This window comes from Paenarthrobacter nicotinovorans (assembly GCF_007670255.1).
Taxonomy (GTDB): domain Bacteria; phylum Actinomycetota; class Actinomycetes; order Actinomycetales; family Micrococcaceae; genus Arthrobacter; species Arthrobacter nicotinovorans_B.
The window spans coordinates 114,196-171,866 of record NZ_SZVS01000003.1 but is presented as its reverse complement, the minus strand read 5'-3'; the positions used below and the strand labels follow the sequence as shown (position 1 = coordinate 171,866).

Here is a 57,671-nt window from a genome sequence, read left to right as displayed (position 1 = left end):
GCGCTGGGTTCCCGCCAACGACCACCGCACTTACCCCGAGTGGGCGCCCAACACCCCGGGAACCGCAGGGGCAGCTCCCTGCACTGTCGACTAAAGGGTCACGGTCGGCCGGAAGGCACGGCTGACCAAGCGGGAATCCCGGACCGAGGGTAAATTCGTAGGGTACCTTTTTGGCTATCCCGTGAAGGAGTCCCGCGTGTCCCTGCGCACACCCGAAGGCGCTCCCGGCATACCCGGCCCCGCCGGCCCCCGTGGGCCGAAGCTCCATGCCTCCCGTCGGCACGAGCTAGGCAGGAGCTTCCAGGACGGCGGCGAGCATTACGACCGTGTGCGGCCCGGATATCCGCAGGACTCCGTGGATTGGCTCGTACCCGAAGGGTCAACAACCGCGGCAGATCTCGGCGCAGGTACGGGCAAGTTCACTGCCCTTTTGGCCGGACGCGGACTTGAGGTTGCCGCCGTCGATCCTTCCACCGATATGTTGGAGCAACTGCGCAAGGCGTATCCCGATGTTCATGCAGCGGAGGGAACGGCCGAGGCAACAGGGCTGGCGGACTCAGCATTCGACGTCGTCAGCGTTGCCCAGGCCTGGCACTGGTGCGAACCGCTCAAAGCGAGCACGGAAATCGCACGAATCCTCCGCCCCCACGGCGTCCTGGGCCTGATCTGGAACCAGTTGGACACTTCGGTTCCCTGGGTCCACCGACTTTCGCGCATCATGCATGCCGGGGATGTCCACAAGCCGGGATTCCGGCCAGTTATCGGCCCGGAATTCCAGGGGTTGGAACGCCACCTCACTGAGTGGGAGGATCCGTTGTCACCGGAAGACATCATGGAGCTGACCAAGTCGCGGAGCTATTATCTGCGCGCCAACGAAGCCACACGGGCCAAAGTCATGGGCAACCTGCAGTGGTACCTTTACGAGCACCTCGGCCACGCTCCCGGCGAGACGGTGCAGCTGCCTTACCTGACGCAGACCTGGCGGGCATATAAAGTCCATGATGCCTTGCCACGGTAGGCTTGGAGTGTGAAGACCAGTACGCCCTCCTCCTCGATCGAGGACTACGTCAAGGTCATTTACTCCTATACGGAGTGGCAGGACAAGCCGATCACGTCCTCGCAGCTCGCCCTGCGCCTTGGCGTCGCCAACTCCTCGGTGTCCGAAATGGTGCGCAAGCTCAAGGACCAGGGCCTGGTTGACCACCAACCCTACAGCGCCATCCGTCTGACTCCGGAGGGCATGCGCCTTGCCCTTTCCATGGTCCGCAGGCACCGCCTCATCGAAACCTACTTGGTGGAAGAGCTCGGCTACAGCTGGGACGAAGTCCATGACGAGGCCGAGATGCTGGAGCATGCGGTGTCCGATACCTTCATCGAACGCATGGCCGCGAAACTCGGCCATCCCGAACGCGACCCGCATGGTGATCCCATCCCCGCGGCTGACGGCACCGTGGAGCTGCCGCATGCCTACCGAATGAACGAGCTCGACCAAGGTCACTCGGGCCGCATCACCCGCATCAGTGACGACAACCCGGATCTCCTGAGGTATCTGGCTGCTGAGGATATTCCACTGGACGCTCCCGTGGAGGTCATGGGACGCAAGCCCTTTGGCGGGGCTTTGGTGGTCAGGATCGGAAGCGGCCAGAACGGACGCGAATTTGATCTTGCCGATGAAGTCGCCTCTGCTTTATGGGTTCAGAGCGCAGGCCCCCATCCAGGCTGCGTGCTTCCAGCCCGCTGACGTCAGCGGCACCAATGGTCAGCTGCGCTGCCCGGCTGCACCGCCGTCGTCGGACGCTGCACCAGGTTCACGGTCAGCGGCGGCTGCCGCCGGGGCCGAGGGGTTGCGGATCCCGACGGCGGACGCGACGGCCCCGGCCAGGAACAGAACCGCTGTTGCCACCAAAGCGTTGTAAAGCCCTTGCCTGGTGAACACCGGCCCCACGATCACGCCGGCGAAAGCGATGGAGATCAAGCCCGCGATGCGGGCGACGGCGTTGTTGACCGCCGATCCGATCCCGGCTTCGCTCTGCGGTACGGCTCCAAGGATGGCTGCCGTCAGCGGTGCAACCAGCGTCGCCAGCCCAATGCCGAAGACGATCTGACCTGGCAGCACCTGCGTCCAGTAGTTGAGGGGCTCCTGCACCGACAGCGACATCAGGAAGCCCACACCGCACAGCAGCGGTCCGGCCGTCATGAACCAGCGGGGACCGTATTTGCCGGCAAGACCACCGAAGTACGACGCTCCGACCATTAGAATGACTGTTCCCGGCAGCAAGGCAACACCAGCTACCGTGGCACCCAGCCCGCCAACCTGTTGCAGATAGATTCCCATGACGAAGAAACCCAGCGAGATCCCGGCGTAGATGGCCAGCGTTGCCAGGTTCCCCCAGCCGAAATTCCGAATGGCGAACAGCTCCAGCGGGAGCATGGGATCCGCGGTGCGGCCTTCATGGAGCAAGAACAGGACCATCGCCAGCACACCCAGTGCCAGGGGCACCCACACTTGGGGGCTGCCCCACCCCAGGCGACCCTGTTCAATGAACGCGAAGACCGGTCCGCCCAGGCCGACCATGGCCAGGAATGCGCCAAGGTAGTCGATCCGTTTGGTCCTGTCCCGGGCAGCGTCTGATGAACGAAGACCCGCGAGCACCGGCCAGATGGCCACTGCCGGAACCACATTGATGAAGAAGATGACACGCCAGGACAGAAGGTCCACGGCGGCGCCACCGATCAGGGGAGCAACGATTGCCGCTGCGCTGGTCCACCCCGACCATTGGCCGATGGCCTTCGACTGTGCGGGGCCGGAGAACGAGGTAATGATCATCGCCAACGAACTTGGCACCAGAAGTGCGCCCGCAATCCCTTGCAGGGCCCTCGAAACCACCAGGACTTCGCCGGTCCACGCCAAACCACAGAGCATGGATGTCACAGCAAAGCCTGCCAGGCCCCACTCAAGGATCCGTGCCCTGCCGAAATGGTCGGACAAGGAACCCGCCACGAGGATCAACGCCCCCAGCGTCAGCAGATAGGCGTCAACCACCCACTGCTGGATGACCAGGCCGCCGCCCAGTTCCCTGCCGATGGCCGGCAGTGCGAGATTCACCACAAAACCGTCCAGGATGGCAATGAAGGACGCAACGATCGCCACCACGAGAACCCGTTTTTGCAGAGGGGTACTCGGGGGCAAGGCAGGAGCGTCAGTCATGAGCACAGCCTACGCCCGCCACGTCCCGTATCGTTGAATGGTGATCAGCAGACGTGATGCCGCCTTGGCCCTTGATATTCCGATGGAAATGGCCCAGCGCCACGGCATTCCCTCCCGCCTCTCCGAGGCCGATCTTCGTCAGCTGCAGGACAATCCTCCGGCCTGGCTGGTGCAGTCACGCGCCAACCGAACCGGAAAGCGGCCCATCTGGGTCCACCTCAGCTGCGCGGTGTGCGGTTACACCGAGGCTGTCCGCCCCAAGAAGTGGTGGCCTGACTTTTCTTTCGTCTACTGCCGAACCCACAGGAACAACGAGCTGCCCAAGCTTTTCCTTGGTGAAGTCCGGAGTGAGTACGACGGCGTGGGCAGCCGCTTTGTCGGGGTCGTGGACGTGCCGGAGGACAAGGCCTGAGCTGCCGTCACTGCTGACTCATTTCCGAAGGGAAAGCCGTCAGCTGAACGGTCTTGCCATCCCGGAGCACTGTCAACGGGAAAGGTTGCCCGATGGCTCCCTCAAAGAGCAGCTTCTGGAGGCTTTCCGCGCTGGACACTGCCCGGCCCTGCGCCCGGAGCACGAGGTCGCCCGGCAGCAACCCGGACTTCTCGGCAGGTGAATTGGCAATGACCTCCACCACCCGCAAGCCTTCCTTTTGGCCTGTCCTCACCACGGCGCTGGCGTCGAGCGGGATAGGAGTGCTCACCAGTCCCAGATAGGCCCGGCGGACGCGGCCGTCCCGCAAGAGCGAGCCGATGATGCGTTGGGTTGTCGCATTGATGGGCACGGCCAGGCCGAGTCCCAAGCCCGCGACAGCGGTGTTTATCCCCACGATCCGGCCCTTGGTGTCCGCCAACGCACCTCCCGAGTTCCCGGGGTTGAGGGCCGCGTCGGTTTGGATGACGTCCTCGATGACCCTCCTGTGCTCGCCGGCCCGGACGGGAATGGACCTTCCCAAGCCGCTCACTACGCCGGCGGTCACTGACCCGGCGAGTCCCAACGGATTCCCGACTGCAATCACCAGTTGGCCCACGCGCAGGGTGTCGGCATCGCCCAGCAGGGCCGGTGGAGGGGTGGACTTGAGGCCACGTACAACGGCAAGGTCGGACAAGGGATCCGCCCCCACAAGTTCAACATCCGTCTGCTTGCCGTCAGCGAAAACAGCCCTGCCGGATTGGAGTCCGGCAACAACGTGGGCGTTGGTGAGCATGTACCCGTCCGCGGTGAAGACCACTGCGGAGCCGCTGCCGACGCGGACCTGGCCCCGGCGCCCCGTACTCATCATTTCGATGGCGGCAACATGGGGCGTTACGGACTCCGCCACCCTGATCACCACCCGCGAGTAGTCGTCGAGGGCCTGCCCCTCGTCCGGTTCCTCCATTGCGAAATCCGGCTCGATGCTCATCCTGTGCCTCCCGCTGACTGACCAGCGCTGCCTGCCGTCACACCCGGCGAAGCGCCTATCCACTTCAACGGTCGACACCGCGCCGGTAGTCCTGTGCGTGCTACGCCGTGGGTGAACGCCTGGATCGCGGCACTTGGCCCGGAGCACAACAAAGCCCCTGGACCGCGAGGATCCAGGGGCTTTGCCAAGGGTGGAGATGGGGGGAATTGAACCCCCGTCCGATGTCGTGTTGTCAGGGCTTCTCCGGGCGCAGTTCGCGTCGGATTTTCTCGGCCCCAGCCATCCTGCGAACAGGTGGCTGATCCGGGCCCAGTCATCTAAAAGTCCCGTTTACCTCAATGACGAAGGCAAACAGCAGTGGCTATCTAAATGACGCCAGGAACCGGGGCGATAGCAACCCCGGGCTGACGGACTGTCTTACTGCTTAGGCAGCGAGAGCGAAGTCAGTGCGCTTAGATTCGGCACTTATTGGTTTGCAGACAGCGTTTACGAGATAATTCTGCATCCTCGGCCCGCTTCACCTGTCGCGACTAACATCGTCGAAACCGATCATCCCCGTATTTTGTTACCAAACCCGGCAAGAACCATGTAGGTCCCTGTCGGACTACCAATCATAACGCATTCAGCCGGCTTGTCATTCCCACTGGCGCCGTGCGTGTTCTAGCGCCGGTTGCGCTCACGCAGCTCGCGAAGGGATTCGCGCTTGTCCTGCTGCTCGCGCAGCGTCTGCCGCTTGTCGTAGTCCTTCTTACCTCGGGCGATGGCGATTTCCACCTTGGCCCGTCCGTCCAGGAAGTACAGCTGGAGGGGCACGACAGTAAAGCCCGACTCACGGATCTTGTGCGAGATCTTGTTCAGTTCCTCGCGGTGCAGCAGGAGCTTGCGACGACGGCGGGCGGCGTGGTTGGTCCAGCTCCCCTGGTTGTATTCGGGAATGTGGATGCCTTCCATCCACAGCTCGTCGTTGTAGAAGGTGCAGAAGCCATCGACCATGGAGGCATGGCCTTCACGGAGGGATTTCACCTCCGTACCCATCAACGCGATGCCGGCCTCGTAGGTATCGAGGACATGGTAGTTATGCCGGGCCTTCCGATTGGTGGCCACTACCTTACGGCCACTTTCCTTGGGCACGGTAGAACTCCTTAGTAGATGCGGATTTGAACCAGTGTACGCCAGCGGAGGCGCATTTTCGGACCCTAGAGGAGGGTCATGGGATCCACCGCTGTGCCATTGAGCCACGTCTCGAAGTGCGCGTGGCAACCTGTGGAGTTACCGGTGCTCCCGGAATAGGCAATGAGCTGGCCCTGCGCAACCCTCTGTCCGTTCGCCACCACGATGCTGCTGTTGTGGTAGTAGATGGTGGTCAGCGAGTTTCCCTGCACGACGCCGTGGGACAGCTTAACGCGCCACCCACCTCCATCGGCCGAGTTCCATCCTGAATTGAAGACCTCGCCCGCCGCCGCGGCGTAGACAGGCGTTCCACAGGCGGCGCCGAAGTCGATGCCTGTGTGCATGTAACCGCCGGTGCCGTAGAAATCGATGGTTCCTGGCGGCGTCGCACGCCATCCGAAGCCGGAGGTGATGGGAACGTAACTGGCGAAAGGATGACGCAGGCCAAAGGCCGACGGCGACCCGGCAGCAGGCGGGACGTACGGCGTTTCGGGAGGGGCGGGCCGGCCGGCGGCAGCGGCTGCTGCGGCGGCCGCTGCTTCTGCTTCCGCCGCGAGGCGTCGCTGTTCTGCTTCCCATGCTTCGCGCAGCTTCCGGTCACGCTCCACAATCTCCGCAGCAACAGAGTCCTGCTCTGCCTTTACACGCGCGAGGTTTGCTTCAATCCCGGGCTTTGCTGCCTGCAGCTGTCCATTCAGGCGCGTCGTGTCCTCGATCAGCTTGTCGACTTCGGCCTTTTTACTGGCGGCCTCGTCCCTCGCCGATTTTTCCCGTTCAAGCGCGGCGTCAGCCTTGGCCTTCAGGTCCTGGATTTCTTCCTCGACTGCCACGAGTCTCGCTTGCGAGTTCACGTTGGTGGCATTTTGCTGGGTCAGCTTGGTCATGGCCGCGTTTTGGCTGCGCATGGCCTGATCTGCCAAATCCATGGATTCGGTCAGATTTCCGGACTCGCTGGAGCCGAACAACAGGGCGACGTTGGTGGGGACGCCACCGGACTTATAGGCCTGGGAAGCGATCTGTCCGATCAGTTTCTTGGTATCGCTGATCTTTTGCTTGTCGTTTTCCAGCTGCTCCGTGATTTTGGCCTTGTTCTGCTGGGCCAGCTCGACGCGGGCGGCCAGGGCTTCGACTTCCTTGACCGCACTTGCAACGCGGCCCTGTGCCTCGAGCAGAGCCTGCTGGGCGCCCGGTAGGCGGCCCTGGTAGATCACGAGGTCGCCTGCGGCTTTGGCGATGTTCGCGTCGACAAACTCCAAGGACGCCTGCACCCGTGCTGCCTCCGCTTCCAGTGCGGCTTGCTGGTCATCCAGGTTGTCGGCATGGGCTGTCGGCGTTCCGGACAGCAGACTGACGGCAAGCCCGACGGCGAGGACGGCACCCAGCATCCGTGCCTGGCCCGAGGCAAAGCGCCTCCGCAGGGAAATGGGGTCCAACGTGGTCATCAGGAGTCCTTTTCGATTGCAGCAGTGGAAAGTCCGGCGAACAGCGGCATGGCTATACCTTCAGGTATTTCCGGAGTGTCAACAGCGACGAGATCCCCGCCAGCCCGGCACCCAGTGCGATCAGCACGGGTGCAATCACCAGGACCTGGGTGGAGGAGATGAACGGGGTGTTCAGGAATTGCTTGGAGAGGTCGCCGTTGAGCCAGAAGTGGGCCATCAGCCACAAAGTCACAGAGGCCAAAACCGCACCCACGACGGCGGCAATGACACCTTCGAGGATGAACGGCAGCTGGATCACGGTTTTCGAAGCTCCCACGAGCCGCATGATTCCGGTTTCCCGCCGCCTGCTGAAGGCCGACAGCCGGATGGTGGTGGTGATAAGGAGCACCGCACAGAAAATCATCACCGCGGCGACACCTACCGCAGCCACCGAGGCTCCGTTCATCCAGGAGAAGATACGCTCCAGGACCTGTCTCTGGTCGCTGACCGTCTCCACTCCGGGCTGGGAGGAGAATGTTTCACTGATGATCTGGTACTTCTCGGGGTTCTTCATGTTGATGCGGAACGAGGCCGGCAACTGGTCCTCGGACACCGAATCAACGATTGGAGAATTGGAGAACTGCTCCTTGAAGTGCTTGTAGGCCTCGGCCTGTGACTCGAACTGGAAATCATTGATGTACTGCTTCACGGCAGGTGACTCCAGCATGGCCCGGACGTTGTCCTGCTGCTCCTTCGTCGCCGGCCCCGAGGCGCAACCGACCGCCGTCGAGCCGTCATTGCAGAGGAACACGGCTACCTGGACTTTGTCGTACCAGTAGCCCTTCATCTGGTTGATCTGCATTTGCAGCATGCCCGCTGCACCAACGAAGGTCAGGGACACAAAGGTCACCAGGACCACGGAAATCACCATGGACAGGTTCCGGCGCAGCCCGCTGCCGATTTCCCCCAGAATGAAAAGGAGCCTCACAGCTGTGCCCCCTGAGCGCGGTCGAGTTCCTCGCCACTGGCATCCTTGAGCCTGCGCGACTCGCCTACTACCGGAATCATGGACGTGTACAGGGCCTTGGCCTCATCGCGAATGACTTTTCCATTCTTCAGTTCCACCACGCGGCGGCGCATTTCGTTCACGATGTCGTCGTCGTGGGTAGCCATGACCACGGTGGTGCCGTTTTGGTTGATCTTGTCCAGGACGCCCATGATTCCCATCGAGGTAATGGGGTCGAGGTTTCCGGTGGGTTCATCAGCAAGCAGGATCCCGGGACGGTTTACGACGGCGCGCGCGATCGCCACACGCTGCTGCTCACCGCCTGAGAGTTCGTGCGGCATGCGCCGTTCCTTGCCTTCAAGGCCAACAGTCTTCAATACCTCGGGGACGGTTTCGCGGATGATGGAACGGCTCTTGCCGATGACCTGCATGGCGAAGGCAACGTTGGCGAAAACATTCTTTTGCGGCAGCAGGCGGAAATCCTGGAACACGACACCGATGCCGCGACGCAGCTTGGGAACACGCCAACTCGAAATGTTGGCAACATTCTGGCCCGCGACGTAGACGGACCCAGCTGAGGCTTTGTCTTCCTTGAGGATCAACCGGAGGAAAGTGGATTTGCCTGAGCCCGAGGCGCCCACAAGGAACGTGAATTCGCCGCGGTTGATCTCAAGGCTGACAGAATCGAGCGCCGGTCGGGCATTCTGCTCGTAGACCTTGGTGACATTCTCAAATCTGATCATGGCCCTTAGTACCCCGCCGGACATGACATTAGTCGCCCAGTCCAACAGCCGGTGCGCGGGCTTTCGATGGGGGAAGTGAGAGCACCGGCCATTCGACTATACGCACGGGCGTGCCCGCATCCTGCGGCTTTAGGGGGCGTGTCGCCGAATAAACGAGGAGCCTGGAAGGCCGCTGGCAGCTGCCTGCTTAGGAGCTGGCTGCGGCGTTGCGGTTACCTGTCCGCCAGCGGATACCGGCATCGATGAAGTCATCGATGTCGCCGTCGAGCACAGCTGACGTGTTGCCCACTTCGTGTTCGGTCCGCAGGTCCTTGACCATCTGGTAGGGGTTCAGGACGTAGGAACGCATCTGGTCGCCCCACGATGCCTTGACGTCTCCGGCCAGGGCTTTTTTCTCGGCGTCCTGCTGTTCCTTCTTAAGCAACAGCAACCGGGACTGCAGCACCCGCATGGCCGCCGCGCGGTTTTGGAGCTGCGACTTTTCGTTCTGCATGGAGACCACAATCCCCGTGGGAATGTGCGTCAATCGTACTGCGGAGTCAGTGGTGTTGACCGACTGCCCGCCCGGACCGGACGAGCGGAAAACGTCGACACGGATCTCGTTGTCGGGGATATCGATGGAATCGGTCTGCTCGATCAGCGGGATGACCTCGACTGCCGCAAAGGAGGTCTGCCGCCGGCCCTGGTTGTCGAAGGGACTGATGCGTACCAAGCGATGGGTGCCGGCCTCCACGCTGAGGGTGCCGAAGGCGTACGGTGCCTTGACCTCGAAGGTGGCCGATTTCAGGCCTGCTTCTTCAGCGTAGGAGGTGTCCATCACCGTGGTGGGGTAGCCGTGGCGTTCGGCCCATCGCAGATACATCCGCATCAGCATTTCAGCGAAGTCGGCTGCGTCCACGCCGCCTGCTCCGGCCCGGATGGTCACGACGGCCTCACGCTCGTCGTACTCCCCCGAGAGCAAGGTAACAACTTCAAGTTCAGCCAGGGCCTTGCGGATGGATTCCAGCTCCTTGGCAGCTTCAGCCAGGGATGCTTCATCGCCCTCGTCCTGGCCCAGTTCGACCAAGACTTCGAGATCGTCGATCCTGGCCTCAAGCTTTTCCAGGCGTTCGACTTCCGACTGCCGGTGGGACAGGCGGGAGGTGACTACCTGCGCTGAAGCGGGGTCGTCCCAGAGATCCGGGGCTCCGGCTTGCTCGCTCAGTTCGGCGATTTCAGCTTTGAGGGCATCAACGTCGGTGACGTTCTCGATGGAGCTGTACGTTGCTCGAAGGGCGCGGATTTCTGCGGGAAAATCTATTTCAGCCATGGTTATCCCAGCGTACGCTATCGGCCGGGCTGCTCTGGCGGTTGCCCACGCGACCAACCCATCATTACTGCGTTCAGCCGCTGATTACTGCCTCAGCCTTGAGCGCGCAGTTGCCTTCGCCTCAATGACAATCCCATCGGGAACCAGGAAGCTGACCACCGGCGGATGTGCCACAGCCCTGAGGACCACAACGGCGGTGCCCCCGGGTTCGCTCCCGGTTCCCTGCGCTACCACCAAATGGTCATGCGCGGCAAAAGCTTTGCTCTTGTCCAGATAAGACTCCGCCGTGGCCAATACCCGGTCATCGGCCAGTGATACGGCAGGCACGTTCCCGCCTTGAAGGTCCTCCACCAGGTACGAGTCTGCTGCCGCGAGCGCGGCACCGTCGGCCAGCGACAGGAGCTTCTTGTGCTCCAGATACATTGCGGACGCCGCCATCACCACGGTGGCCAGAAGGAGGGCCAACAGCACGTATCCAAGAATGAGCACGGTGATTTGTCCGTCGTCGCCGGGCCTGCTTGGGCCCCGGAATCGGCGTGGGGCCCGGAGCCGGCTTGGGTCCCGGAGCCGGCGCCCCGTCCGGACTGCGTTGCCGGGACTGGCCGTGGGGGCAAAACCCGAGGTTTGGCCTGCGCCTGCGCTGCTCACTGGAATCGTCCCACGATTTGGGTGGCGGAGGAGCTCAATCTGCTGGCGTCCAAATGCAGTTTGTCCCCGAACGGAACCATCGGAAGAGGTACGTCCAAGCGAACCGTCACGGTTACGCCCGCCCCGGCCGCGAGGCAGTCTTCCTGATCGCAGGCAATCTCCACCGTTGCCTGTTCGGCCGTGTGCCCGTAGTCAGCCAAGGCCACCACAACTGACTGCTCAGCCGCAAGCTTGGCCCGTGCCGGATCCGCCTGGCTGACGAAAACCTTTGCCGCTTGGTCTGCCGCCCCGACCACGCCAAACGATGCCCCCTGGATTTGCCCGATGGTCACGACGAAGTAGACCAGTGGCACCATCAGCAGGATGGCCAGGAAGGTGAACTCGACGACCGCACTCCCCCGTTGTCTTTCGAAGCTCCGGGAACCAGGTTTGCTATCAGACGACATTTCGGCCAGGCACAGCGCATGGCGTGCCCTTTGCCGGAGTCCCCGCCCGGCGACCCCTGCGCGTTCAGCCAGGAAGCGCAGCATGTCCGCGCACCTCCATCAATCCGCCAGGTCCCAGCAGCCCCAGAACCGGCATCGGTGCCCTCACCGAAATCTCCAGCGTGCGGATGCCCTCGATGTCCACTTCTTGGGTGGTGACATCCTGCGCGTATCCTGCGTTCAACGCAGACGTGATCAGCTCGACTGTTCGGGCTTCGGCATCCGAGGGTGACCGGTCGGCCAGTGCGCCGTAGCGCGCTCCCGACGCTGCGGCGTCTATGAGCGTATTGCGGACATGGAGTATCAGCATGAGCTGGATGACTGACATGCAAAACACGGTCAGCAGTGCTCCGACCAGCACGAAATCGACCACAGCCGACCCCCGTTCTGCGGCGCACCGGTCCTGCCGCCCCAACGCACGAATTACTTGCCCACCTTTGCCATGGCCTGAGTGAACATGTCATTCAAAGCAGGCGTAGCCAGGGCGAGAAGGCCGGCAACCAGCGCAGCGGACATGAGGGTGATCATGACCCATCCAGGCACGTCTCCACGCTCTCGTTCCGCAAGGCCAGGGACTGCCCGAAGGACAACGCTCATGAGTCGGTTCCGGGCCGGGAGAGTCCGGACTGATGCTGTGGACGCAATGGACGACGTGCTTGCGATGATTTTCATGGTTTCCCCAATCGTGGTGGTGGTCTAATGACATTTGTTGCCAGAGCGGACTGAAGGGCAGGAGCCCGGCCCGTGTGCGGCCGTCGGCCTCAGAGGCTCAGTTGCAGGGCCGCGATGGCAGGAAACGCGGCGAATAAAACCGTGAGAGGCAGGACGCCGAAAACGAGTGGCACCATCATGGCTATTTCTTTCCGGCCCGCCGATTCCATCAATTCACGTTTCGCGGCATCCCGGACATCGGCAGCCTGCGCCCGTAGGACGTCGGCCAGTGGAGTTCCACGCTCCACAGCGACCACCAAGCCATCGAAAAACCTGACCAGCGGAGGCAACTCTGCCCGACCGGAAAACGCTTGGAGCGCCTCAGCAAGTGGCTTTCCCGATCGGGCATCCGCGAGGATCAAACTGAACTCCCTGGAGAGCTCCCCCTTGGAGGTGCGGCTTACCCGGTCCATGGCCCCCAACGCGCTTTCACCGGCCGCCACGGCCAGCGCCATGAGCTCCGCGAGGCTGGGGAACTCCGACAACAGTCTTCTTTCGCGTCGTCGTATCCGCTGGCCGAGTACAAAATCGCGGAGCACGTAGCCCCCGAGGGCACCCCCGATCACGGCCACGAATGAAAGGACGGGACTGAACTGTCCGGCTGCGGCACGGACCGCGATGACCAACAATGCCAGGATCACGCCGCCACCGCCCCAGAGAATCTGTTCAACCCGGAAATCAAGGATTGATTTCGTGGAACCCGAACGGGCAAGCCGCTTTGAGGCGGCCGCTGTCCCGATATTCAAGCGCGATATTGCGGTCATGGCATCCCGGAAAAAGGGACGTAGTATCCGTTCCAACGGCCCAAAAGGGGTGAGGTCTTGTTCCGGGTATGCCAGTAGGCGGGATTCGAGATTCCTGGCCTTCAACTGTGGGCTGATGCGCTCGGAAAAAGACACCCTGCGCATGAACGGCAGACGCACCAGGATCAAACAGAACCCGGCTCCAAGCAGCACTCCCTCAAATACGGCCAAAGCCAATGACGTGCTCATCGAAGGACTCGCTCATCATCAGGCAATGCACCGACGCGGAGCATTAATGAGTAACAGAGCACCGAGACCAGCAAGCCACCCAGGAGCACCATTGCACCCTCCGCTGAGTTATAGGCCAGCATCGCCTCCGGTCGGCTGGCCATCATCACCAGTACTATCCACGGTGCTGCCACCGCCAACCGGGCGGCATTGACGGTCCATGATTGCCTGGCCTCCAGTTCGCTGCGGGTCCGGGCGTTGTCCCTCAGGAAGTCCGACAAGGTCCCCAACATACGGCCCAGGTCAGATCCCCCCACCTCGCGGGTCATTCGCAGGGCTTCAAGGATGCGGTCCGCAACAGGATCTGCGAGCCGGGCTTTCAGCCTGTCCAGGGCTTCCTCAAAGTGCCCTCCAGCGCGGTAGTCGGAGCCAAAGTCAAGGAAGAGCGATCTGAGCTCTTCCGGGCCCTTGGAACCGAGCTGGATGAGGGCCTCGGGCAGAGAAAGGCCAGCACGAATGGCTGAACGCAGGTGGTCCACGACATCAGGCCACAGCAAACGCAGCGACGCACGCCGCCTTCGCGCCCTCCACCGAACAATCGCCACTGGCACCCAGGATCCGAACAATCCGAAGCACAGCGAAACTGCGGGAGATCCTGTAGCGACGTAAAAAATAATCGCTGCTGCCAGGCCAAAGCCTCCGCACGTCAGGAGCAGTGCGGGTCCTGTCACTCGTTCCATCCCTGCCGACAGAAGCAGCTGCTCCAAGCGACGCCGCTTGTTTTTTCCAAGCCGTGGAGCTGGCGGCTCCCACGTGGACCACCAGATAAGGAATAGCCCGAAGCCGCCTAGAATCCCCAAGAGCGGCGCCATCAGTTCACCTCGAGCAGGGCGGAGACGTCGAAGCCTGCGCGGGCGAATTTTTCGGCAGCCGGCATCGCATTTGGTCTCGGTTGAAGCTGGCCCGCCGTCATCCCAAACACAGTGGAGGACTCGATGATCCCGTTTTCCACCCGCCTGCCCAAAGCAAGGACTTCGGTGACTTGCCTTCGCCCCGAGGGATGCCGGCCACAGTGGACCACAAGGTCGATACACGAGGCCACAGTGGGAACGACGAAGGCGCTGGCGATGTTGGCCCCGGCCAGCAGGGGCAGGGTGCAAATCTTGGTGACGGCGTCATGTGCCGAATTCGCGTGTACGGTGCACATGCCCGGCAGGCCTGAGTTCAAGGCGATCAGCATGTCCAGGCTTTCAGCTTCGCGGACTTCGCCAACAATCAATCTGTCCGGCCGCATCCGCAGGGCTTCCTTGACCAGTCTGCGGAGTGGGATCTCGCCTTCACCTTCCAAGTTCGGTTGACGGCATTGAAGTCCGATCACGTCACGCAAAGGAAGCTGCAGTTCAAAGATCTCTTCAACAGTAATGACGCGTTCCCGCGAACCGATGTGGGCGCCAAGGCAATTGAGCATGGTGGTCTTGCCAGCCTGCGTGGCCCCGGAAACAAGAATGTTGAGTCCACTGGCTACGGCTGCACCGAGAAACCTCGCCGCCTGGGGTGACAGGCTGCCAAGTTCAACGAGGTGCTCGAGCCTGCTTGCCCGGGCGGTGAACTTTCTGATGTTCACGGCCCAGTGCCTCCTGGTGATGTCAGGGATGGCGACGTGGAGCCTTGACCCGTCCGGGAGCGCTGCATCAACGAAGGGCGATGACAAATCGAGCCGGCGTCCGGAAGTCTTCAGCATTCGCTCGACCAGATCGCGGACTTGCTGCTCGCTCAGACTAACGGTGGTTAGCTCGGACTCGCCGTTACGGGCCACATAGACCTCATGGGGAGCGTTGATCCAGAGTTCTTCGATGGCATCGTCATCAAGGAACGGCTGCAGCGGCCCGAAGCCCGCGACGGCGTCAAAAATGAGGCGACGGGCAGTCTCAAGATGACCCAAAGGAGGAAGCGGAGCAAGCAGCGCGCGCTCGTCGTAATCCCTGACCGCCTCATCCACCAGGGAGCGGACGTCCGCGGCCCGTTCCAGGGGATCCAAGCCACGGCGCCGGATCAGTTCCCGGACCTCTCCCTCGACGATCCTTACTGCATCCACAGCTCTCCCCAATGGTCATGATGGCGTAAACGAGAGGCGCATCTCGAGTGATTTACGCTAAGTGAGCCAGGGGGCCGCCTCAAGTCTGTCGGCGCGGTATGTGGATAACTTGGAATCGCCAGTCACAACAGCACCGTCAATCCCACTAGTCACTCCTGTTTCAGGATGTTAGGGTAAAGCCCGTTAGGAGCTGGCCTATGGTCTCACGCGCAGGCGCCCGAAGCTTGTCCCTAAGCCACACCATGCACCGCTGAGCCGCGGTACAGGGCCGGATGTGATGATGAAACATAAATTGATGGTCCCGGCGGGACGCATTCCCTTGGCGCGCGTAGGGCTGGCGCTGGCCGTCGCCCTTACGGCAGGCAGTTTCCTTGGAGCGCCTGCTTGGGCCCAAACCCCGGTCCCCCAACCGGCGCCAGCTTCCGGAGCTCCGTCACCAGGATCACCCCAGGGCCCCAAACCAGCAGGTAACGGCCCCGCGTCGTCTCCGGCCGAAAACAGCCCTCCCCCCGGAAAGTTGCCTGACCAGCAAGCGCCGATCACCGGCGTCGAACTTTCTCCTGGCGGCGCGACCACGCCCGCGCCCGACACCGACAGCAAAGCAGAAGCGCAGACCGCACAGCCCAAGGCGATGCCGGGCAATGCGCCGGATGCTGAAACCATGAAGGCCGCGATGCGCGCTGCCATCCCGGCCGGCGGTGCAGAAATGGGCCAGCGCTCGCCCAGGGTCGTCACCGCCAAACAAAGCAAGGATGCGGCTGCACCTGCACGCGCCAAATCCGTCGGTGGTGCGGTCCAGGCGTTGGTACCGATGGCAGCCGATCCGGACCATTGGCGTCCCACCATCGGGATCCAAGGCCAGGACGTCAGTGCGCATCAGGGCAATGTCGACTGGTCAAGCCAATGGAGCCAGGGCTCGAGGTGGGCCTACGTCAAGGCCTCCGAAGGCAACTACTACCTCAACGAAAACTATGCCCAGCAGTACAACGGGTCCCGGAATGTTGGCATGGTCCGCGGCGCGTACCACTTCGCCATCCCGAACTGGTCGTCGGGGGCTGACCAAGCCCGGTACTTCGTGGCCAACGGAGGCGGCTGGACGGCAGACGGCTACACCCTCCCGCCCGTCCTGGACATTGAATACAACCCCTATGCCGGACGGACCATCAACGGCTTCTACTTCGGCAACACCTGCTATGACATGTCCAAGGCCCAGCTGGGTCAATGGGCAGCCGACTTCGGCAACACCGTCAAGGCACTGACCGGCAGATTCCCCGTCATCTACAGCACCACCGACTGGTGGAACACCTGCGTGGGCAACAGCACCTTTGGAAGCTACCCGCTCTGGATCGCCTCCTACTGGAACAATCCCACCAACTCGCCCGGATCCTTGCCGGCCAGTTGGAACGACTACTTCATGTGGCAATACAGCAGCACCGGTCCTTTCGAAGGTGACTCCAACATCTTCAATGGCACCTACGACGAGCTCCGTACCTTTGCACGCGGCGTGGCTGCACCCTCGAATCCCTCGATCCGATCCGGTGCGGATGTGCTGGCAGCAATGCCCTCCGGACGACTAGACAACTTCCCCGCCGACGGGCAAGGACGAATATCCGGCCCGGTCACCATCGGCTCCGGCTGGGGCAACGCCCTCTCCGTCCATGTTGTCGACTGGAACCAGGACGGTGTCCAGGACATCCTGGCCCAATGGGCGGACGGAACCCTTCAGGTCTATCGGGGTAACTCCGCGGGCGGCTTCAGTACACCCATCCAAGTGGGCAGCGGCTGGCAGGAAATGTCCCTGGCTGCCGGATGGTGGAACTCAAGGGATGCCTTCCCCGGTGTCATTGGACAGGACGGTGACGGCAACCTGTACCGGTATCAAAATGCCTCTGGAGGCGCCCTGGGTGGCGGCGTCCAGATCGGCACTGGTTTCAGCGGGCACCAGTTCAACCTTTTGGATTTCGACGGCGACGGCAGCCAGGACCTGGTCTCAAGGACCGGCGACGGAACCATGCGGCTGTATCGAAGCAACGGGCTTGGCTCGTTCGTTTCAGAGCCTGCACGGGTCATTGGCAACGGGTGGTCGGCCATGACGTCGGTCAGCTCCTCCGCGGGCTTCAATGGTGCGGGTTCACAGGGGCTGCAGGCTCGGGCTGCCAACGGCGACCTCTACTATTACCCGGCCGTGGGAGGTTCCTGGGGCAACCGCTTCCTGACAGGCTTGGGGTGGAATGACGCCATGCTTATAGGCGGCGCCCCGGTCAATGTTGAGAGCACCCTGGGCGTTGACGAGCCCGATGTCCTGGCCATTCGGCAGGACGGCAACCTGTATCGGTACGCGGGTTCAGGGTCGGGCTCCCTGAACTCCCCTGAGCTCATCGGAACGCAATGGACCGGGTTGAAGGCCGGTTTCCTCACCGACTGGAATGGCGATGGCGCTTTGGACATCCTCGCGCAATGGAGCGATGGAAGGCTGAGCCTGTACCCGGGCCTGCAAGGCCGGGGCTTCGGCGGGCCCATCAGCCTCGGCACAGGCTGGCAGGACTGGACCCTCACGGTAGGACGGTGGAAGAAGTCCGATACCCGACCGGGAATCGTGGGTTATGACCCGGCCGGCCGTTTGTTCCAGATCAGCAATCCCTCCGGCGGTGCCTTGGGAACCCGTACCCAAATCGGAACGGGCTGGTCAGGCCTGGACATCGTTCAAATGGACTTCGATAAGGACTCCAACGCCGATCTCCTGGCGAAAAATGCCACGGGCAACCTCATGCTCTACCGATCCAACGGAAACGGGGCTTTCATCACGGAAGCTCCGTCAACCGTCGGGACGGGATGGAATGTCATCAACAGTTACGGAGCCATCCGCGGATTTGCGGGAGCGAACACAACCGGAATCATCGGTCGAACAACCGGCGGTGAACTTCGCTACTACCCCGTCGGGCAAAACCGTACATGGGGCTCGCCCAGCGTGATCGGGTCCGGCTGGGGTGGCCTGAAAATCCTCTCACCAGCTGCAAGGTAGCCGAAAGCACGGAACGCCCTGTCGGGAAGGGCCCGCAAACTCCGGAATGGAGCGTGCGAGCCCTTTCCGTTTTTTCGCCGGAAAGCGTCGGAAATGAAACAAATGATGTCCGCTGCAATGGATAGGCGTCATATCCGAACATTGCGTGGTCTAATGAAGGTGGTCTCACGTTTTGGCTGTTCAGCGCAATGGGAAACGGGCTTTGTTTGGGGGCAAACGAAGGTCACCACGAGCGCACAATCAAGGAGTGATCTTTCATGGCGTTTACCGTTTCTACGGCCAAGGTCAGCATTTCCCCGTCCATCGATGTCAATCCGTACATGGCGGGGTACGGGACCCTCGACGGTGGTCGCGAGGCCACCAGCAGCGCACCTTACGAATCCCTGTGGGTCCGCGCGATCGTACTGTGGGAGGACGGCTCGCCGAACCTCATCATGAGCGTGGACATACTTGCTTTACCGCGCTCAATCCATCAAAGCGCCAGGGCAAGGATCCTTCAGCTGGCCAACTGGACCAACGGTGACATCCTGATCCAGTCGACCCACACGCATAACGGGCCTGTAGTGGTTGACACCCTTCACCCGTTCATGTGCTACGGGCTATCTGACTTGTCGATGGTGGAAACCTACAGCCAGCACCTCGAGGACGACCTCGTGGACGCGGCCCAGCAAGCGCTCAACAACGCACAGACAGCGGTCACGCTCGACTACAAGGTCACGACGGCGAGCATCGCCTACAACAGGGCGGGTTTGCCGTACTTGGAAGACACTGTCCCCGTTATCGTCGCGCGCCGCTCGAATGGCAAAGCGCGGGCCGTGATTTTCAATTACGCGTGCCATCCTGTGGCTGCCGGCATGCGCACACTCTTCGACGGAGATTTCCCCGCCGGGGCTTGCAACTACATCGAAAACAACAATACGAATTGCTTTGCCCTGTTCCTCCAGGGCGCGGCAGGCGACCAGAATCCCATGGGCGAACCCAGCTGGGACCTTCGCGACGAATATGCCACCAAACTTGGTTCAGCCGTGTCGATCGCAATGCAGACGCCTGGTCGAACCATCGGCAGTCCGCTCCAGACAAGCTACAAAGAGATCCAAATACCGCTGGACATCACGCCCACCGCTGGAAACCTTGCGGCGGTCAGGGCGGCCTACGCTTCACGTCTGCCGAACCTCGACGGCAACCCTGCGTGGTACGGACGCCACGCCCAGGTCATGATCGGGCGGATCGACAGCGGCAGCTACGCAACGACCGTAACGTGTCCCTTCCAGGTCTGGAAGTTCGGCGGCAGCCCGCAACTGAAAATCGGCATTGTCGGCGGTGAGCTGGTCAGTGGATACGCAGCCTATTTCCGCTCGAAATACGGTGGAGCGAATGCCGTCATCGTGGGCGGCTACGGTAATGAGTCTTGCTACTACCTGCCGAGTGCGCAGTTCTTGCCACCATACTCGGTGGGCGGAAGTTACGAGGGTGGATGGGATCCGGACTATCCCGGGATCGCTGGCGGCTCAATGACCGTCTACGGCCACATCGCCCACTTCGTGGGTGGCACAGGCGGCGTGGAGGCCACCATTATCAACACCCTGAATTCCATGCTCGCCTAGGCACGCAGGGATTTTGAAGGCCTTGGCTCTCGGCCAAGGCCTTCAACGTTCCGTTACTCCTGCGTCACCTGCCGCACAAACCGTAGCGGTATCGATACCCGATTCGCCGGGCATTCCATTGACCCGGCTGACCGCTCCGGAGAACCATGGAGCTGGAGGCCCTGATGCGTTTTCACTACCTTTCAGCAGCAGCTGCAGCTGTGCTGCTGCTTGCCTCGGGCTGTTCCTCGGCGCCGGGAGCAACACCCACGACTTCCGCCACCTCCTCATCCCCCACCACTTCGACGTCCCCGCCGCAGTCCGCACCGCCGTCGGAAACTCCAGCGGAGCCAAGCAGCGAACCTGGCGAGGGCAGCGGACAGGGTGCCGGGGACCCGGATGACTCGGGCCGCTTCTCCTACTCCTGTACCAGCCTCAATGCAGTGCCCGACACAACTTACTCGAGCCTGGCCGAGGTCTGGGCCTCATCAGGCTACGTGCGCATGGACTCTTGTACAGCCAGCTACCAAGGTCCACAGCCCTACGAGCCCACGGAGGATGAAGCCAGGATCATCGCCATCGCCGCACCCGGAACGGACCCCTCCCAGGGTCTGGAGACCTACTTGGCGGCGTTGGGACTCTGCACACGGGTCAGCGATGATTCGGCGTCGCAAATCTTCGGCGGCAGCAGCCGCCAGCTCCTGCAGGCTGCCAGCCAGCTTTGCCCTAAAGCACCCCAGGGAAAAATCATTGCCCTGTGGGCCGCCGGGGCCCGCGCTGGTGACGGCCAGCATGCAGTGGGCGACGGCGGCCTGGCCGCCGGCAGGTTTCATCTCAGGAAAACGCCCCCGGAAGGCTGCACCTGGAGTGTCACAGGCCCGGATGGTGGCCAAAAGGCGGCTGGTGGCGCCGTCGAAGGACAAGCCGGAATTCTTCTTGCAGAAAAAGACGTCTTAAGTAGTGACAAATGCGGAATATGGGAGAAGATGGAGTAATGCAGCCGGCAACGGCTGGGGCGAACATCCAACTGCATGCGGAGCTGGGGAGCATCCGAATGAAGTGGGGATCCCTCGGTGGATATGCCAAGACGCGCTGTCGTCCAGTTTGGCCTTGCCGGTCTCGTTCTTACGGGCTGCTCTGTCCAAGTAACGCAAAATGTTGAGCCGTTCCGGCTGGGCGTAACGAATGCCGGCGATGCCGACACTCCTCGTCCCGAAAGACCGGAACCGGTAAAAAGGTACAAATTTGACTGTCGCGGGGCGGATGGAAATTCGCTCGCAGTGCTGTCAAGCCTTCCGGAAGTCTGGGCCAACACCCAGTACAAGAAATTCGCTGATGTCCGCGTCGCCTACGTCGGTCCGCAGCCCCAGGTCCTTGAAGCCGAGGAAAACGCTGCCGTCAACGTCGCTATTGAAGCCGGGGCCTCCGGCAACCGGGCGGATATCTGCCTGGCGATAGTCAAGGCATGCACCCGCAGCAATCCCCCCACCATCAGTACCGCCCTCTACGGTCTCGGCGGCCCGCCCATCGTCAAGGGGGCCCTGACTTTGGCTCCCATGGCACCACAGGCGGCAGTCCTGACCAAGTGGCTGAAGGAAGTGGCGTGATGGAACAGCCTGCAGCCCGTATCTTCACCCCCAGCCTGCTCCGCGGCAAGAAGCTGACAACAATCGTGGCCGCAGCGGCTCTGGCCGTTGCCGGAATGACCGCCGTCGTTTCCAGCACCCCGGCCTTCGCCGACCAACAGCGTCAGGTGGTCGGCACCGGCCTTACCAAGGCTGCCGGTACGGTGGTGGACCCCGTCGGCAAAGTATGGGTCTCCGACAGTGTCGCCGGCTTCTGCCGTATGTCCGAGCCAGTCAACGGGCAACCCGGCGCCGTGGAAAAGGACACCTGCCTGGGCGGTAGCCTGCCCGGATCCGGGCAAGGTGCAAAGGTGCCCGGAGTCGCCACCATCTACGATCCCACTCCCGCCAAGATCGGCAGCGGTGACGAGATAGCGTTCATTCCTGACGCCTCGGTGGGAAGCTCGCATTTGGTCCGCGCCGAATGGAGCCCTTCCCTTAACCGCTTCGAGTACAGCAGCACACTCTCCATCCTGGATGGAGATGTCAGGCCGAACGCCGTCAGCGACGGACCCGACGGCAACATCTACCTTTCATTTGCGAATGCGCGGTCCATCATCAAGATCGTTGATCCGACCATCAAGCACCCGAGCATCGAAACCATCGCCTCGGTCACCACGAAGGCCCTTGGCCTCGTAGCCGCTGGCTGGGACAGCAACGGTCACGTCAGCGTCTACGTGCTGGAAACCACCGGGCTTCGGGCCTTTTCAGCCCCGGACGACGGCGACATGACCAACTACGTGCCGCTGGCGTCCTACAACGTTGGCGTCGCATCGTCGATCTACTACGACTACGATGCGCACATCATCTACACAGGCACGAGCACCGGCACCACTGCGGCCGATGCCGGCAAGGACAAGGTGTCACGACTGAACCTCGATACGGGGGTTGTTGACAACTCCTGGGCACTGGGCTTCAGCAAGATCAGTGGCCTGGGCATGCGCGGCGGCCAGCTGCTGGTCTTGGATGATCCCGGACAACTGAATGCGACTCCGGCTACCGGCCAAGGAAAGATGAGCCTCCTGGGTGGAGTCATAGCCCAGATCACCTCCGGGCCGACCTTGGCAAGTGGCGCGCAGTCACCTAACCCCGCCTTCACCAACGACACCACACCAACGTTCGGTGTCAGCGCGGATCCGAGCGGCAGCGCTTTGGAATGCTCCGTCGGTGGAGCCTGGACGGATTGCACCAGTGGCACGTACACCTCAGCTGTACTGGCCAACGGACCGCAGACCTTCTCGGTACGGCCAGCTCCGGGAGGCGTTCCCGTTTCGCGGACGTTCACCGTGGACACCGTGGCCCCTGCTGCGCCTGTCTTCACCGCACCGAACAGCGGACAGGTGGTGAACGGCAAACCAGTACTCGGCGCGACCTTCGAAGCCGGAACCACGCTGAGTTGCTCGGTTGATTCCACGGCGGACGCTGATTTCAAGGCCTGCGTACCCGGTGACACCTTCACGCTGACCACAGAAGGTGCGCACACCCTGCGCATCAGGAGCACGGATGCCGCCGGTAACGTCGGCCCCGCTGCTTCCTTGAACGTGACAGCGGACCTGACGGCTCCGCAGGTGGCAATCACGGCTCCGGCCAGTGGCGCCACAGTGGGTGCCGGATACCAGTTCCAGTTCGCCTCGACTGCACCGGACGTGGCCGGATTCCGCTGCCGGCTGGGGACAGATGCCTTCACGGCATGTACCTCCCCCAAGGTTTACGCCGACATCGCCAACGGTCCGAACAGGTTCGAAGTTGAAGCCCGGGACGCTGCGGGGAACACGACGGTGGCCGGCGTGAACTTCACGGTCTTCATCGCTGACACAACACCACCAACCGTGACGGCGGATCCCGTTGCAGGCACCTACGGCCCCTCGAGCAAGATCACGCTCACGGCCAATGAAGCGGGCGCGAAGATCTACTACACGGAAGATGGCAGCACACCCAATACGGCCAGCACGCTGTACACCGCTCCCATCGCAATGGGCAGCAAGACGCTCAAGTACATTGCGGTGGATACTTCGAACAATGCCTCTGCGCCACAGACGCAGGTGTACGTACTGGACAACGTTGCGCCGACTGTAACTGCCAGCCCCCAGGGCGGCAACATCACCCTGGGACAAAGCGTCACGCTGACGACAGAAGCCGGGGCAAAGATCTACTACACCACCGATAATTCCACCCCGACTGTTTCCAGCCAGGTTGGAACCACAACGGTGACGATCACGCCCACGGCAACCACCACGGTGAAGTACTTTGCCGTTGACACCGCAGGAAACCAATCGGCGGTCGCCTCGCAGACCTACACCGTGCCGCCGGCCCCCGCCAACACCTGGAAGGACTACAACTCGGACGCCAAGAATGACGTCCTGGCCCGGGATTCCGCCGGAACACTGTGGCTCTACCCAGGCAACGGGACAGGCGGTTGGCTGGGCAAAGTCAACACGGGTACCTCCTGGAACAACTACAACCTCATCATTCCTACAAGGGACTTCAGCGGAGATGGACGCAGCGATGTCTTCGCCCGGGATGCTGCCGGACAACTGTGGCTCTTCAAGGGCAACGGAACAGGCGGTTGGCAGCCGGCGGTATCGGTGGGAAGTGGTTGGAGTGGAATGACGGCCGTCGTCGCTCCCGGTGACTTCAGCGGAGATGGCAAATCCGACCTTCTTGCGAGGGACGCCTCGGGCGTGCTGTGGCTCTACAAGGGAGACGGCCTGGGCAAGTTCACCGCAGGGTCAACGCAGGTCGGGGCCGGCTGGAACGTCATGAATGCCATCTTCAGCACCGGCGATTTCAACGGCGATGGCAAGACCGACGTGATTGCCCGGGATACCGGCGGCGCCCTGTGGCTGTATCCGGGCAATGGCACCGGTGGCTGGGGCAGCCGCTCCCAGATCGGCAGCGGCTGGGGTGGCATGACTGCCCTCCTTGGCCCAGGCGATTTCAATGGCAACGGCAAGCCCGACGTCCTCGCCAGGGATGCCAACGGCAATCTGTGGCTCTACCCAGGCAATGGCACCGGTGGGTGGCTTGCTTGGGGACAAGTAGGAACAGGATGGCAAGGATTCACGTCGCTCCCCTAGTGGACTGAACCGCCAGCTTGCCGTTTCGAGGGGTGCATCGGAGAATATCCGGTGCACCCCTTTCGTTGGCTGCGTTCCGTGAGCACACCGTGCTTCCACGGATCGTTTGCCGCAATGAACTAGACTGAGGGTTTGCAAGGACCTCGTGACGCCAGCGTTGCGGGCTGCGGCTGGCGTCAAGAATTCGTCGGCACGAACTACCGAGGAGAGTCTTGACTTTCGACCAGGCAGGCCAACCGGATCTCTCCGTTGTGATCCCGGTCTATAACGGAGAACGGATTTTGGCGACAACCATGGCGCGCCTTTCCGGCTATCTAACCAGTGGCAGCTCCGAGATCATCATCGTGGAGAACGGATCTTCCGACAACACACTTCAGGTTGCCCGTGAGCACGCGGTGGATACTCCGAACGTAACGTTCCATGTTCTCCAAAGCGAAAAAGGGATGGGAAACGCGTACCGGCGAGGCATTGAAGCCAGTTCCGGTCGACGGGTACTCCTCACGGCAGACGACCTCCCTTTCGGGACCGATGATCTTGATGAAGACGCAAAGCTCACCCCCAAGCCGCATGTGGTGATTGGTTCCAAAGCGCACAAGAATTCGAACATCCAGCGCAGCCCCCTGCGGGGACTGACCACTTTCGGCTTCAAGACGCTTCGGCAAGTGATTCTTGGATCCAAGGTTGGCGATTCCCAAGGCACGCTGATTGTCGACGGCGGCTGGTTGCGGAGCATGGTGCATCGCTTCGACGATCCCGGCTTCCTCTTCAGCACCCAGGTTGTCTACGCGGCCGAGAAGCAGGGTTTCGACATCGTCGAAGTACCCGTCACCTTGGCCCCCGACGACGAACCCGGCGAAACCACCATCCGTACTGCCGACGTCGTCAAGATGTTCAAAGGCCTGGTGGCCATGCGCCGCAGGAAGAGTGAACTCGCAGCGGCTCCCAGCGCTGGGACCCACGCCCCATGACGGGATCCATCGCAGAAACACCGTCGAACGAGAACGACGTGAACCTGGAACAGCCGCCCGCGAAGACCACCAAAGCCAAGCTGGTGGATTTTGCCCGGCGTGCGCTTGTGGTTATCGTCTTTGCCGCTGCCGTCTACTTCATCGCAGTCCAATGGCCCCAGGTTCAGGCTACTGTCTTCGCACTGCAATGGTGGCAGGTGCTGCTTTCCCTGCTTGCCCTCATTCCGGGTGTTCTTCTCGGCATGTACATGTGGCGGGTCGTCATGGCCAGCTTGCTCAGGGCCGTGGATATCGAACCACAGGGCTTGGTCCTCAACCAGATCTACCTCGTCGGTCAGATCGGCAAATACCTTCCCGGTTCCGTCTGGGCGTTCGTCCTCCAGATGGAGCTCGGCCGCAAGAACGGCATTGCGAGGGCCCAGGTCTTCGTGGCCTCCTTGGTGAGCACGGGCATCACCATCGGCGCGGCCTTGGTGGTTGGAGCCTCAGCGCTGCCGATCCTCGTGCAGCGCGAACCCAATCTGCAGTGGCTGTACGTCATCCTGCCCGTCGTGATCCTGGCGATGAACCCGAACGTCGTGACCTTCCTGGTCAACTTCGTGCTCAAGGTATTCCGCAGGCCCCCGCTGCCTGAGCGCATTCAGGCAAACACCATGGTCAAGGCCTTCATTCTTGGCGTTCTTATGTACCTCTGCTTCGGACTGCACTTGTGGATCCTCGTAGGTCACGAGGCAACCTTGGACCTGGCCACTTTCCTCGTCCTTACCGGAGCCTTGGCGCTCGGAATGACCTTGGGTGTGCTCGCATTCCTGCTTCCTGCCGGCGTTGGTGCCCGTGAGGCCATCCTCATCCTCGCGTTGGCCGGCATGATGACAGCCGGTGCTGCAACCGCCATTGCCGCGCTGTCCCGGATCATGTTCACCGTCGCAGACCTGCTCTGCGTTGGCATCGCTTTTGTGCATTTCCGGTGGCGCCAACAGTCAGCCTCCAAACCCTCCGGAGAATCCTCCTCAGAGCCCAGCTGATGCTGTGGGTCTTTGGCGCGCCCGGGTTTCCACGATTCCCGGGCGTTCTTCGGGCCTATTTCCAAACGTATGCCGCCTGCTAAGGAGCAAGGTACCACCATGACAGCAGTAACCTCCGGGGCCACTGCCCAGCGCCAACCGATCACCAAACGGCGCTACCTCATGCAGCACGATTGGCATTGGGGCATTGTTACCGCCGTCATCGCGGCAATCTCCTCCATCATCCCGCGGCTGTTCAATCCCACGTTCTACTACTGGGATGACATGATGCAGTCATTCCTTCCCCTGTGGCGGCACATGGGTGAAGAGATCCGCTCCGGCCGGTTCCCCTTGATGGAACCCGGGGGCTGGGTTGGCGGCAACATTGTTGCCGAGGTGGGCTACGGAATCTTCAATCCCGTCAATATCGTCAACTCCGTCATCGTCTCCAACTTTGAGAACCTGTCGCTGGCGAGTTATTTCATCATCATCCAGTTCATCGCCCTGCTGGCCTTTGGCACCTTTATGCTCGCCCGGGATTACGGCTCGAACAGGCCTTTGGCCCTTGCCGCAGGCGTAGCCATTCCGTTCAGCGGCTTTACCCTCTTCTACGAGGCCGCCCGTTGGCCGGGCGGCCTGATGGCGTTTGCCTGGATTACGGTCTTCTGGTGGTCCGTGCGCCGCTATGCGCGTCGAAACACCTCACCGTTCCTGCCGTTCCTCCTTGGTTTCATGACCATGACCGCGGGCAATCCCTACGGTGCCATCGGCGTCATCATCGTCCTGGCTGCAGTTGCCATCGAGTTGATGCTGATGCGGCACTGGCGTCGCCTGGTTCCGATCGTCATCGTAGGCGCGCTGGTGGGTTTGACCGCCGTCTTGGTCTACTTCCCCCTGCCCCTCAGCTCCGCGGTTACCGTGAGGCAACAGAGCGAGATTCTCAACGACCTGTTCCTCTCGCCTGACATGTCTTCCCTGTTGACGATGAGTACCTCCTCCATGAGGCCGCGGATCAACAACTTCTGGGCCCCGATCGACAACGTTCCATCGAGCTACCTGGCCTGGTTCGTCCTGCCGTTGCTTCCCTGGCTTGACTTCCGGAGCTTCCGCAACCGGTCCCGCCAAATTTTCAGCATTTACATCATCACGGGAATTTACTTCCTCCTGACGTTTGCTCCCTCCCAGGTTCTGGTGTTCCGCTGGCCCATCCGTCTCATCGAGTATGTGTACCTCGGTGTCATTGTCCTGGTGGCTGTTGTTGCCTCGGCAGGCCTGAAAACGACCGCCTGGAAGCAGCGCCTGGTGATCACGGTGGCGATCCTTGGCTTCGGAACCTACCGCGCCTGGTCCATGGTGCCCGAGGGCGGCAAGTGGCAGTTCTTTACGCTTGCAGTGACCTTGGTTCTGGTGGCGCTTGCTGTCCTGGGTTGGAAGCGGTTCGGGTACCGTGGCCTGGCCGCCGTCTTGGTCATCGGCACCATCGCCACTTTGGGCATGCAGTCCCGGCAGTTCGTACCCAACAACGCAGTGGCCGGCATCGGCTCCCCCGTCGACGCCGACACGCTGCGGGAGGCGACCAGCAACTACAAGGGCAATACCATCCAGATCTTCAACACCATGAAGATCACTGGAGAGGAATTCACGCAGGGGCGCCTCCTCTACGGCAACCAGATCCTCAATGCCGACATCAACAACAGCATGGGCCGCTACAGCGGAATCAGCTTCACTACGTACGTCAATGCCTTGTGCATGAACTACCGCGGTGAAACGTGCCCCTTGGCCTACACGGAGTTGTTCAAGCAGGCATCACCGGAGATCAACGCGACGCTGGCCGACGTGCTTCAGGTAGAGACCGTCGCCGTCCAGAAGACCCTGATCGCCCCGGACCAGTTGGACATTGCACCGGGTTGGTCCATTGTGGCCTCGGATGAAACAAGGACCATCCTGCAGCGCCAGAACCCGCTGCCGCACCCCGGCACGGTTTCGTGGGTATCGGACGGAATTACCGTCCAGGATGCAGTCCGTAACGGTAACGACGAACACGTCGAGTTGTCAGGCAGCGGAAGTGCGGGGAAGCTGACTTTCGCGCGGCTCGCGTGGCCCGGTTACACCGTCAAGGTCGACGGCGAGACGCAGAAACTTACCCAGGGACCTGCCGGCGTCATTATGGTGGACCTCCCCGCAGGTGCCAAGTCAGTTGACATCTCCTTCACGACGCCGGGACTCACCATGGGACTGGCAGCACAGGCTGCTGCGTGGTTCGGAATTCTGCTGTTCACCGTGTTCCACTACGTAAGGCGCTACCGCCGTGGGAAGTCTGCCGGCCAGGTAGTGCAGGAACAAGCCGAAAAGGTCACTGTGTAGGCCCCTCAACGGCTGCAGCTACGAAAAGAGCGTCCACCCCAAAGGGATGGACGCTCTTTTCGTATGCATGGTTTTAGTCCGCTTTCCCTTCGGAAGGGGAAAGAACAACAACAAAAGGCCGTTGTGCCTCTGTGTTGACAGGGGCACAACGGCCTTTTGGACTCCGGAGGCTTTAGCTCACGTAGGGGTCAGTGTTCGCGCAGCCAAGCCACGGCTTCGTCAGCCGGCCCTTCGAACTGCACCGTGCCAGAGGAAAGCACCACTCCCCTGTCGCAGATCCTGGAGATCATGTCGAGGTCGTGGCTGACAACGACGAGCGTGCGCCCCTCGTCCGAAAGCTGCTTGATCTTGGCGAGGCACTTGCGCTGGAACGGCTCATCGCCCACGGCCAGGATTTCGTCCACCAGGAAGATGTCCGGCTGGGTGTGGACCGCCACGGCAAAGGCCAGGCGCAGGAACATACCAGAGGAATAGAACTTGACCTCGGTGTCGATGAACTGTTCGATCTCGGAGAAGGCGACAATGTCCTCGAACTTCTCGTTGATCTCCTGTTCCGTCATCCCGAGGATGGCAGCGTTCAGGAATACGTTCTCGCGCCCGGACAGGTCCGGGTGGAAGCCCGCGCCAACCTCGATCAGCCCGGCTACACGGCCCTTGGTGCGCACCGTGCCCTTGTCAGGGAGGATAACGCCTGAAATGAGTTTCAGCAGCGTTGATTTGCCCGAGCCATTGAAGCCCAGCAAGGCGACTGTCTCCCCCGGCTGTATTTCAAAACTGACGTCATGGAGGGCGTCGAATTTCCTGGTGAGGTCTCCTCGACGTCCCTTCACGAGCCAAACGAGCGTCTCCTTCAAGGAGTGCGAGTGGCGTAGGTTGAACGTTTTCTTGAGGTCCTTGACTATTACAGCAGCACCCATTTAGACCTCCTGCGCAAAGTGGCCCTCAAGTCGTCGGAAGACGAGCTGGCCGATGATGAGGAACAATGCAGCCATTCCAAACCCGAGCAATCCCGTCCACATCAAATGGGGCGGCAGTTCAACGGGTCGGTTGACTGTGGGGTACCAAAACGCCCAGTGGAAGAGCTCGACGGCCACAGTGATGGGATTCAGCTGATAAATCGCCAGCACCCACTCCGGGGCCAAACGCCTGATCATGGTCCAGTCGTACAGAACGGGCGAGGTCCACGTGACGATCATCATCAACATGTCGACGATGTTCTCAGCGTCCCTGAAAAAGACGTTGATGGCACCGGCCAGCAAGCCAAGACCAGTCGCCGTGACTGCAACGATGACAAAGCCCAGTGCTGCACCAATGAGCTGGAAGACATCCGGGTGCCAGCCAGTGAGCAGGGCAGCGGCAAGCAATACCACCAGCTGTGGCAGGAAGTGAACCGCAGCCACCCACACCGAAGCTACCGGGAACAGCTCGCGCGGCAAGTAGATCTTCTTCACCAAGGCAGCATTGGAAACAATGGAGCGCGTGGCATTCGAGAACGCCTCGGAGAAAAAGTTGATGACGATGACGCCGGAGAACATGTACAGCGCGTAATTGGGGATCTGGTCCCCAACACGCAGCACAATGCCCAGGGCGAAGAACAGCACCACGTACTGGACCAGGGGCTTGACATAGGACCAGGCCAATCCGAGGACCGAACCCCGGTAGCGGACCCGGAGTTCCTTACGGACAATCAGCTTGAGGAGGTACCGGCGTCGGTAGACGTCCAGCAGGCCAGCACCTACCCCTGGAACAGCATATGTATCAGTGGAAGTGGCCATTGCTACTTGTTAGGCTCCGATGCTTCGAACGTCTTGCGCCAAGACTCCATCGAGGTGATCTCCGGAAGCGCATCACGGTATTGTGCGCGGAGGGTCTCCCAGTTGGAGAACAGCTGCGCGTGCAGCTTGGCAGACTCAACCACCAGCTGGCGGGCCATTTTGGGATCCCTCAAATGCCAAGATGCACCGGTGCCATCAGCGTTCGAGACCACAGCGCTGTCGAGGTGCGCCAGGCTCCACCATTTCCCGTCCTGGTGGGCCACGTGGGCCTCGGGGTTGGCTTTGGCGGTGTCACGAACGGGAGCCAGGGTCTGCTTCAAGACAGTCTTGACTGCCCACGGAAGAAGGCCAAGCGCACCGGGCTGCTTGTAGGACTGGGGCTTCTTCGGCGGACGCTTCCGGAAGACCTCCGGGAAGGCGGCAGGGTCCGTCTTGATCTGGGAGTCCGGGAATTCGTCGCGCATGGCACGAAGCTTCGGCATGGTGGTGGGCAGCTGCTTGTGAAGATCGCCTGGTCCAGCCAAGACATCACGCAGGGCCATGACGCGGGCTTGCTCAGGGTAGTACTGCATCGACACCAAGTGCTTGATGTCCGCGTTGAGGCTCTCCCGGAGGATTCGACCGCCCTTGGGGAACGGCGAGTGCAGGAGAGTCGCGATGAGGCGGTTGCGCTCGTGGTAGTAAGCCTGCCAGTCCACGGAGTCGTCTTTATCGGCCCAGGAAACGTGCCAGACCGCTGCACCGGGAAGGGTCACGGTCGGGAAGCCGGCTGCGCGGGCGCGAAGAGAGTACTCGGCGTCGTCCCACTTGATGAAAACAGGCAGCGAGAGCCCAATGGTCTCAACGACGGCCTTGGGGATGAGGCACATCCACCAACCGTTGTAGTCGGCGTCCCAGCGGCGGTGCAGCTGCGGCGTCGAGCGCAGACCCGCCTGCGAGAAGTCGTGGTTGCCAAGTCCCTCTACCGGACCCCAAAGGAACCGGTAGAAGTTGACCACCTCGGAGTACGCGTGGAGGACCGACTTGTTGTACATGTCGAACATGTGTCCGCCAACGATGGTCGGCTTCCTGCACAGGTCGGCGAAGGCTACCGCGCGCATCACGCCTTCGGTCTCGAGTTCGATGTCGTCGTCGAGCAGCATGACGTAATCGCTCTTGTCGGACACGAGCATCTCGTACATATTGCGCGCGAAACCACCCGAACCACCAAGGTTGCCTTGGTTGATGATCCGCAGCTGGTCACCCATGGACTCAGCGACGGCGTCAAAGCCAGCCTCGTCAGCGACCTTCTTGTTGCCTTGGTCGACGATGATCAGTTCGGCAAGAATTTCCCGGAGTCCGGCGTCGCCATCGATGGCCTTGATGGTTTCCAGGCAGTAGTCCGCACGGTTGAAGGTAGTGACACCCATGGTGACACGGCCGTGGGGACGACCTTCGTCGGGTACGGCCCAGTGGGCACTCTTCAGCGCCATGCCCTCGCCGCCGGCAATCAGGTCGAACCAGTACCAGCCGCCGTCGCCAAACGGGGCCAGCGTCAACTCGAAATCGTTCGCGGCGGATCCTTCGACCAGCACGGAATCGACACGCTGGGAAGCCCCACGGGCGTTGGAGCGGTAGACGATGATGGTTCCTTCGCCCTCGGTTTCGAGGTGGAGGACAGTCTTCGTGGCAACCGTCCACTTACGCCAGTAGCTGGCAGGGAAGGCATTGAAGTAGGAACCGAAAGAGAGGCGTTCTCCGCGGCGGACCTGGACGGAACCCCGGTCAAGGATGTCCTCCGGGTGCAGCTGCCGGGCGATGCCGACTGCCTGCACTTCGGAGCTTCCCTGGCTGCCCTTTTGGACCGTGCTTGTGTCGGGATCCACGTAGAGAGGAAGGGTGTCAAGGTCACGGTTCGCCGGGAAAATGACCCGCTGAACAATCCGCAGGTTTTCTTCCGTGGAAACGGGAACATCCGCGGCGGTGGAAGCCGTCATGGCGATCTCCTGGCTTTCATTTGTTGTGGCGGTCACGCGTCCACTCCCCCACTTTCAAGCTTTGCGCCGCTGGTGAAGTGCGGCTTGATCTTGTTGTCGTACATGGACAGTGCCGAGCCGATGGCCATGTGCATATCAAGGTACTTGTAGGTACCAAGCCGGCCACCGAACAGCACCGACTTCTCGCCCTTGGCGAGATCGCGGTAGGCCAGCAGCTTCTGGCGGTCGTCGGAGGTGTTGACGGGGTAGTAAGGCTCGTCGCCCTTCTCGGCAAAACGCGAGAACTCCCGCATGATGACCGTAGCGTCCTTGGTGTAGTCGCGCTCCGGGTGGAAGTGGCGGAATTCGTGGATGCGGGTGTACTTTTCCTCGGCATCGGGGTAGTTCATTACGGCACAACCCTGGAAGTCCTCGATGGGAAGGACCTCTTCCTCAAGGTCGATCGTGCGCCAGGAAAGGTCGCCCTCGGCGTAGTCGAAGTAGCGGTCCACGGGGCCGGTGTAGATGACGGGCACCTGGCCAAGGACGGACGAGCGGCCGAACTCGCCGTCGTCGAAGAAGTCCGTGTTGAGGACAACTTCAATGTTGGGGTTGTCCGCCATACGCTCAATCCAGGCGGTGTAGCCGTCAACGGGCAGGCCTTCATGGGTGTCGTTGAAGTAGCGGTTGTCGTAGTTGTAGCGCACGGGAAGGCGGGAAATGATCTCCGCCGGCAGGTCCTTGGGATCCGTCTGCCACTGTTTGCCCGTGTAGTGCTTGATGAACGCCTCGTACAGCGGGCGTCCGATCAGCTGGATGCCCTTGTCATTCAGGTTCTGGGGATCCGTTCCGGCAAGTTCGCCGGCCTGTTCGGCAATGAGTGCCTTCGCTTCCGAGGGGCTCATTGCCGAGCGGAAGAACTGGTTGATGGTGCCAAGGTTGATGGGCATGGGGTACACCTCGCCCTTGTGGCTGGTGTACACCTTGTGCTGGTAGTTGGTGAACTTGGTGAACCGGTTCACGTACTCCCAAACGCGTTCGTTGGACGTGTGGAAGAGGTGTGCTCCATAACGGTGCACCTCGATTCCCGTCTTTGCTTCGTTCTCGCTGTAGGCGTTTCCACCAATGTGGTGACGGCGATCAAGCACCGCAACCTTCAGCCCCAACTCGGTAGCGGCGCGTTCTGCAATGGTCAGGCCAAAGAAACCCGAGCCGACGACGACGAGATCAGCGTTCACAAACTCTCCTGTGTATTGGCGTGCGGGCACAAAAATGCCCACGTCTACTGGTCAAGGCTACCCGACGTTACGATCTAATCCCGATTCGGGGGCGCGCTGGAGGACGGCGGCGATTGACCTGAAAAACGAACGGGAGGCTTGGCCAGCGCCAGCCTCCCGTTCAGATGTGCAACTATTCTCCGGCTAAAGCGCGACGACGGCGCCGGTTTCGGCTGACTTGAGGACAGCCTCAGCGACCCGGAGGGTCTCAAGCCCTTCGGCCATTGTGACAATGTTCATCGACTTGCCCAGGACCGCATCCCGGAAGGCCTCGTGTTCCATCTTCAATGGTTCACGCTTGGCCAAAGCAAAGCGGGTCGAAGAGCCTTCGGAAACGCCACGGAAGGCCGCAATGGAGTCCCAATCCGTTTGGAAGGTACCGTTCTCGACGAACGTCAAGTCCGCAGAAATTGTGTCGGCAATGAACGCGCCGCGCTCACCCAGAACAACCGTGGTGCGTTCCTTCATCGGCGAGAGCCAGTTGACGATGTGGTTGGTGACAACGCCGTCCTGGAGGTGCCCGATGGCCGTGACCATGTCCTCGTGCTCACGCCCGCTGCGGGAGGTGGTGTGGGCCACCACGTTGACGAAGTTGCTTTGGGCCAGCCACGCCGTGAGGTCGATATCGTGCGTAGCAAGGTCCTTGACTACACCGACGTCGGCGATCCTGGACGGGAAGGGACCCTGGCGGCGGGTGGAGATCTGGTAGACCTCACCGAGGTCACCGTTGCCAAGACGGTCGCGAAGGCTCTGCAGTGAGGGGTTGAAGCGTTCGATATGCCCCACTGCCCCGATCAGGCCCTTGGAATCAAAAGCTTCGGCGATGCGGCGACCCGACACAGAATCGTTGGCGATGGGCTTTTCGACAAGGCAGTGCACGCCGGCGTCAGCAAGCTGCAAAGCAACTTCCTCATGCAGGATTGTCGGCACAGCTGCGACAGCCATGTCGATGCCCTGCTCGATGAGCTGCTCGACGGAACTGCAGACTTCCAAGCCACTGGCTACGTTGTGTGGATCCCCAAAGGAATCGGCAACGGCAACAAGGTCAACACCGTCGAGCTCGCGGATAACGCGTGCGTGGTGACGGCCCATCATGCCGAGCCCGATGAGGCCAGCGCGCAGATTTGCCACTAGCTACCTGCCTTTGCCACAGCGTTGACTGCCGCAACGATCCTGTCGAGGTCATCCTGGCTCAATGACGGGTGCACAGGAAGGGAAAGCACGCTGGATGCTGCTTCTTCGGTGACCGGCAGGTCGTCGGAGGTCTGGAACGGAGCGAGACGGTGGTTGGGGATCGGGTAGTAGACGCCGCAGCCCACGTTGTATTCCTCGCGCAGAGCCTTGGCGAAACCATCACGGTCCTCGGCGATGCGGATGGTGTACTGGTGGTAGACGTGCTCGTAGCCCTCGACAACCTTCGGAGTGACGACACCTTCGATGTTTGCATCGAAGAACGCTGCGTTCTCCTGACGGGTCTTCGTCCAGCCCTCGACCTTGGTCAACTGAACGCGCCCAATCGCTGCGTGGATGTTGGTCATGCGGGCGTTGAAGCCAACCAGCTCGTTTTCGTACTGGCGTTCCATGCCCTGGTTACGCAGCAACCGAAGCCGCCGTTCGACGTCGGCCAAACCGGTGCTGACCATGCCGCCTTCGCCGGAGGTCATGTTCTTCGTGGGGTACAGGCTGAACATGGCGAAGTCGCCGAAGGTACCGACCTTGCGGCCGTTGACTGCGGCACCGTGGGCCTGGGCTGCATCTTCAAAGACTTTTACGCCGTGCTTGGCGGCAACTGCACCGATGCCATCCACGTCAAAAGGGTGGCCGTAGAGGTGAACCGGCATGATGGCAGCCGTACGGTCAGTGATTTTGGACTCGACCGAAGCAGGATCCAGCGTGTAGTGGTTGATGTCCACATCGGCGAAGACAGGGGTAGCGCCTGTCAAAGCCACGGAGTTGGCTGTAGCGGCAAAGGTAAAAGACGGAACAATGACTTCGTCGCCGGGACCGATGCCTGCGGCGAGGAGCCCGAGGTGCAGTCCGGAAGTTCCGGAGTTGACTGCCACAGCCGCCCGGCCGTCAAGGAGGACCTGCGAGAATTCCTGTTCAAAGGACGCAACCTCCGAACCCTGTGCAAGTTGGCCGGAGGCCAGAACGGCCTCTACTGCCTTGCGCTCATCATCACCGATGATGGGCTTGGCGGGGGGAATGAATTCGGGGCTCATGCCTCTACCTCTCGAAGGGTCTCGTTCTGTTCAACATAAGTGGCGCCGGTCTCCGGGCATACCCAGTTCTCACCGCTGCGCTGCAGCGGGAAGCCGGCCTTGCCGACCCAACCATGGCGCTTGGCCGGAACTCCGACCATCAAAGCAAAATCCGGAACGTCCTTGGCCACAACGGCGCCTGCTGCCACGGTGGCCCACCGGCCGATGGTGACGGGAGCTACGCATACAGCGCGGGCACCGATGGAAGCGCCTTCACGGATGGTGACGCCCACTGGCTCCCAGTCATGGGCACTCTTCAACGTTCCGTCCGGGGCAACCGCCCGGGGGTAGGTGTCGTTCGTCAGGACTACGGCGGGGCCGATGAAGACCCCTGCCTCCAGTTCCGCGGGCTCGTAGACAAGCGCATAGTTCTGGACTTTGCAGTTGTCCCCCATCTTGACTCCGGAGCCGATGTAGGCCCCGCGTCCGACGATGCAATTGACGCCTAATTCGGCCTGCTCGCGGACTTGGGCCAGATGCCAAATCTTTGATCCATCACCAATTACCGCCTCGTCTGAAACATCGGCGCTCTCAGCAACCACTATCACCGGTGAAGGTCCTTCCTCATTGAGCACACGCGACAACGAGTTTCATCTTAGCCGAGACATAAAGCCACGGCGTCAAGGCTGGATCCGTCCCCGCCTGGACGAAGTTGTCCACATACAGCCGAAAGGAGGCTGCGGACGACGTCAACTGCCTATGACGATGGTGGTGAAAGGGAGGACAAACATGACATTGGAATGCACGCTGGTCCGCAGTCCCGCTGCCTCCGCAGCGGCAGAACCGGAGGAACTTTCCATTGCCGTCCCGAGGGGAACGCCAGGGTCCTGGCTGGCTTCCCTCCTCAAAACGGCCCGCAATACTGGCCCGCTTACGGTTGGCACAGAGGATCTTTCCACGCTCACTGTCGGACTGCCGCCCTTGGTGTCCGGGGCTGTTCTGGTGGACGGCTGGATGCCGCCGGCACAGACTCCCACCACTGCCTTGCCTCTGATGCTGCTGGTCCATACCGGCCCTGGCGCGGGTTCCGTCTTCCGCATTCCGCGGGGGCAGCACGGTATCGGCAGGGCTGCTGCAGACATTTCAATAGCGGATCCAACGATGTCGAGGGACCATGCCGTGCTGGACGTATCGGGTGATCATCTTGAGATAGCAGCCGTCTCGTCATCGAATCCGGTATATATCGACGGCCGACCCACCCGCCGCTCGCTGGTCGACTCCCGTTCATCGATCGTTTGTGGTCGGACATCCTTCAGCCTCTCCTCCGAAGGAGGCGGCTTTCCCGCACTCGCTACTGATGCGGGCCGTTCGGTTAAGGACCCTGTTGAGGTACCCCACACAAGAACCCACGGGGGTCGTGCAACCATCGCCCTTGGGGCTGGTCTGCCGCTGTTTGCCGGCGTGGGCCTCGCTGCGGCCACCGGCATGTGGACGTACTTGGCGTTTACTTCCCTATCGGCGCTCGGTGTACTTTTCCCGTTGATGCTCGGCAGGAAGGGCAGGCAGCAATACCGGCGTGCCCTTGATCGTGCCGTCGAGGAAGATTCCATCAGGCGTCGTCGGCGCTCCCCCTCCGCCGCGGAGATCATGGTCGCCGCCTCCGTCAACGAACCCGGTCCCCGCAGTTTCGAAACCGCTGCGACTGGTCCAACTCCGCAGTCCGACTCCACGGCGGGACCACAACCGGAGAACCAGGCGGTCTGGTTACGGTTGGGCACTACCGAATCCCCGGCGAACATCCGAGTGGTTCCGGAGGATCCGCAGTTCACTCCGCCGCGGCTTAGCCAGTGCCCCATCACACTGGATCCGGAACATCGGAGCGTGGCGATTCTCGGAGACGAGGCGCATGTCGAAGCCCTCCTTCGATTCATGCTCATGCAGCTCGCCAGTTTTCCGGCTTCAGCCGGGGCTCCGGTCGTCATCCTGGGACCATCGGGCAGGCTTCCACTAAGCGCCCGGTTCCTGCCCCGGGTGACGCTCGCTACAAACACAACGGCTGCCCTGGCCACTCTGAACAGACTCAGGCATAAGCCACACGGGAGGCTCGTGGTGATGGGAAGCGGCGCCTTCGACGAAACCGAGGCCTTGCGGAAGACAGTGCAAGCCGCCCACCGCGCCCAATGGCAAGTACTGCGTTGCCAAACCTCAGCTGGAGGATCAGCGGGCACCATCACCATCGAGCCCTCCGGAACAGCTGCGTCATACATGTCAGACGGCGAGCGCTTGGACTTCGTACCCGATCTCGTCCCAGCCGATGTTTTCGACCGCTTCTGCCGTGCCGTGGGCGCTGCCGCCAGCGTTGCGGAGCCTTGCCGAAAAGGCGATCTTCCCCACAATTCTTCCTTGGCAGCGCTCCTGCCTTACGGCCGGCGCCGCATCCTTGGCAGGTGGCGCTCCGCCTCCTGGAAGGACGGTGTGACCGCTGTGCTGGGAGAAAGCCGCGACGGGCCACTCACGTTCAACTTCAAGCGGGATGGTCCGCATCTCCTGGTTGCAGGTACAACCGGTTCAGGAAAGTCGGAACTCCTTAGGACACTCGTGGCTTCCATCGCACTGACTGTCCCGCCTGAGCAGGCGACGTTTGTGTTCCTTGATTTCAAGGGAGGGTCGGGCTTGGGTCCTATGGCCGGGCTGCCGCATTGTGTGGGCCTGCTGACCGATCTCAGCCAACAGAACATTGATCGGGCACTGGAGTCGTTGCGGGGGGAGGTCAAGTACCGGGAGAGGCTCTTTGCCGTCCAGGGGGCAGCGGATCTTGCTGACTACCAAGAATCAGTTGGTACCGAAGGCCTTGGGCTGGCGCACCTGATACTTGTGATTGATGAGTTTCGGATTCTTGTCGACGAGGCACCGACGGCCCTTCGCGAGCTCATGCGCATCGCCACCATAGGTCGTTCGTTGGGAATTCATCTGGTGATGGCCACGCAGAGACCGCAAGGGGCGCTGACGGCCGATATCCGGGCCAACGTCACCTCCAGCATCGCCCTTCGTGTCCAGTCGGATATGGAGTCCCTGGACATCATCAATTCCAAAGCTGCTGCGTCCATAAGCGTTGAGGTCCCTGGGCGGGCCTTCCTTGCCACAGCAGCCAAGGAGCCTCAGGAGTTCCAAGCAGCGTCTTTGAATAACCTGTATCCGGACCGCGTACCTTCGAGTTTTGGAGAAGTGGCACACGGAACTGTTGTTCCCCTTTGGCCAGTGGTCCAGTCGGCTGTCCAAGCGCTCGGCGAGTCCCCCGCAACCGTTAGCCCGGTGGCTTTGCGTGGGGTTCCTAGACCGGAGACAGTTAATAACCACACGGAAACGGCCGTCGGGCGGCTCGTGTCAGTCATAGGTGAAACCTGGGATTACCTCGGCATGCCCTCGCCCCGGAGCCCCATCGCCGCCCCGCTGCCGCAGCGCATCCCTTGGGATGAGAAGCTTGCGCAGGTGGAGGAACCACCGGGCGTGCCCGAAGACGATACAGAATCATGGCAGGTGGGACCCGTTGCACTCCTCGACAAACCCAGCCTGCAGCGTGTGGACCGCTTGTACTGGTTGCCCGCCAAGCACGGACATCTTGCGATGGTCGGCGGCCCTTCCAGCGGCATGCACCAAAGCTTCCGGTCTGTCGCCGCCATGCTGGCAACCCAAGCACGGCAACCCCACCTGTACATACTGGACGCGAACCGGCTCCTGGACCAGGTGCAAGCTGACCAAGGAATTGGGGCCTACACAGGCATGGACGAACTTGGCTTCGCGGTACGGATCCTGTCGAGGGTGGCAGCTGAGATGGAGACGAGGCGTGCCTCCCACGATCTGTCTGGTGGCTTTGCCCCGATTGTGCTGATTGTCTCCGGCTGGTGTTCGTGGTCATCGGCGCTGCGAGGCGGCCCTTACGAATTTGCGGAGGGAATGCTCCATGACATTGCCAGGGACGGAAGCCCCCTGGGCATCACATTGTTGATATCCGGTGAACGGGAACTGGTGAGCTCTCGCCTGTTCGCGGCCATACCAAACCGCACATTCTTCCCTCTGGGTACCACTGAGGAGTCACGCTTCCACTGGCCCCGTTTGCCTGACATGGAAGCCGTTCCAGGGCGCGCTTTCGTGTCGGGAAACATTGTCGAAGGCCAGCCAGCCACGGCGCAGTTCAAGGAGGCACCCGCAGCCGGTACCTGGCCGTTTCATAAGCGCACTCCAGCTGAACCGCCATTTCGTTTGCGCCCGCTCCCCCTGTTGCTCACACATGAAGACTTCCTTAGCCGCAAGGCGGCGTGCGCCCCTTCCGGAAATGCCCCGGGGGCGACGCTCCAGCGGGTTCGAGGTGCCGTCACCGCACCCGGGGCAACGAACAGAGTGACCGGGCGTGGCGTTGCATCAGCCGATGGTGCTCCCGAAGAACAATTTCAGCCGGCTCAACAGTCCCCTATGCCGTTGTGGATCGGGGTTGCCGGAGACGATGCTTCACCGGCGGCGTTCCCTCTGCGGACCAAGGGCGTCAGCATCGTCCTGGGCAGCCCGGGATCCGGCAAGACCACTGTTCTTTGGTCGTTGGTGAGCCTGAACCCGGAGATACCTTGGCTGTTCCCTCCGGATGGATCAGTTGAGGGAGCTTTCTGGGCTTCGAAAGCGTCGGCTGCAGCCGACGGAACCCTCAATGCAAAAAGTGTCCTGTTGGTGGACGACGCCGACTCTCTGGACGCCGAGGGCCAGCGGGCGCTGCACGTCTTGGCCGGGCAGGTCGCCGGCGTCATCCTGACGGCCACGCCCGGTGCGCGCCTGCACCAACTTTCCTTGGTGCAAGAAGTGCGGGCGTCGGGAACGGGTTTGCTCCTGGCCCATGGAAGCCCTCTGGATGGCGAGCTGTTGGGTGTGCGTCTACCCGTGGACCCCGCGCGCCGTCCGGGTCGGGGTTTCATCATTGACCGAGGAGAAGCTGCTCCCTTTCAAGGGGTACTCTCCGCTGGATTTCCGAAACGGGAGTGAGAGCAACTGCGGCCTCACGGAACCGAGCAGGTCACAACGCGCCGGTGCTGCCACCCGTCCGCGAGGCAAAGGAGATGACATCACGCTGGAAGAGGAAAATGATCGCGGCAAGCGCAGGAAGGATCATGGCCAGCCCCGGGAGTACAAGGCCACCTGTCATCGTGGGGAAGCCAATCGTGAGGACGAACAGTTGCGCCACCAAGGCAGCCGCACGCGTCCAACGGTAGCCGCGAAACAGGAAATGGCCTACCGCGAACAGCCAGGCTGAGAAGGCCAGAAGCAGGACCAACGTAAAGACTGCTCCCCAAAAAGTCAGTACAGGAGCACCCGTCAGGAGTTCAAAACCGTACCAAGCAGCAGCAGCGAGCAAGGCCGTGGCTTCGAGGACAACGACGATCGAAATGATGAGTATCCCGCGAGGTCGAATGGATCCGATGTTGCCCGGACCCGGGCGGTCGGATTCGCCATTTCCATCGTGGCCGGAGGTGGGCTGGGCAGGGTTTACAGGAGGTCTTGACACACTGGCACACTACCGGACATAGTCATCTAGCAGTGAGGGCACTGGCGGCTGATGTGATGCATCGCTCACGGATTCCGGGCATTTCGACCACTAACACCCCTTGTTTACAAGGCGTTAACATGAAACGCTTGACTCAGACGACCAAGGGGGCCCATGCGGGCCCCTTTCCTTTGGAGCCTCTCGTGAATGTTTTCACAAAAGGCCTTTCTAGTTCTCACGAATGGAGTGACTGATCAGCATGGATTGGCGTAATCGCGCAGCCTGCCTCGACAAGGACCCCGAGCTCTTCTTCCCAGTCGGCAACACGGGACCAGCACTTCTCCAGATTGAGGAAGCCAAGAGCGTTTGCCGCCGCTGCCCCGTAGTGGACACGTGCCTGCAGTGGGCATTGGAGTCCGGGCAGGACGCAGGAGTTTGGGGCGGAATGAGTGAAGACGAACGGCGTGCCCTCAAGCGTCGCGCAGCACGCGCACGTCGCGCCTCCTAACGGGCAGAGATGCGAGAGGCCGCGGACCATCCGGTCCGCGGCCTCTCGCGTTTAACCCCAGCAGCGCGGAAAAGCTAAGCGCGTGCGAGGTTCAAGACAATCTGCACGGCCGTACCGCCGCCTTCCCTCGGGCTCCACTGAATGGTTCCCCCGAGTTCGCTGGTGACCAGGGTTCTGACAATCTGCAAGCCCAAACCTTCGGTGTATTGCCCATCCGGCAGCCCCACGCCGTCGTCGGCGATCGTTACTGTCAGGAATTCATCCTTGCCGTCCCCCTCGGCGCGGTCCGCCACCAGCCACACCGTGCCGGTGCGGCCCTCAAGTCCGTGCTCAACGGCATTGGTAACGAGTTCATTGATGACCAAGGCCAGCGGGGTCGCAAAATCACTGGGCAACTCCCCGAACAGGCCTGAACGTTCAGTTCTGACCTGCTGGGACGGCGATGCCACTTCCGCGGAAAGCCGGAACTGGCGCCCGATCAACTCGTCGAAATCGACACTCTGCGTCAGGCCTTGGGACAGGGTTTCATGTACCAGTGCAATGGTCGCCACACGCCGCATCGCTTGTTCGAGGCCCTGCTTCGCCTCGTCGCTGACCATCCGCCGGGACTGCATGCGCAGCAGGGCAGCCACCGTCTGAAGGTTGTTCTTGACCCGGTGGTGGATCTCACGGATCGTGGCGTCCTTGGTGACAAGTTCCATCTCCCTGCGCCTAAGCTCCGAGACATCGCGGCACAGAACCAGGGCGCCGAACCGATGTTGTTCGTCGCGCAGCGGGATGGCACGCAACGAAAGGCTGACGCCCCTCGATTCAATTTCGCTTCGCCAGGGCATGCGGCCGGTCACTACCAAGGGCAATGTCTCGTCCACCATCCGTCGGTCTTTCAGCAGACCCGCAGTTACCTCGGCAAGCGAGCGACCCTCGAGGGACTCCACTTCGCCGAGCCTGCGGAAAGCGGAAACCCCGTTGGGACTTGCGTACTGGACTATGCCGTCCGCGTCGAGCCGGATCAGCCCATCACCGACGCGGGGCGCACCCCGGCGCGAGCCTGTCGGGGAAGCGAAGTCGGGCCAGAGCCCGAGGGTGCCCATGCGGAGGAGATCGTAGGCACACTGTCGGTAGGTCAGTTCCAGCCTCGAGGGCATGCGGGAGCTGGAGAGGTCCATGTGTGAGGTCACGACGGCGAGAGTTCTTCCGTTGCGGACCATCGGAACCGCTTCAACCCGCAACGCCATCTCGCTGCTCCAGCTGGTCTCGCTGGAACGTTCGATGGCTCTGCTGTTCCACGCCTTCTCCACCAGGGGACGAAGGTCCGAGCGGATGCCCTCGCCCACGAAGTCCGCGTGGAACACCGTATGCGATGTCGATGGACGGACGTGGGCGAGGGCTATGTAGCCGAACTCGGGATGCGGAAACCACAACGCCAGGTCAGCGAAGGCCAAATCAGCCACCATTTGCCAGTCACCAACCAGGAGGTGCAGCCATTCGGCATCTCCAGGCCCGAAATCAGCGTGTTCCCTGATGGGGTCTGTAAAGATTGCCACTGCACCTCCAGTTACGACGCGGAGAACTTCCTAGCGCCGGACGATTGACCTCAAGAGCCTTAATGCTACCGACAGTGAGGCCATGTCGTCGGCCTCGAGCGCGTTGACCTCGTCGAACATCGTCTTCGCCCTGCCCAGTTGCTCGGCGTTCAACCCCTCCCAGTCCTTCAACCGGTCTTCGGCGGATGCGCTGGACTCCGTTGCCTCAAGGACTGACGTAGTCATGTCGGCGACCGTCGAGTACAGGTCATCCCGAAGGGCTGCGCGGGCCAAGGCCTGCCAGCGGTCATCGCGCGGGAGGGAACTGATGCGCTCCAGCAACGAATCCACGTGGAAGCGGTTGAACACCGTGTAATAAACGTGGGCCACGTTCTCGACGCTCTCATTGCCTGTCTGGGCAATCCGTGCGATGTCGAGGAGGGCATAGCTTTCGAACAGCTCCGCCCACCTGCGGGCAAGGTGCTCCGGAACGTCCCAGCCCAGTGCCTTGTCAAGCCAGCCGGTGATGCGGACCTTGTCCTCTCCACGCAGGTAGTCCAAGAGCTTGGCGCGCAAAGGCGCCATCATCGGCTTGAACGCATCCACGACGCTCGCGATTGGCTGCGAGGCAATTCCTTGTCCCAACACCCAACGCACGGCCCGGTCCAGCAGTCGCCTTATGTCCAGGTGGATCTCGCTCCAGTGTTCCGTCGGGAATGAGGCCGGCAGCGCATTCAACTCCGCCACCATGGGGTCGAGGTCGTAAATTTCGCGCAGAGCCACGAAAGCCTTCGCGACTGCGACCTCATTGGCCGAGGTTTCTTCGATGGCCCTGAACGCAAACGTGATTCCACCGAGGTTGATGATGTCGTTGGCCACCACAGTTGCGATGATCTCGCGCCGCAGCGGGTGGGTGTCCAAATCGGCGTCGAACTTCTCCCGCAACTGCTTCGGGAAGTAGTTGCGGATCGTGTCCGAGAACCAAGGATCATCAGCCAGGTTGCTGTCGCGCAGCGCCGTACTGAGCTCGATTTTCGCGTAAGCAGAAAGGACTGCCAACTCGGGCGAGGTCAGGCCTTGGCCTTGTTCCAGGCGGGCACGCAGAGTGTCGGTTGTCGGCAACGCTTCAAGGTCCCGCTTGAGGTCGGCGGATTTCTCCAGCCAGTCCATGAGCCTCTCGTAGCTGGGGCTCCACTCGGCGACCCGTGTCCGGTCGTTGAGCAGCAGGATGTTCTGGTCGATGTTGTCCTGGAGCACCAAGCGGCCTACTTCGTCGGTCATGTCGGCCAGGAAGTCAGCCCGCTCAGTCTCCTGAAGCTTGCCCGCAGCCACCATCCGATCCACGAAAATCTTGATGTTGACCTCATGGTCCGAGCAATCCACGCCGGCGGAGTTGTCGATGGCATCGGTATTGAGGATGACGCCCTGCAGTGCGGCCTCGATACGTCCACGCTGGGTCAAACCAAGGTTTCCGCCCTCGCCGACAACCTTGACCCTGAGGTCACGCCCGTCTACGCGGATGGCGTCGTTGGCCTTGTCTCCCACGGCTGCGTGGGTTTCCGTGCTTGCCTTGACATAGGTGCCGATGCCGCCGTTGTACAGCAGGTCCGCCGGTGCCAGCAGGATCGCACGCAGCAGTTCCGGCGGGCTCAGTTGTGTCGTCCCTTCGGGCAGACCCAAGGACTTGCGCACTTGTTCCGAAACCGGGATGGTCTTTGCCTGCCGGGCATAAACTCCGCCGCCCTCGCTGATGAGCGAGCGGTCGTAGTCGTCCCAGGACGAGCGGGGCAACTCAAACAGCCGCTGCCGCTCCGCGAAGGACGCTGCGGCGTCAGGTGTCGGATCCAGGAAGATGTGGCGGTGGTCAAAAGCCGCCACCAGGCGGATGTGCCGTGAAAGCAGCATGCCGTTTCCGAAGACGTCACCTGACATATCGCCCACGCCCACGACGGTGAACTCTTCGGTCTGGGTGTCCAGGTCGAGCTCGCTGAAGTGACGCTTGACCGACTCCCAAGCACCGCGGGCCGTAATGCCCATCGCCTTGTGGTCGTATCCTACTGAACCACCGGAAGCGAAGGCGTCGCCCAGCCAGAAGCCGTACTCGGCCGCGAGCCCGTTGGCCGTATCCGAGAAGGTAGCGGTGCCCTTATCGGCCGCCACCACAAGGTAGGAATCGTCGCCGTCGTGACGAACGACGTCCGACGGCGGGACGAGCCTTTCGCCGTCGCTCGACGTCACGAGGTTGTCGGTGATGTCCAGCAGGCCGCGGATGAATGTCTTGTAGCTTTCGATCCCTTCGGCCATCCACGCGGCGCGGTCCACGGCGGGATTGGGCAGTTTCTTGGCGAAGAAGCCGCCCTTGGCACCCGTCGGAACAATGACCGCGTTCTTGACTGTCTGGGCCTTGACCAGCCCGAGAATCTCGGTTCGGAAATCCTCCCTGCGGTCCGACCAGCGAAGACCTCCACGGGCCACCTTGCCGAAGCGGAGGTGGACGCCTTCAACACGTGGCGAGTAGACCCAGATTTCGAACATCGGGCGCGGGAACGGCAGTCCCTCGATGGAGGTCGGGTCCAGCTTGAAGCTGAGGTATTCCTTGTTCTGGAAGTAGTTGGTCCGCAGGGTGGACTCAATGAGGTTGATGAAGGTGCGCAGGACACGGTCAGCATCCAACGTGGCCACCTGCTCCACAGCCTCGGCAAGTGAGGTCCGTGCTGCATCCTGGCGTTCATCGCGTACATCGTCCGCCACGGATGGGTCGAACCGTGCCGAGAAGAGGTCCATGAGTCCACGTGCCACGTCCGGGTTGCCCAGGAGGGTATCGGCGATGAAGCCGAAGGAGTTCGTGTTTCCCATTTGGCGCATGTATTTTGCGTACGCACGGAGCACCACTACCTGACGCCAGTGCATGCCTTCCCGGAGCACCAACCGGTCGAAGTTGTCCGACTCCACAGCACCGGTTACCGCAGCGCCGAAGGAATCGGCCAAGAGGCTTCCGGTGGCAAGGGGGTCGACTCCCGTGGGGTACTTCAGCCCGAGGTCATAAAGGAAGAAGTCGCGGTGATCAGCGGTTTCGATCTCGAACGGCCGTTCATCCAGTACTTCCAGGCCAAGGTTGTGGAAGTAGGGCAGGATCTGGCTAAGGCTCTTGGGCTCCATCAGGTAGAGCTTGACGCGGGCGTCCTCTTCAAGAGCTTCACCGGCACCTTCGGGAAGATATACGTGGACCCCGGGCCTGACGTTCCTGATGGGCTCGCCGGTCCGCTCAGCCTGCGCACCGTACTTCTCGAAGCGTTCAATGTCCTGCAGGGCGTCTTCGACTTCGTAATCCACGCGGTATCCGGCGGGGAACGCTTCGGCCCAGAGGGCAGACAGAGCGTCTGCGCTTTCGGTCGGGTGGTGCTCGCGGAGGACCTCGGTGATGCCCTCGCTCCACGACCTCGACGCCCGCATCAGCCGGTGTTCGAGTTCCTGGGCATTGACCTCAGCAAGCTCAGCGGTGCGCGGAAGCCTGATCCGGAAGAAGACACGGGCAAGCGCGGACTCAGTTATCCGGGCCTCGTAGTCGATGGTCTCGGCCTGGAACGTCTCCCGGAGTTCCTGCTCGATCCTGAGCCGGACGCTGGTCGTATAGCGGTCGCGGGGCAGGTACACGACTGCGGACATGAAACGGCCGTAGATGTCCGGCCGCAGGAACAGCTTCGTCCTGCGGCGCTCCTGCAGTCGTTGGATTCCCATGGCAGTCGCGGCCAGGTCCGGTATCTCGATTTGGAACAGCTCGTCCCTGGGGTAGGTCTCGAGGATACCGAGGAGGTCCTTGCCGGAGTGTGAATCGATCGGGAACCCGGCATTGCGCAGTACAGCATCGACCTTGTCGCGGACAATAGGGATGCTGCGGACAGAGCCGGTGTAGGCGCTCGTGGCAAACAGTCCAATGAAACGGCGTTCGCCATTGACGTTGCCCTGGGCGTCGAAGCTCTTGACGCCAATGTAGTCAAGGTATGCCGGCCGGTGGACGGTCGAACGGGAATTCGCCTTGGTGATGACCAGGGCGCGCTTCTCCCTGGCCTTCTTGCGGCCGGCGTCTGTCAGGTGTTGGACCTGACGGGTGGTGTCCCCGGCGCGCAAGAGCCCCAGGCCGCTGTCCTCACGAAGCTGGAGAACGTCTTCGCCGTCTTCATTCACGAGGTCGTATTCGCGGTACCCCAGGAAGGTGAAGTTCCCATTGTCCAGCCATCGGAGAAGGTCCTGCGCCTGGCGCAGTTCAGCAATTTGTTCCGGGTGGGAGACTCCCCCAAGCGCTTCGGCCAGCTCCAGTGCCTTGCTGCGCATTTTCGGCCAGTCCTCGACGGCGGCCCGTACGTCACCGAGGACGCGGTGGAGGCCTTCGATCAACTGTTCACGCGTGTCATCGCCGACGCGGTCGATTTCGACCGCAATCCATGACTCCATGTGCGAGGCGTTGTCCCCATCCCCAAGAAGATGGGCGATGCTGGGCAGGGCCGCGGTGTCACCGCTGGAAATTCCCACAGTGGAAGGAACACGCGAAACACTGCTCATTTCGCCGGTGACCCGGTCCCGGGTGACCACGAACAGTGGGTGCATGACCATGCGGATGGCGCAGTTTTGCCGCACGAGCTCGGCGTTGACCGAGTCAACCAGGAATGGCATGTCGTCCGTAACAATGTAGACAACGTTCCGGTCGGACTCACTGCCGATCTCGACCAAGGCATTGCCAGGTCGTCGCGACTGGGCAACCGCCTTGTGCTTGGTGGCCCTGGATATCAGCAGTTCCGGGGAGTATGCCCCGGCGTCCTCCTCTGCGAGGTGCTCGTAGTAGTCACCGAAGAACCCTTCACGGACAACTGCTGCATCGGACCGATCCTCCACGCTGGATCCTGACGACATCGACAAACGCCTCCATCACAAGTTGATTGCTGCGACTCTGCAGCCCACATGCCGAGCCTAGCGCTTAAGACGACGGGGAGCTCTGGCAGTTCGTCCAAAGGAATGACGTTTTTGATGGACAGGAGCACATACGAGCCCTGCGATGGCCCGTCGCAGGTCCGAATCAGGCGCACATTCGAGGAGGACGGAGCCTGACAACAACGCTGCATCGCACGCTTCCGGGTCCGAAGGAATGTAAGCCTCGATGCCGAAGGCTGGCCCATACCGGCTCCAGGCTTCGGCCAACTGCTGCTCCGGGGCATACCCAACGGCGGAGCGTTTGACCTTGTTGAGCACCACGCGCGGGGATGCTTGCGGAACAACCAACTCAAGTTCAGCAAGACCCCGTACAAGCCGCGGGACCCCTATGGCGTCGGCGGATCCCACAGCGAAGACAACATCGGCCAATTCCAGGCTGCGAAGGGTGGATGCATTACGCCGGGGAGCCAACGTGTCAAAGCTCAGCTCCTCGTCAGCTTCGAGGCAGAAACCGGTGTCGATCACCACGACGTCCGCCAACTGCCGGGCCCTCTCCAGCACGAGGGTCAGAGCGGCGGCCCGCAGTTCGGTCCACCGATCGGCCCGCGTGGTACCGGTCAATACGCGAAAGGAACCGGCCTTTGTGAAGACCTCACTTGCCGCGGCGGTCAGGGCTTCGAGATCAAGCTGGCCTTGGTCCGCAAGCCTGCAGGCCTGCGCCAGCCCGGCCGACTCGTCCAGAAGCCCCAGCATCGCCGACACACTGGCGCCGTAGCTGTCGGCATCAACCAGGATGACCGACTGGCCGTCAGCGGCGAGCTCCGCGGCCATGTTCACGGCCAGGAGGGTCCGGCCAGGGGCACCCGCCGGTCCCCACACGGCAAATATCCGCCCTGAACCATCCGTCTCTTCCAGGGCCTCCTCCGGCTGCGGCGCCAAGGGAGAATCCGCGGCGGGAGCGGCAAAACCCGTGCTGCGCGGGCCATCTGCCTGACCGTACGAGCTTGTGCGTTCCACTGCCCGGGAAATCTCGGCCGCGAGTACCACCGGTTCAATATCCGCAGACGCGGCCACTACACCAATGGAACGGAGCCGTCTGGCCTCATCTTCGCTGTCCGTCAAGGCAACAACGCAGACACCCACGGCTCCCAGCCTGTCCACCAACGTAGTGGTCAATTCTTCGGACCCGTCACCGACGATGGCTGCGAGCGCCAGGCCACTCTGGCAGGCAGCCAGCAGCTCGGTGAGTTCGGAACAACGGCGCACAACGGTTACCGGGCCATGCAGGCGCTCCAAGCCATCAACTACGGCTTCATTTGCTGCCCCTACGGTTACCACCGGAATGCTCATGAGGCCAGGCCCGCCGGGTTCCAGACCACAGAAACCTTGGCCTTGTTGGCTTGGGCACCCAGCAGCTTCGGCATTTGGGCGTCCGTGACCAGGACCAGCACGGTAGTGGTCTTGGATGCTCCGAGAGTTGTGGAGCCGTGGGTGATCTCTGCAATTTCCGCGCCGGGTAACAGCAACTGTGGATCGTCATAGGCAGTACCCGTTCCCGGCATGGCAACCCAGACGTCGACGCGGGCCCCGGGAACAGCTTGGCTGGGCAGCTCCCCCTCCATGGAGATGGCCACGGGTTTCCTGTTCAACGCATCGGCAGTGCCGAGGCTTTCGCGTGGCAGCAACTGGTTTCTGGCGACCCGCTGCAGTGCGACTTTTCCTGCGGACAGACCGTCTTCAACCGTTACATAGCCGGCCTCCACCTCATCCAGCCGCACTTTGACGATGGAAAGGTCTTCGGCCGTCACCGTTTGGCCCACAGCGATGTCTTCCCGTGCGGCATATACCTGAGTCGTCTTGTCGGCATTTCCCAGCAGCGCCACCACCCCTGCCACGGACAGGAACACCAGCAAGATACCGACCAACAGCCGGGGATCCCTCCAGGAGGGCTTACTCATTCGTGCCGCGGCTGGACTTGCGCTTGGTCCCATTTTTCAACTCCCCCGGGTCTGGCTAGAGGCATGGTCGGCGGACCTGCCTCCTCATTCTTACCGGCGGGGCATCTCCAACCAAACCATTCGGCTGCAAAGAGGACGAAACTGTGGATAACTACACCAAATGGCCGCAGGAGTGGCAATATGGAGCCATGCCCCGATTCCTGACATTGGCCGATGTCGCCGAACAACTCCAGATTAATTCCCCGCAAGCGTATGCCCTGGTCCGCAGTGGCGAGCTCAAAGCGATCCAGGTGGGTGGCCGCGGGCAATGGCGTATCGAAGAAACGATGCTCGAGCAATACATTCAGGACCGATACGCAGAAGCCAGCCGAATGATTGAAGAGTCCAAGTCCAAGTCCCGCTAATGGCGCCGGTCCCGCACTAAAACCCTGGACCGCTTGCTGAACAGACGGCCACAATCGCTGCGAAGGGGATAGTCACGACACTGGCTACGTTCCCCGCGCGTCGCACTTCGCCCTCGTGCACTACAGCCACATCCAAGTGGTCCTGACCCACTCGGTCGATGACTCCCTTGGTTTCAAAGCTTTGCGGTGCCTGCGCCCGTACATGCACAACCACCGATGCACGGTCCCGGGCCAGCGCCCTCAAGGCGGCGGCGAAGCCCAACGGTTTCACAAGCCGTGGAGTGGCCTTCACCGCCAACCGCCCCACCCCTTGATAAGTGAGCACCGATGGGAAGGGAATCATCCACTGGCGCACTCCTTCGTCGAGGACGAACCACTCGTTTCCGATATGGCTGATGCTTCCGAGAAGTGCGGTTCCGCTGGATAGGACAACTTTGATCCGACCAGCACCAAGAGCACGCAACCGATCGGTGAGCTCGATACCGGAAAGCTCCACCCTGGCGCGCTCGGTGATCTCTGCTTCCTTCTCCAGGGAACGTTCTGCCGAAAATTGTGCTTCCAAATCGTTGAAGAGAGAGTCCCATCTCATGTGGTCAGACTAGGCTGCATAACGGAGCCAAGACCAATTCCGTCCCGCGGGCCTGCCCCGCGATTGGACAGGCGCATGAAAGTGTGTTGAAAATGGACTCCGAGGTAGATCAAATTGCATCAAACTGCATCAAACGAAGCTTGGGGGCTTTGAATGGCACGATCTTTGCGCAGGGACACCGGACTGGCTGTGATGACTTTGGGGCTTGGGCTTCTCCTGGCCTTAACAGGCAACATCCTTCTCACGCAGTGGGAGACCGCCCAGCGGCATAATCAGAGTTTCTCGTTCGACCTGCTGGCCGGGTTCACCGCCAGTGCCACTGGCACCGCAATGGTTGTCTGGTGGGTCCTTTCCCTGGCGGTGGCATTTGTCGCCGCGCTCCTGCATAAGAGGGGCGCCAGCAAGGGAGCTGAAGTCCTCTCCACCTTCAGCCCCGCCTTTATGGTCAGGCTCGCCGCAGCCGTCCTCGGCATCAACCTTTTTGGCGGTGGTTTGGCACACGCGGACACTGCACCGCAGCCGGAGTGGCTTCCCACGTCGACCCACAGCAGCACACTCGCCGGTGCCGTCGCTCCGCCGTCCGCGAACGGCGTCGGCTCCCCGCAGGCCATCGCCGCCAACGAGAGCCAGCCGCAAGGCGCGCCCGATCCCAGCTGGAAGCCCAATCCTCCAATGGTTGTTCCCGGCTTGCTCAGCCGGCCCGGCTCCAGGGAAGCCCCAGCAGCAAGTGGGGCGGGCGTCGAGGTGAAAGCAGGAGACACGCTGTGGTCGATTGCAGCAGCCAGGCTTGCACCTTTTTCGACCGACGTGGATGTAGCCGTTGCCTGGCCACAGTGGTACGCCGCGAATCGCTCTATCATCGGGGACGATCCCTCCGTGCTCATCCCGGGACAGATCCTCCGACCTCCGGAACCCGCATAGCAGCGCCAGCCCGACACGCAACACACGGCTGAATCCGACTACGTGATCTAACAACTGCCCGCTCAGGGGCGGAACCGAGCCTCACTTCCAAAACCCAGCGTCATCCCAGCAGAAGCCACCCGAGCATGAGCGTTCCCCGCGCTTTCGCTCAAGTAGTGAATGCCAGAGGTATGACCATGTCCGTTGTTACTGCAGGCCGGCCACCCGTTCGTCAGAGAGTGCCTCGCGCCGTCGCTTCATCCGGCGCCAAGGGTGGTGCCGATACCGACATCCGGCTGGTGGCACGAAGCATTGCCCAAGCCGCCGTCGAAGTACTTGCCGGTACTCGTCCACTCATTCAACTATCGGGTTCGTTGGACCCGGACTGCTATTTGGCCCTTCAGCACCGGGCTGTCCTGACACGCAAACACGCCGCGCGGAGCAAAGGGACTCCGCAGCCACACCTCAGCCCTATGGTCCGGTCCGTGCGCGCCTGTTCCATCAGTGAATCAGTTTGCGAGGCAAGCATCGTCGTCGCGGAGGAAGGCCGCTGCCGGGCCGTTGCCATGCGACTTGAACGCACCGATGGCGCGTGGCGGGTGACGGCACTGGAGATCGGGTAGGTCCATTCGTCGGCCACTGAACAGGATCCAGGCATGTCAAAGGGGGCGATCCCGGGAACATTGCGTCCTCGGGATCGCCCCCGTTGTTGGCGATGATTACCGGTTCAGTGCCGGTGCTCCTGGCTAGCGGCGCTTCTTCTTGGCGGGTTTGCGCTGCTCCTGGCCCGCAGCCTTGGCAGGGTTCCCGGAACGACCTGATCCACGGCTCTCTACCCGGGTTTGCGTAGCCCCGTCTTCGCCGGGCGCGGTGTATTGCAGCTGAGCCGGCTTCTCCGGTGCCTGCAGGCCAGCGGCCCGGATCTGGGGATCGTGATGCTCCGTGTGTCCCCCCGCGGCAGAATCATCCGGCACGACAACGTCTTCGGCAGGTGTCACTTCCACCTCAAGGTTGTACAGGAACCCGATGCTTTCCTCGCGGATGGCCTCCATCATGCTTTGGAACATGACATAGCCCTCACGTTGGTATTCAACCAGGGGGTCGCGCTGTGCCATTGCGCGCAGGCCGATGCCTTCCTTGAGGTAGTCCATCTCGTACAGGTGTTCCTGCCACTTGCGTCCAAGGACTGACAGGACAACGCGCCGCTCAAGTTCCCGCATGCTTTCGGAGCCAATGGCTTCTTCGCGGGCCTTGTAGACAAGGCGGGCATCCGAAAGAATTTCTTCGCGCAGGAAATCAGCGGTGATCCGGGACTTGCCTCCGGCTTCTTCGATGACTTCTTCAGGTGTGACAGTCGCCGGGTACAGGGTCTTCAGGTTGGTCCACAGCTGGTTGAAGTCCCAATCGTCGCCGTTGCCCTCTGCCGTTGCAGCATCGATGAGTGCGTTGATGGTGTCTTCAAGGAAGTACTGGACCTTCTCGTGGAGGTCGTCGCCTTCAAGGATCCGACGGCGGTCTCCGTAGATGGCTTCACGCTGGCGGTTCAGAACGTCATCGTATTTGAGCACGTTCTTGCGCTGTTCGGCGTTACGCGCCTCCACCTGTCCCTGCGCGGAGGCGATGGCACGGGAAACAAGCTTCGACTCAAGTGCGACGTCGTCCGGCACCGAGCTGTTCATAAGCCGTTCAGCTGCCCCTGAGTTGAACAGCCTCATGAGGTCGTCGGTCAGGGAGAGGTAGAAGCGGGATTCGCCGGGGTCGCCCTGACGTCCGGAACGGCCGCGCAGCTGGTTGTCGATCCGGCGGGACTCGTGCCGCTCGGTTCCCAGGACGTAGAGTCCGCCGAGGTTCAGTACCTCTTCGTGCTCATCCTTGACAGCCTGCTTGGCTGCGGCGAGAGCCTCGGGCCATGCGGCCTCGTACTCTTCAGAGTTTTCCTCCGGATCGAGTCCACGCTTTGCGAGTTCGGCGATGGCGGTGAATTCCGCGTTGCCGCCGAGCATGATGTCAGTACCACGGCCGGCCATGTTGGTGGCGACAGTCACTGCGCCCTTTCGGCCGGCTTGGGCAACGATGGACGCTTCACGCGCGTGGTTCTTCGCGTTCAGGACTTCGTGGCGGATACCCTCCTTGGCCAACAGCTTGGAGAGATATTCGCTCTTCTCAACGCTCGTGGTACCGACCAGTACAGGTTGGCCGGCTTCGTGGCGCTCTGCAATGTCTTCCACGACGGCGTCGAATTTCACGACCTCGTTCTTGTAGACAAGGTCCGGCTGGTCGATGCGTTGCATGTCGCGGTTGGTGGGGATGGGGACCACGCCGAGCTTGTAGGTGCTCATGAACTCGGCGGCCTCAGTCTCGGCGGTACCGGTCATGCCGGAGAGCTTGGAGTACATACGGAAGTAGTTCTGCAGCGTCACGGTGGCCAGGGTCTGGTTCTCGGCCTTGATCTCGACGTTTTCCTTGGCCTCGATGGCCTGGTGCATGCCTTCGTTGTAGCGGCGACCGGCAAGGATGCGGCCGGTGTGCTCGTCAACGATCAGGACCTCGCCGTCGAGGATCACATAGTCTTTGTCGCGCTTGAACAGTTCCTTGGCCTTGATGGCGTTGTTCAGGAAACCAATGAGCGGTGTATTGGCGGATTCGTAGAGGTTCTGGATGCCGAGGTAGTCCTCCACCTTTTCGATGCCTGCTTCGAGGACGCCGACGGTCCGCTTCTTCTCGTCCACTTCATAATCGACATCAGGCTGGAGCCGGAGGACCACCTTGGCGAACTCGCTGTACCAGCGGTTGGTGTCGCCCTGGGCAGGGCCGGAGATGATGAGCGGGGTCCTGGCCTCGTCGATGAGGATCGAGTCGACTTCATCCACGATCGCGAAGTTGTGTCCGCGCTGGACGAGCTCGCTGGCATCCCAGGCCATGTTGTCGCGGAGGTAGTCGAAACCGAATTCGTTGTTTGTGCCATAGGTGATGTCGGCTGCGTACTGTTCACGACGCACGGCGGGGTCCTGGTTTGCCAGGATGCAGCCGCTGGTCAAGCCAAGGAAGCGGTAAACGCGGCCCATAAGTTCGGACTGGTACTCGGCGAGGTAGTCATTCACCGTGACCACGTGGACGCCCTTGCCGGTGAGCGCGTTCAGGTATGCCGGCGCGGTCGCGACAAGGGTCTTGCCTTCACCGGTCTTCATTTCGGCGATGTTGCCAAGGTGGAGCGCCGCGCCACCCATCAGCTGCACGTCGAAGTGGCGCATTCCCAGGGTCCGGGAGGACGCTTCGCGGACGGCAGCGAATGCTTCGGGAAGCAAGGCATCGAGGGATTCACCGTCGTCCTGGTGCCGGGACCGGAGGCGGTCTGTCTCAGCGCGCAGTTCGGCGTCCGTGAAGGACTTGAACGACTCTTCCAGGGCATTGATGGAATCGGCATAGTTCCGCAGTTGCTTCAGGGTCTTTTTGTCACCCGTGCGGAGAAGTTTTTCGATTAGTGATGCCACGTGAAAGTGCTCCCAGTCTCATGCTGCCGAATTCTGGCTGTTTCAGTCTACGGGAGAGACCAAGGCGGCGTGTCCGGGTTCACCTCTGAGCGGACTGGCGTTTCGCGGTTCCGCTGTGGGACTGCCGGATTGTCCGGCAACGGCCGCCGCGAGATCGCCGGCAAGATCCCCGGCGGGCCATACCACCACCTCCTGCAGGCCGAGCCAGGTTGCCATGAGCTCGAGTTCTGCTGCAAGCTCGACGGCGGTATCCGCCGGAGCGTTGGGCTCACCGTACGCAGAACGCACCAGCAACTGGCCGGTTGTCCGGTCGGCCTTCAAGTCGACTCTGGCCACAATGCGCTCCCCCAGCAGGAATGGCAGCACGTAGTATCCGTAACGGCGTTTGGCAGCGGGCGTATAGATTTCAATCCTGTAGTGGAAGCCGAAAAGCTCCTCAAGGCGGCGACGCTCAAAGACGAGGGAGTCAAAGGGGCTCAGCAGCGCCCGCCCTTCGGCCTTCCGGGGAAGCTTTGCGCCGGCATGCCTGAAAATCTCCCGATCCCATCCTCGAACTGATACCGGTTCCAGGACGCCGGCACCTACAAGCCTTCGAACAGACTCGGCTCCAGCCTTGACAGGCGTCCGGAAGTAGTCGGAAAAACACCGGACTGTGCCGATGCCATGGGCCTGGGCGGCCGCGTCGATAAGTCGGTCAAGGGCTTCTCCGGCATCCACGGCAGCCTCCGTACCGGCCGTAACCACCCGCGAAGTGAGGGTGTACTTGCGTTCGAACTGCGGTGTCCGCGAAGCAGCTGAAACGCGGCCTTCTTCAAACAGGTGTTCCAGAACCCTCTTGACGATGTTCCAGTTCCAGCCCCAGTTGTCCCGCTCTGCCGTGGGGGCATGCCCCAGCTTCGCGGTGAGTTCCGCCGCCGTCAAAGGAGGCCCGGCAGCCAACGCCGACAGTATCCGGTCCTCCATGTCGCGGCGGACACCGGGATCCAGGCGGTGCGCCCCAACCCATGCGCGCTTCTGCCACAAGAGCAAATCAGCGAAGTGCTGCGGGCGGATAAAGCTGGCTTCGTGCGCCCAGTACTCCATCATCCTGCGGGGCTTTCGGCTGGCCATGGCGGAAAGAATGCCGGGATCGTAGTTTCCCAGCCGGGAGAAGAACGGAAGATAGTGGCTTCGCGCCACCACATTTACAGAATCGATCTGGACAAGCTGCAATCGGTCAAAAGTCCGGCCCACCGCCCGTGGCGTCACGGGGCCGGTGGGCCGGACTTTGGCTAATCCTTGAGCTGCCAATGCGATCCGCCGTGCCTGCGAGAGGCTCAGCGAAGCGGTCATTGGGATCCCTTCGTCAGATACAGGCCTTATTTGGCGTTGGCGGCCTGATCGTCGGAGCGATAGGCGATGATCTTTTCCTCGACGGCTTCTTCGCCAGGCTCACATGTGGAATCGAGGCTGATCACACCATAGGTCCAACCGCTGCGCCGGTAAACAACCGACGGTGCGTTGGTTTCCTTGTCCAGGAACAAGTAGAAGTTGTGTCCCACCAGTTCCATGTTGTCCACGGCGTCATCCAGTGTCAGGGATGCCGCGGGAAACACCTTACGACGGATCAGGACCGGTGAATCTCCGGCCGGGATGTCGTTCTCGATCTCATAGGGCGAACGTTCTTCGGCTTGCCCGTTGGCTTCCTGGTGGTTGTTGGCCTCTACGTAAAGAGGCGCATTGGTGCTTGCAGGTTCAAGGGTTGCCGTAGCTTCCCGAACGGCCTTGGGGGTGTGGCGGCCGTGGTGCACCTTCTTCCGGTCCTTTGCGCGACGAAGCCGCTCAAGC

At 61.6% G+C, this 57,671-nt stretch carries 47 protein-coding genes and 1 other RNA gene (2 of these 48 only partly in view); 17 read left to right on the top strand and 31 right to left on the bottom strand.

What is annotated here, in order from left to right:
• The 3 genes from FDP28_RS06110 to FDP28_RS06100 all read left to right on the top strand — a co-directional run.
• Window positions 1-94 carry the 3' portion of an aminotransferase class V-fold PLP-dependent enzyme gene (locus tag FDP28_RS06110; protein WP_144659825.1) on the top strand. Its footprint begins 1,310 nt before the window's first position, so the window shows 94 of its 1,404 coding nt (coding positions 1,311-1,404); its start codon lies off the left edge, out of view; it ends in the stop codon at window positions 92-94.
• A gap of 102 nt (window positions 95-196) precedes the next feature.
• On the top strand, window positions 197-1,018 hold the full coding sequence (locus FDP28_RS06105; RefSeq protein WP_186313523.1) for a class I SAM-dependent methyltransferase: 822 nt from the start codon (window positions 197-199) through the stop codon (window positions 1,016-1,018).
• 9 nt (window positions 1,019-1,027) lie between these two features.
• Window positions 1,028-1,741, top strand: coding sequence for a metal-dependent transcriptional regulator (locus FDP28_RS06100; RefSeq protein WP_144659823.1), 714 nt, complete (start codon window positions 1,028-1,030; stop codon window positions 1,739-1,741).
• An 18-nt stretch (window positions 1,742-1,759) separates the two neighbouring features.
• Here the strand turns inward: FDP28_RS06100 and FDP28_RS06095 are convergent, their stop codons facing one another.
• Window positions 1,760-3,214 (bottom strand): MFS transporter, encoded by a 1,455-nt coding sequence (locus tag FDP28_RS06095; protein ID WP_144659822.1) that lies wholly within the window; start codon window positions 3,212-3,214, stop codon window positions 1,760-1,762.
• Between the two features lie 31 nt (window positions 3,215-3,245).
• Here FDP28_RS06095 and FDP28_RS06090 point away from each other — a divergent pair, with 31 nt between their 5' ends.
• The gene (locus FDP28_RS06090) at window positions 3,246-3,620 is read left to right on the top strand and encodes a hypothetical protein (protein WP_260842358.1); all 375 of its coding nucleotides are present in this window, start codon (window positions 3,246-3,248) and stop codon (window positions 3,618-3,620) included.
• Window positions 3,621-3,627: 7 nt separating this feature from the next.
• On the opposite strand, the gene FDP28_RS06085 is transcribed toward FDP28_RS06090, so the two are convergent.
• The 14 genes from FDP28_RS06085 to FDP28_RS06020 form a co-directional block, all read right to left on the bottom strand.
• The gene (locus FDP28_RS06085; protein ID WP_144659821.1) at window positions 3,628-4,608 is read right to left on the bottom strand and encodes a S1C family serine protease; all 981 of its coding nucleotides are present in this window, start codon (window positions 4,606-4,608) and stop codon (window positions 3,628-3,630) included.
• A gap of 188 nt (window positions 4,609-4,796) precedes the next feature.
• Window positions 4,797-5,165: a transfer-messenger RNA gene (gene ssrA / locus FDP28_RS06080) on the bottom strand.
• Between the two features lie 103 nt (window positions 5,166-5,268).
• A complete protein-coding gene (gene smpB / locus FDP28_RS06075) occupies window positions 5,269-5,739 on the bottom strand; it encodes an SsrA-binding protein SmpB (protein WP_144659820.1) in 471 nt (156 codons plus the stop codon).
• Between the two features lie 65 nt (window positions 5,740-5,804).
• Window positions 5,805-7,220 carry a M23 family metallopeptidase gene (locus FDP28_RS06070; RefSeq protein ID WP_144659819.1) on the bottom strand — a complete coding sequence of 472 codons (1,416 nt, stop codon included), beginning with the start codon at window positions 7,218-7,220 and terminating at the stop codon, window positions 5,805-5,807.
• A gap of 52 nt (window positions 7,221-7,272) precedes the next feature.
• The gene (gene ftsX, locus FDP28_RS06065) at window positions 7,273-8,187 is read right to left on the bottom strand and encodes a permease-like cell division protein FtsX (RefSeq protein WP_144659818.1); all 915 of its coding nucleotides are present in this window, start codon (window positions 8,185-8,187) and stop codon (window positions 7,273-7,275) included.
• Window positions 8,184-8,948 (bottom strand): cell division ATP-binding protein FtsE, encoded by a 765-nt coding sequence (gene ftsE, locus FDP28_RS06060; RefSeq protein WP_144659817.1) that lies wholly within the window; start codon window positions 8,946-8,948, stop codon window positions 8,184-8,186. Before ftsE ends, ftsX begins: the two co-directional genes overlap by 4 nt.
• 187 nt (window positions 8,949-9,135) lie before the next feature.
• Window positions 9,136-10,257 (bottom strand): peptide chain release factor 2, encoded by a 1,122-nt coding sequence (gene prfB, locus FDP28_RS06055; RefSeq protein ID WP_144659816.1) that lies wholly within the window; start codon window positions 10,255-10,257, stop codon window positions 9,136-9,138.
• 84 nt (window positions 10,258-10,341) lie between these two features.
• Window positions 10,342-10,728, bottom strand: coding sequence for a pilus assembly protein TadG-related protein (locus tag FDP28_RS06050; RefSeq protein ID WP_397321048.1), 387 nt, complete (start codon window positions 10,726-10,728; stop codon window positions 10,342-10,344).
• Between the two features lie 173 nt (window positions 10,729-10,901).
• Window positions 10,902-11,435 carry a hypothetical protein gene (locus FDP28_RS06045; protein ID WP_144659815.1) on the bottom strand — a complete coding sequence of 178 codons (534 nt, stop codon included), beginning with the start codon at window positions 11,433-11,435 and terminating at the stop codon, window positions 10,902-10,904.
• Entirely contained in the window at window positions 11,416-11,814 is a 399-nt protein-coding gene (locus FDP28_RS06040; RefSeq protein WP_260842369.1) for a TadE/TadG family type IV pilus assembly protein, read from the bottom strand. Before FDP28_RS06040 ends, FDP28_RS06045 begins: the two co-directional genes overlap by 20 nt.
• Complete coding sequence (locus tag FDP28_RS06035; RefSeq protein WP_144659813.1) at window positions 11,814-12,062, bottom strand: hypothetical protein; 249 nt, start codon at window positions 12,060-12,062, stop codon at window positions 11,814-11,816. Before FDP28_RS06035 ends, FDP28_RS06040 begins: the two co-directional genes overlap by 1 nt.
• An 89-nt stretch (window positions 12,063-12,151) precedes the next feature.
• Window positions 12,152-13,093, bottom strand: coding sequence for a type II secretion system F family protein (locus FDP28_RS06030; RefSeq protein WP_144659812.1), 942 nt, complete (start codon window positions 13,091-13,093; stop codon window positions 12,152-12,154).
• On the bottom strand, window positions 13,090-13,944 hold the full coding sequence (locus FDP28_RS06025) for a type II secretion system F family protein (protein WP_144659811.1): 855 nt from the start codon (window positions 13,942-13,944) through the stop codon (window positions 13,090-13,092). Before FDP28_RS06025 ends, FDP28_RS06030 begins: the two co-directional genes overlap by 4 nt.
• Window positions 13,944-15,167 carry a CpaF family protein gene (locus FDP28_RS06020; protein ID WP_144659810.1) on the bottom strand — a complete coding sequence of 408 codons (1,224 nt, stop codon included), beginning with the start codon at window positions 15,165-15,167 and terminating at the stop codon, window positions 13,944-13,946. The genes FDP28_RS06025 and FDP28_RS06020 overlap by 1 nt, the downstream gene beginning before the upstream one ends.
• A gap of 277 nt (window positions 15,168-15,444) precedes the next feature.
• Between FDP28_RS06020 and FDP28_RS06015 the strand changes: the two genes are divergently transcribed.
• The 8 genes from FDP28_RS06015 to FDP28_RS05980 all read left to right on the top strand — a co-directional run bounded on the left by FDP28_RS06015 (window position 15,445) and on the right by FDP28_RS05980 (window position 28,810).
• Complete coding sequence (locus FDP28_RS06015) at window positions 15,445-18,189, top strand: GH25 family lysozyme (protein ID WP_144659809.1); 2,745 nt, start codon at window positions 15,445-15,447, stop codon at window positions 18,187-18,189.
• Between the two features lie 257 nt (window positions 18,190-18,446).
• Window positions 18,447-19,793 carry a hypothetical protein gene (locus FDP28_RS06010; RefSeq protein ID WP_144659808.1) on the top strand — a complete coding sequence of 449 codons (1,347 nt, stop codon included), beginning with the start codon at window positions 18,447-18,449 and terminating at the stop codon, window positions 19,791-19,793.
• Window positions 19,794-19,957: 164 nt separating this feature from the next.
• Window positions 19,958-20,767 (top strand): hypothetical protein, encoded by an 810-nt coding sequence (locus FDP28_RS06005; RefSeq protein ID WP_260842357.1) that lies wholly within the window; start codon window positions 19,958-19,960, stop codon window positions 20,765-20,767.
• Between the two features lie 285 nt (window positions 20,768-21,052).
• On the top strand, window positions 21,053-21,379 hold the full coding sequence (locus FDP28_RS20750) for a hypothetical protein (protein WP_260842356.1): 327 nt from the start codon (window positions 21,053-21,055) through the stop codon (window positions 21,377-21,379).
• The gene (locus FDP28_RS05995; protein WP_144660009.1) at window positions 21,379-24,474 is read left to right on the top strand and encodes a chitobiase/beta-hexosaminidase C-terminal domain-containing protein; all 3,096 of its coding nucleotides are present in this window, start codon (window positions 21,379-21,381) and stop codon (window positions 24,472-24,474) included. Before FDP28_RS20750 ends, FDP28_RS05995 begins: the two co-directional genes overlap by 1 nt.
• Window positions 24,475-24,686: 212 nt before the next feature.
• A complete protein-coding gene (locus FDP28_RS05990) occupies window positions 24,687-25,442 on the top strand; it encodes a glycosyltransferase (protein ID WP_222120618.1) in 756 nt (251 codons plus the stop codon).
• On the top strand, window positions 25,439-26,467 hold the full coding sequence (locus tag FDP28_RS05985) for a lysylphosphatidylglycerol synthase domain-containing protein (RefSeq protein ID WP_144659806.1): 1,029 nt from the start codon (window positions 25,439-25,441) through the stop codon (window positions 26,465-26,467). The genes FDP28_RS05990 and FDP28_RS05985 overlap by 4 nt, the downstream gene beginning before the upstream one ends.
• A gap of 99 nt (window positions 26,468-26,566) precedes the next feature.
• The gene (locus FDP28_RS05980) at window positions 26,567-28,810 is read left to right on the top strand and encodes a glycosyltransferase family protein (protein WP_144659805.1); all 2,244 of its coding nucleotides are present in this window, start codon (window positions 26,567-26,569) and stop codon (window positions 28,808-28,810) included.
• Window positions 28,811-28,998: 188 nt separating this feature from the next.
• On the opposite strand, the gene FDP28_RS05975 is transcribed toward FDP28_RS05980, so the two are convergent.
• The 7 genes from FDP28_RS05975 to FDP28_RS05945 form a co-directional block, all read right to left on the bottom strand.
• Window positions 28,999-29,727, bottom strand: coding sequence for an ABC transporter ATP-binding protein (locus FDP28_RS05975; RefSeq protein WP_144659804.1), 729 nt, complete (start codon window positions 29,725-29,727; stop codon window positions 28,999-29,001).
• Window positions 29,728-30,585 carry an ABC transporter permease gene (locus FDP28_RS05970; RefSeq protein WP_144659803.1) on the bottom strand — a complete coding sequence of 286 codons (858 nt, stop codon included), beginning with the start codon at window positions 30,583-30,585 and terminating at the stop codon, window positions 29,728-29,730.
• A gap of 2 nt (window positions 30,586-30,587) precedes the next feature.
• Window positions 30,588-32,597 carry a glycosyltransferase gene (locus FDP28_RS05965; RefSeq protein WP_144659802.1) on the bottom strand — a complete coding sequence of 670 codons (2,010 nt, stop codon included), beginning with the start codon at window positions 32,595-32,597 and terminating at the stop codon, window positions 30,588-30,590.
• Window positions 32,594-33,778, bottom strand: coding sequence for a UDP-galactopyranose mutase (gene glf, locus FDP28_RS05960; protein WP_144659801.1), 1,185 nt, complete (start codon window positions 33,776-33,778; stop codon window positions 32,594-32,596). Before glf ends, FDP28_RS05965 begins: the two co-directional genes overlap by 4 nt.
• Before the next feature lie 183 nt (window positions 33,779-33,961).
• The gene (locus FDP28_RS05955) at window positions 33,962-34,948 is read right to left on the bottom strand and encodes a Gfo/Idh/MocA family protein (RefSeq protein ID WP_144659800.1); all 987 of its coding nucleotides are present in this window, start codon (window positions 34,946-34,948) and stop codon (window positions 33,962-33,964) included.
• Window positions 34,948-36,039, bottom strand: coding sequence for a DegT/DnrJ/EryC1/StrS family aminotransferase (locus tag FDP28_RS05950; RefSeq protein WP_144659799.1), 1,092 nt, complete (start codon window positions 36,037-36,039; stop codon window positions 34,948-34,950). The genes FDP28_RS05955 and FDP28_RS05950 overlap by 1 nt, the downstream gene beginning before the upstream one ends.
• Window positions 36,036-36,653 (bottom strand): acyltransferase, encoded by a 618-nt coding sequence (locus FDP28_RS05945; RefSeq protein ID WP_144659798.1) that lies wholly within the window; start codon window positions 36,651-36,653, stop codon window positions 36,036-36,038. Before FDP28_RS05945 ends, FDP28_RS05950 begins: the two co-directional genes overlap by 4 nt.
• Before the next feature lie 154 nt (window positions 36,654-36,807).
• On the opposite strand from FDP28_RS05945, the gene FDP28_RS05940 reads away from it, so the two are divergent.
• A complete protein-coding gene (locus tag FDP28_RS05940; protein WP_144659797.1) occupies window positions 36,808-41,046 on the top strand; it encodes an FtsK/SpoIIIE domain-containing protein in 4,239 nt (1,412 codons plus the stop codon).
• Between the two features lie 31 nt (window positions 41,047-41,077).
• On the opposite strand, the gene FDP28_RS05935 is transcribed toward FDP28_RS05940, so the two are convergent.
• Window positions 41,078-41,566, bottom strand: a complete 489-nt coding sequence (locus FDP28_RS05935; protein WP_144659796.1) for a hypothetical protein — start codon at window positions 41,564-41,566, stop codon at window positions 41,078-41,080.
• A 238-nt stretch (window positions 41,567-41,804) separates the two neighbouring features.
• Between FDP28_RS05935 and FDP28_RS05930 the strand changes: the two genes are divergently transcribed.
• Window positions 41,805-42,053, top strand: coding sequence for a WhiB family transcriptional regulator (locus FDP28_RS05930; RefSeq protein ID WP_003804966.1), 249 nt, complete (start codon window positions 41,805-41,807; stop codon window positions 42,051-42,053).
• A 74-nt stretch (window positions 42,054-42,127) separates the two neighbouring features.
• On the opposite strand, the gene FDP28_RS05925 is transcribed toward FDP28_RS05930, so the two are convergent.
• From FDP28_RS05925 to FDP28_RS05910, 4 genes are read right to left on the bottom strand one after another with little or no spacing between them, the layout of a single operon-like run.
• Window positions 42,128-43,597: a sensor histidine kinase gene (locus FDP28_RS05925; RefSeq protein WP_144659795.1), complete on the bottom strand. Its 1,470-nt coding sequence runs from the start codon at window positions 43,595-43,597 to the stop codon at window positions 42,128-42,130.
• A gap of 30 nt (window positions 43,598-43,627) precedes the next feature.
• Window positions 43,628-48,484: an NAD-glutamate dehydrogenase gene (locus FDP28_RS05920; RefSeq protein ID WP_144659794.1), complete on the bottom strand. Its 4,857-nt coding sequence runs from the start codon at window positions 48,482-48,484 to the stop codon at window positions 43,628-43,630.
• Window positions 48,485-48,541: 57 nt separating this feature from the next.
• The gene (locus FDP28_RS05915; RefSeq protein ID WP_144659793.1) at window positions 48,542-49,852 is read right to left on the bottom strand and encodes an AAA family ATPase; all 1,311 of its coding nucleotides are present in this window, start codon (window positions 49,850-49,852) and stop codon (window positions 48,542-48,544) included.
• Window positions 49,849-50,493, bottom strand: a complete 645-nt coding sequence (locus tag FDP28_RS05910; protein WP_144659792.1) for an SAF domain-containing protein — start codon at window positions 50,491-50,493, stop codon at window positions 49,849-49,851. The genes FDP28_RS05915 and FDP28_RS05910 overlap by 4 nt, the downstream gene beginning before the upstream one ends.
• 155 nt (window positions 50,494-50,648) lie before the next feature.
• Between FDP28_RS05910 and FDP28_RS05905 the strand changes: the two genes are divergently transcribed.
• The gene (locus FDP28_RS05905; RefSeq protein ID WP_144659791.1) at window positions 50,649-50,864 is read left to right on the top strand and encodes a helix-turn-helix domain-containing protein; all 216 of its coding nucleotides are present in this window, start codon (window positions 50,649-50,651) and stop codon (window positions 50,862-50,864) included.
• 16 nt (window positions 50,865-50,880) lie between these two features.
• Here the strand turns inward: FDP28_RS05905 and FDP28_RS05900 are convergent, their stop codons facing one another.
• Window positions 50,881-51,453, bottom strand: coding sequence for a hypothetical protein (locus tag FDP28_RS05900; protein ID WP_144659790.1), 573 nt, complete (start codon window positions 51,451-51,453; stop codon window positions 50,881-50,883).
• Window positions 51,454-51,606: 153 nt separating this feature from the next.
• Here FDP28_RS05900 and FDP28_RS05895 point away from each other — a divergent pair, with 153 nt between their 5' ends.
• Window positions 51,607-52,374, top strand: a complete 768-nt coding sequence (locus FDP28_RS05895) for a LysM peptidoglycan-binding domain-containing protein (protein ID WP_144659789.1) — start codon at window positions 51,607-51,609, stop codon at window positions 52,372-52,374.
• Between the two features lie 176 nt (window positions 52,375-52,550).
• A complete protein-coding gene (locus tag FDP28_RS05890; protein WP_260842354.1) occupies window positions 52,551-52,976 on the top strand; it encodes an Rv3235 family protein in 426 nt (141 codons plus the stop codon).
• Between the two features lie 123 nt (window positions 52,977-53,099).
• On the opposite strand, the gene secA is transcribed toward FDP28_RS05890, so the two are convergent.
• The 3 genes in view from secA to hpf are tightly spaced (at most 42 nt apart) and all read right to left on the bottom strand, a layout consistent with a single transcriptional unit that may run on beyond the window.
• Window positions 53,100-55,844: a preprotein translocase subunit SecA gene (gene secA / locus FDP28_RS05885; RefSeq protein ID WP_144659788.1), complete on the bottom strand. Its 2,745-nt coding sequence runs from the start codon at window positions 55,842-55,844 to the stop codon at window positions 53,100-53,102.
• 42 nt (window positions 55,845-55,886) lie between these two features.
• The gene (locus FDP28_RS05880) at window positions 55,887-57,176 is read right to left on the bottom strand and encodes a winged helix-turn-helix domain-containing protein (RefSeq protein WP_144659787.1); all 1,290 of its coding nucleotides are present in this window, start codon (window positions 57,174-57,176) and stop codon (window positions 55,887-55,889) included.
• Between the two features lie 26 nt (window positions 57,177-57,202).
• Window positions 57,203-57,671, bottom strand: partial view of a ribosome hibernation-promoting factor, HPF/YfiA family gene (gene hpf, locus FDP28_RS05875; RefSeq protein ID WP_144659786.1) — the 3' portion only. 260 nt of this gene lie beyond the right edge of the window; 469 of the gene's 729 nt are visible here — the last part of the coding sequence; its start codon lies beyond the right edge, outside the window — the gene reads right to left on this strand; the stop codon is at window positions 57,203-57,205.

What these genes read in the sequence shown, in the direction of transcription:
- FDP28_RS06090 (WP_260842358.1), top strand. Translation starts at nt 3,246, where the DNA reads ATGGTGATCAGCAGACGTGATGCCGCCTTGGCCCTTGATATTCCGATG.
- FDP28_RS06085 (WP_144659821.1), bottom strand. Translation starts at nt 4,608, where the DNA reads ATGAGCATCGAGCCGGATTTCGCAATGGAGGAACCGGACGAGGGGCAG.
- FDP28_RS06070 (WP_144659819.1), bottom strand. Translation starts at nt 7,220, where the DNA reads ATGACCACGTTGGACCCCATTTCCCTGCGGAGGCGCTTTGCCTCGGGC.
- ftsE (WP_144659817.1), bottom strand. Translation starts at nt 8,948, where the DNA reads ATGATCAGATTTGAGAATGTCACCAAGGTCTACGAGCAGAATGCCCGA.
- prfB (WP_144659816.1), bottom strand. Translation starts at nt 10,257, where the DNA reads ATGGCTGAAATAGATTTTCCCGCAGAAATCCGCGCCCTTCGAGCAACG.
- FDP28_RS06045 (WP_144659815.1), bottom strand. Translation starts at nt 11,435, where the DNA reads ATGCTGCGCTTCCTGGCTGAACGCGCAGGGGTCGCCGGGCGGGGACTC.
- FDP28_RS06035 (WP_144659813.1), bottom strand. Translation starts at nt 12,062, where the DNA reads ATGAAAATCATCGCAAGCACGTCGTCCATTGCGTCCACAGCATCAGTC.
- FDP28_RS06030 (WP_144659812.1), bottom strand. Translation starts at nt 13,093, where the DNA reads ATGAGCACGTCATTGGCTTTGGCCGTATTTGAGGGAGTGCTGCTTGGA.
- FDP28_RS06025 (WP_144659811.1), bottom strand. Translation starts at nt 13,944, where the DNA reads ATGGCGCCGCTCTTGGGGATTCTAGGCGGCTTCGGGCTATTCCTTATC.
- FDP28_RS06015 (WP_144659809.1), top strand. Translation starts at nt 15,445, where the DNA reads ATGATGAAACATAAATTGATGGTCCCGGCGGGACGCATTCCCTTGGCG.
- FDP28_RS06010 (WP_144659808.1), top strand. Translation starts at nt 18,447, where the DNA reads ATGGCGTTTACCGTTTCTACGGCCAAGGTCAGCATTTCCCCGTCCATC.
- FDP28_RS06005 (WP_260842357.1), top strand. Translation starts at nt 19,958, where the DNA reads ATGCGTTTTCACTACCTTTCAGCAGCAGCTGCAGCTGTGCTGCTGCTT.
- FDP28_RS05995 (WP_144660009.1), top strand. Translation starts at nt 21,379, where the DNA reads ATGGAACAGCCTGCAGCCCGTATCTTCACCCCCAGCCTGCTCCGCGGC.
- FDP28_RS05985 (WP_144659806.1), top strand. Translation starts at nt 25,439, where the DNA reads ATGACGGGATCCATCGCAGAAACACCGTCGAACGAGAACGACGTGAAC.
- FDP28_RS05980 (WP_144659805.1), top strand. Translation starts at nt 26,567, where the DNA reads ATGACAGCAGTAACCTCCGGGGCCACTGCCCAGCGCCAACCGATCACC.
- FDP28_RS05975 (WP_144659804.1), bottom strand. Translation starts at nt 29,727, where the DNA reads ATGGGTGCTGCTGTAATAGTCAAGGACCTCAAGAAAACGTTCAACCTA.
- FDP28_RS05970 (WP_144659803.1), bottom strand. Translation starts at nt 30,585, where the DNA reads ATGGCCACTTCCACTGATACATATGCTGTTCCAGGGGTAGGTGCTGGC.
- FDP28_RS05950 (WP_144659799.1), bottom strand. Translation starts at nt 36,039, where the DNA reads ATGAGCCCCGAATTCATTCCCCCCGCCAAGCCCATCATCGGTGATGAT.
- FDP28_RS05940 (WP_144659797.1), top strand. Translation starts at nt 36,808, where the DNA reads ATGACATTGGAATGCACGCTGGTCCGCAGTCCCGCTGCCTCCGCAGCG.
- FDP28_RS05930 (WP_003804966.1), top strand. Translation starts at nt 41,805, where the DNA reads ATGGATTGGCGTAATCGCGCAGCCTGCCTCGACAAGGACCCCGAGCTC.
- FDP28_RS05920 (WP_144659794.1), bottom strand. Translation starts at nt 48,484, where the DNA reads ATGTCGTCAGGATCCAGCGTGGAGGATCGGTCCGATGCAGCAGTTGTC.
- FDP28_RS05915 (WP_144659793.1), bottom strand. Translation starts at nt 49,852, where the DNA reads ATGAGCATTCCGGTGGTAACCGTAGGGGCAGCAAATGAAGCCGTAGTT.
- FDP28_RS05910 (WP_144659792.1), bottom strand. Translation starts at nt 50,493, where the DNA reads ATGGGACCAAGCGCAAGTCCAGCCGCGGCACGAATGAGTAAGCCCTCC.
- FDP28_RS05905 (WP_144659791.1), top strand. Translation starts at nt 50,649, where the DNA reads ATGCCCCGATTCCTGACATTGGCCGATGTCGCCGAACAACTCCAGATT.
- FDP28_RS05900 (WP_144659790.1), bottom strand. Translation starts at nt 51,453, where the DNA reads ATGAGATGGGACTCTCTCTTCAACGATTTGGAAGCACAATTTTCGGCA.
- FDP28_RS05895 (WP_144659789.1), top strand. Translation starts at nt 51,607, where the DNA reads ATGGCACGATCTTTGCGCAGGGACACCGGACTGGCTGTGATGACTTTG.
- FDP28_RS05890 (WP_260842354.1), top strand. Translation starts at nt 52,551, where the DNA reads ATGTCCGTTGTTACTGCAGGCCGGCCACCCGTTCGTCAGAGAGTGCCT.
- FDP28_RS05880 (WP_144659787.1), bottom strand. Translation starts at nt 57,176, where the DNA reads ATGACCGCTTCGCTGAGCCTCTCGCAGGCACGGCGGATCGCATTGGCA.